Source organism: Vibrio sp. CJQ_6 (assembly GCF_043106745.1).
Taxonomy (GTDB): Bacteria; Pseudomonadota; Gammaproteobacteria; order Enterobacterales; family Vibrionaceae; genus Vibrio; species Vibrio furnissii.
The window spans coordinates 458,772-516,442 of sequence record NZ_JBICMV010000008.1; the positions used below are offsets into that span (position 1 = coordinate 458,772).

A 57,671-nucleotide genomic window follows, 5' to 3' on the forward strand; every position below is an offset into this window, starting at 1 on the left:
TCAACCGTTGGGTTTTGGTTACGGTTACACTCATAACGCACGCTCCAGATAAAATAATCAGGGTTGGAATGAAGCAGGGTGTTCATTCCGAATACCCCCAACATACGGCGTTTGAGCGACGGTACAAGGGCTTGAAACAAGTAAAAAATGAAATGCAACTCACGGTGCATGAGTTGCAATATACGGGCATGAATTACAGGGGGGTATGAATTACAGAGGGCATAAATTACAAGGGGTATCAGTTACAGGTGCATCAGTTCGCGAAATGCTTTGATGTTACTGCGACTGACGGGCACATCGCCTTCGACATCCGACATTTTCAGCAGGTAGGTGCTGTTCACCCATGGAATGATTTCCTGAATGTGGCGCGTGTTGACACAAAACGAGCGGTGGGAGCGGAAAAATTGCTGCGCTGGCAGTTTTTCAATCAGTTCGCTAATTGAACACGGCGCAACAAACTCACCATCGTGGGTGTACACCAACGTGATTTTCTCTTTGGCCTCGGCATAGGCAATGTCATCGATGGGCGTGACGCGAATGCGATTGTCGCGCACCAAGTTGATGGTCGCGGCGCTCGCTGCCATGCTCGGTTCAACCGGGTTGGCCGCGCTCGGCTGCGGAAGCGCGAACTGTTCCAATTTGGTCAGCAAGCGTTTCACGCGCTCCTCATTGAGCGGTTTGAGCAGGTAATCAAAGGCTTCCAAGTCAAACGCTTCGGCAGCATGCTCTTTATACGCGGTGGTGAACACGATTTGCGGCTTTTGCGAAAATTGATGAATGTTGCGCGCCAGCAGCATGCCGTCAATCGACGGAATATTGATGTCCAGAAAGATGATGTCGACCTTGTTGCTTTGCAGAAATTTGAACGCTTCGAGTCCATCATCAAATGAGTCGACGACTTGAATCTGGCTGTAAGTGCGAATCAGGTAGCTGAGTTCTTCACGTGCCAGATATTCATCTTCCACAATGATTGCTTTTAACATAGGGAAATAACCATCAATTGAGATCAAAAGAAATGTCTGTGCCGGGGGACAGACGTTGAATGGTGAGTCCTTTGCCGTAGAGCAGCGCAAGGCGTTGATGGACGTTCACCAACCCAATTCGGTGGCTGCCCATCGTGCCTTGATTCACTTTGTCGATCACCTGCTGGCTGATGCCTTCACCGCTATCCCGAACGGTCACTTTGACAACGTCGCCCGCTTGTTTCACGCGAATAATCACCTCTCCTGGGCCTTTGCCGGGCACGACGCCATGCTGAATGGCGTTCTCGACCAAGGGCTGGATCAACAGTGATGGCACTTTCTTGTGGATCGGATCGATATCAAACGTCACGGTGAGTTTGCTGCCAAAGCGGGCTTGTTCGATCGCCACGTAATCTCGCACCTGCTGAATCTCTTCTTGAATGTCGATCAGACCGTCGTTTTTCTCCAAATTAAAACGCAGGAAATCGGCGAGATTGGCGATCAATTGCCGCGCTTTATCGGGCTGAATGCGCACCAAGGTTGAGATGGCGTTGAGCGCGTTAAACAGAAAGTGCGGATTAATCTTGTTTTGCAGTGCAGAAAACTCAGCTTTACTCGCCATGGTTTTGAGCTGCTCAAGGCGTGAAATCTCGATTTGGGTGGAAATCAATTGCGATAAACCAATCGCCATCTCTTTGAGCGCGCCGCGAATGCGGTGCGGTTGGCAATAGAAAATCTTGAGCGTGCCAGTCACTTTGCCGTTTTCCCATAACGGAATGATCAGCAACGAGTGGAACTCATGCACGTTGAGGTCATTGCTGATGATCTGTTTGCCCAGCTTGACCGCTTGTTGCGTCATGTCGCTGATTTTGTGGTACGCATCGAGGTAGTTTTCCTGACCGACGCCGATGTAGGCCAACACATCTTGAGTGTCGGTAATCGCCACCGCATCTGCTTCGGTTTCGTCGCGAATAATGGCGCACACTTTTTGCAACGAATCGCGGTCGTTTTGTCTGAAATGGGGCAGGGTTTTGTTGGCGATGTTGAGCGCTTGCTTGGCTTGCAGCGCGGCGATCATGTCTTTTTCATCGTCGAGATCTTGCACCAAGGTGATGATTAAGCCGATGCACATCACGCCCAAGATCATCGGAATGCTGATCTGCTCTACGATGGAATGCGACAACGCCGTGTTGTCATTGAGCACAATGATGAGCGACATGGTGGTGACTTCACACAGCACGCCCGCGGCGATGCCCATCATGGCAAAGCGCTTTTTCGGACAGCGTAGGTGAATCCACGTCGCCAGAAGCCCCGCCAGTATACTGGTAATGAGACACGCCATGGAGGTGGGGCCGTCCATGTCAATCCAGTAGCGGTGAATGCCCGAGACCAACCCAGCCGGAATGCCCACCCACGGGCCAAACAAAATGCCGCCAGATAAAATGGCGATGATGCGCACGTTGACCAGTGAGCCATACACGTTGACGCCGGTGTAGGTACTAAAGACGGCAAAAAAGATAAACAGCAACGAAATCATCGCGGTCTCTTTGGGGCTGCGGTGACGTTTGATGACGATGCGCTGAAACAGGTGGGTGCGCGTCAAAATGAAGAGTGTCATCAGCATCAAAGCGGCGCGTTCAAACACGGCGAGTAGCATCATGACTTGTTCGGTGTACACGTCAAAAACTCCGAGGGTCGCTAAAAACCCCGTCATGTTACCCACAAAATGTGAGCTTCATCATGAGATGGGTCAAACCGCGCGGGCTTTATTGGTGAAACCGATGGAAGAGGTGGCATAGATGAACAGAAGTATCGATAAAATTTCTGCTAATTAGAAAAGGCAATAAAAAGGCCAATAAAAAAGCTTCGCCTGAGCGAAGCTTAGATGATGGACGCGTGTGCTGGGCGCTAGTTGCTGCGCGATTCTAATGCGTATTTGCCAGGCCCCAACAGCAGGATGGCAATGCCTGCAAACAGATATACCCCAATGCCTTCGGCGGCCCATGCGCCGACTTTGTTCACGGTAAATAGGTTGTCGGCATGCATCAGCCAAATCACCATCAAGCAGGTGCCAATCCAAATGATACTCGACACGCGGGTGAGCACGCCAAGAATGATCAGAATTGGCACGATGACCTCGCCCACATACACGCCATAGGCTACGAACGCAGGCAAACCATGGTTCACCAACAGCCCCTGAATAAACTCGATGCCACCGTACAGTTTATGAATACCGTGCAGTAAGAACATTACGCCGAAACTGACGCGTAGGATGAGTTTGCCTAGGTCGTCTTTGTCGAACAGTGAATCTAATCCATTCAATAGTGCTTTCATCATGAGTTTTCCGAGTGGTTTTTTATTAACTTAGCAGTAAACGACCAACGAGTTGCACCGACGCCTTTGGCGATGATGAACAATTATTTCGAATAAGTTTGTTGATGCGAATCAAATGAATTTTCGTGTGAGTATGGTTGCCCTTTCATTCGCTGTAAAAGCAGCGCCGTGTAAATATTGAAAATAATCTTAATAATTGATTTTAAATCAAAAATAATATCGATTTTATTGAGTGGTCGCGTGATTAACAGCGTGTTTATGTCTATGTATATGGACATCACCGCTATATCAATGCACAAATAAATCAATGCAGGAATAAATCAATACAGAAATAAACCGATCAAGAAAGATGTACTGAAAATAAAATCAAGCGGAGAGTTGATGGTCGGCAATGAAAAATAACGTTTAAGCGCATCAACATGGCTTAAACGTTATTTGATGTCAGGTCTGCTTATTTCGATGGGTCGTGCATGGCAGAATCTTTGGGTGGCGGCGTCCAGTGACGCTCGTTGTCAAAGCGGCGGTCGGTGCGATCAAATGCCATTTCTGCTTTTAAGCGCTCTTCCAGTTCAACAAACAGCTTGATGTAGTTGTTATCGAGCCGCTCCTTGCCAAAGGTCTCTGCATTCCACGCGGCATACAAACCATCTGAATGCGTGCTTTCCACTTTCTTGAATGTGTTTTTCTGATGTTCGACAAAGAATGGGTGAAAGCCGAGGGTTTTCATCGCCGCTGCGCCCACTTCGAGTGCGGAATGATAGGTTTCCGAAACCGCCATATCGACGCCTGCTTGGCGCAATCGGTAGCCGTGGCCTCGGTCAAACGCGCGCGCCAGCACTTTCACGTGCGGATAAGTTTGCTTAACGTATTTGACCAGCTCCACGCTGCTCTCTTGATTGTCGATCGCCACCACCAGTAGGCTGGCGTCTTCAATGCCTGCAGTGTGAAGCAAATCTGGGCGAGTGGCGTCACCAAAGTAGGCTTTGGTGTGAATGCGTCGTAAGTTGTCCACTTGAACCGCTTGGTGGTCAAGCACCACGGTTTTGACGCCGTTGGCGACCAACAAGCGGTTGACTATTTGGCCGAAACGACCGATCCCGGCGATGATCACGGTGCCTTGTTCATCGATGGTGTCGCTGTCGCGCTCATTGGTGACGTGTTCAAACCGCGGCAGAATCACTTTGTCGAACAGAATAAACAGCCCCGGCGTCAGGAACATCGACAACGCGACCACCAGAGACAGAATCTGCGCTAAATCGGCAGGTAACACGTGGCGTTGCTGGGTAAAGGTTAACAGCACAAAACCAAATTCACCCGCTTGCGCCAAGCTCAACGTGAACAGCCAGCGGTTGCTGCCTTGGATGCGAAAGATCATCGCCAGCAGATAGAGCACGACCGCCTTGAGCAGCATGACACCCAAGGTCGCGCCTAAAATAATAAAGAAGTGGCCAAACAGAATATCGAACTTAATGCCCGCGCCCACGGTGATGAAAAATAGCCCCAGCAGCAAGCCTTTCAACGGTTCGATGTTGGCTTCCAGCTCATGACGAAACTCACTGTTGGCCAGCACGACACCTGCGAGGAAGGTGCCCAGCGCGGGGGATAACCCGACCACATTCATCAATGTGGCGATGCCAACCACCAACATCAGTGCAGTGGCGGTAAAGATTTCGCGCACCCCGGCACTGGCCACAAAGCGAAACAGCGGGCGACTGAGATAGTGACCGCCCACCACCACGGTGGCAATTGCGGCAGTAATGATGATGCCGTAGGCCCAGCCCGGCAAATCGGCGATTAAGTTGAGTTCTTCCTGATGAGCGGCGGCGGCATTGGCGGCGGTTTGCGCTTGTTCAATCAACTCGGGCAACGCCAACAGCGGAATAAACGCCAGCATCGGAATGACGGCGATGTCTTGAAACAGCAACACAGAGAACGCGTTTTGTCCCCCTTCGGTGCGATTGAGGCGTTTCTCGTTAAAGGTTTGCAGCACAATCGCGGTGGAGGAGAGGCAGAAAATCAAACCGATGGTGAGCGCGACTGACCAAGTGATGTCGAACAGCAGACACATGCCCATGGTCGCCAGCGTGGTGACGCCAACTTGCAAGCCGCCCAAGCCCAGCAGGCGAGTGCGCATCGCCCACAGCATTTTCGGCTCTAGCTCCAAACCGACCAGAAACAGCATCATCACCACACCAAATTCCGCAAAATGCTGAATGGTGGATGTTTCATCGCCAACCAGTCCCACCACGGGGCCGATGACCACGCCGGCCATCAAATATCCCAGCACCGAGCCGAGGCCAAAACGTTTCGCAAGCGGGACGGCAATCACTGCCGCAACGAGGTAGATAAAAGCCTGAATAAAATAACTGGTCATGCAGAGTGTCTTAGCTCCATGGGTCGGAAGTACTGATTCAGTGTGGGCAGTTCGCTGGCGCGTTCTACATCAATGGTGTTGTCGTTCAATGCTTGCAGCACCTGCATGTAGCGTTTGATGTGCGCATCGAGACGTTCGTCGTCGCATGCGGATCGCGCATCAAACAGCACCAGTGGCGCGAGGTAATTCATGCCGGTCATTGCGGCCATCTGCTCAATTGGGCGCAGCAGTTCACGCACGCTATATCGATTATAGCCACTGGCTTGATAACTCTCCGATTTACCGCCAGCGGAGGTGATGCACAGCAGGGTTTTGCCGTGCAGCGCTTCGCCGTCCTGACCGTAGGCGAAACCGTATTCCAGCACCAGATCCTGCCACTCTTTGAGAATCGACGGGGTGGAGTACCAGTACATCGGAAATTGAAAAATGATCACATCGTGTTCCAGCAAACGTTGTTGCTCTTTGTCGACATCAATATTGAACGTCGGATATTCGCCATACAAATCGACGAGGGTGACGTTGCGGGCGTAACGGGCCGCTTTAAACAGGCGCGAATTCACCTCACTCTTGTGCTGACAAGGGTGCGCGTAGAGGATCAAAATACGTTGGCTGGTCATAGAATTTTAGATGTGATTGAGCGTGTTAAAATAGTTATCCAAATTGCTAATGCATTCAAATGAATATTTACGTTTTGGCGAGAATTGACAACTATTTGACAGCGGTTTCTTTCGCGAAAAATTCATATCAGTCCGGTCAATGTGAAGAAAATGAATAGATATAAAATAAGTTGTATAAATTCTTTCCTTTATGTAAGAAAAGCGAGACAATGATCACTCTTTGTCCTTTTCGTTGAACATTTCTGTTTGCATATGACTCAAACCGCTTCGGCACCGAATGATAATTCGCGCCACAATCAATATTTACGTGTTTTTGCACTGGGGTTCAGTGCGTTTATTTTTAACACCACAGAATTTGTGCCGGTTGGCTTGTTAACGGACATCGCGCAAGATTTCGATGTACCACTCGCCTCCGCGGGCTGGATGCTGACCATCTACGCGTGGATCGTGGCTTCGATGTCCTTGCCGATGATGATGCTGACCAGCAAAATGGAGCGCAAGACGCTGCTGCTGAGCGTGTTTACCTTGTTCATCATCAGCCACGGGTTCTCGGTGATTGCTTGGAACTTTGAAATGCTGGTGGCGAGTCGGATTGGCATCGCGTTTGCGCACGCCGTGTTCTGGTCGATTACCGCATCAATCGCGATTCGCGTGGCCCCGCCGGGCAAGAAAACATTAGCGCTGAGTGTGCTGGCAACCGGCACCTCGCTGGCGATGGTCTTGGGCGTGCCGCTGGGTCGAATTATCGGTCAATGGTTAGGCTGGCGCGTGACGTTTGGCGTCATCGGGGTTACCGCGCTGCTGATTATGTTTGCGCTGTTCCGTTTGTTGCCAACCTTGCCAAGTTTGTTCTCTGGTTCGATGAAAAAACTGCCAGAGCTGCTGCGCAAACCGACGCTGCTTGGCTTGTACCTGTTCATCTTCCTGCTATTTACTGCCCATTACACGGCCTACAGCTACATTGAACCATTTGTGAAAGTGGTGGGTCAGGTGAGCGAAAACTTCACGACCTTCTTGCTGTTGCTCTTTGGTGGCGCAGGGATTTTGGGCAGTGTGATTTTTGGTTACTGGGGCGAACGGGCCAACAGCAAACTCTTGGTGTGCAACACCGCGGTGGTCATGTTGTGTATGGTGGCGTTGCTGTTTTCGGCGACGAATCCGTGGGGCATCAGTACGCTACTGCTTCTGTGGGGCACCGCGTTGATGATCGTCAGTTTGGCGATGCAGGTAAAAGTGCTCAATATTGATGCCAATGCTGCAGACATGATCATGTCGATGTTCTCGGGGATCATCAACTTAGGTATCGGGGCTGGCGCCTTGATTGGTGCGAAAGTGATTCACTTTCGCTCGCTCGACGCCATTGGTTACGTCGGTTCCGGCTTTGCGCTGGTGGCGCTGGTGCTGATGTTGGTGCTGTTGAAAAAATTCCCGTCGATCCGCTAATCGTTCAAATCCGAAAAAGCAGCCCCCGTGGCTGCTTTTTTTATGCCTGCGTGTGATTGCAACAGGGTGAACGCCAAAACGCCATGCTGATTCCAAAATTGCCGCTTTGAACGCCTGTTAAACAATAATGAGAATGAATATCGTTTACATGAATGGGTTCGGTTGTTAGTATGCACACAGCTTAACGCACCGCCTTGTTGTGGCTGAAGTTTTGAGGCGTTCGAAGAATGCTTTAAGGCAACAAGGCGGGCGTGCTAACAACGTCAGCATCTAAAAAAAGAGATCTGTCCAATTTGAACGACCGCGAAGCGCGCGGCCGTTTTGAAGGGTCGAGGTCCACAAGCATTAAGGATTCGGATTAATGGCAATCCCAAGAATTGCAGGTTACACACTGCCTGCCAGCGAACACTACCCGCTCAATAAAACGCAGTGGCAGATTGATCCCGCCAAGGCGGTGTTGCTGGTTCACGATATGCAGGAATATTTCGTTAACTTCTTTGAGATCACTCAGTCGCCGATGAGCGACATCATCCACAACATTCAACGTTTGAAAGCGGCGGCCAAACAGGCGGGGATTCCCGTGGTGTATACCGCACAACCGGCCAATCAAGATCCGGCCGAGCGCGCGTTGCTGACCGATTTCTGGGGGCCGGGGCTGCAAGAAGAAACCGCGATTCTGGACACGTTAGCACCAGAGGACGGCGATGTGGAATACGTGAAGTGGCGCTACAGTGCATTTAAGAAAACCTCGCTGCTGGAAGATATGCAGGCGCAGGGCCGAGATCAACTGATCATCTGCGGCGTGTACGGCCACATAGGTATTTTGTCGACCGCACTCGAAGCGTTCATGCTGGATATCAAACCGTTTGTGATTGGCGATGCGATTGCCGATTTTAGCCAGCAAGATCATATTCATACTCTTAACTATCTGGCGGGTCGCGCCGCAAGTGTGCAGACAGTGCACGCGGTAGAACAAGCACTTGCTCGCAAGCCATCCCTGACGCTGGATCAAATGTGTGTCGATGTGGCTGAAGCGCTGTCGCTGGATCTCGATGAAGTTGATGTGAACGAGAACTTACTGTTTCTTGGTTTAGATTCAATTCGTGCCATGGTGCTGCTGGAGAAGTGGCGTCCGTACGGTGTGAATGTGACGTTCGCGCAACTGATTGAGAAAGTGACGTTGCACGAGTGGTGGGCGCTCATCGGCGAACCGACCACGCAAACGGCGGCGGAACCTGCGATGGCGTAATGTCATGGCGGCCAAAGGCTGATGGGCTTTGCGAGTGAACCACTGGCAAAGCCCTTTTTTATCGGCGAAATAGACAAGTGCGGTGCAGACGAAGCCAACGCAGCTGATATGGCGGTATAGAGAGAATGAAGAGGCATGAAAAAGCCCGGATTAACCGGGCTTTTTGCCTGCGTTGACTGCTTAGCTATACAGCGCGCGCAGTCCTTTTTTGTCGACTTTGCCGACGGAGGTTTTTGGCAACACATCGATGAATTGGATTTGATCCGGCAGTTTGAAATCCGCCAAGCCTAAATCACGCAGGAAGCGTTTCAGCGCCAGTCCTTTCACCTGATGCCCTTCGCGCTTGACGATTACCGCGCAGCTACGCTCGCCCAGGTAATCATCCGGCACTGCTACCAGCGCCGCATCATGCACTGCTTCGTGGCGCAGCAGATAGTTTTCAATCTCTTCTGCCGCGATTTTTTCACCGCCGCGGTTAATCTGATCCTTGTCGCGTCCGGTCACGATGATGTTGCCTGCTGCGGTGCGTTTGACCAGATCGCCAGTGCGATAAAAGCCGTCTGGGGTAAACGAACGTTCGTTGTGCGCTGGCGCGCGATAATAGCCGCGAATGGTGTACGGCCCTTGCGTGAGCAGAAATCCCTCTTCGCCGACGGCGACATCGTTCCCGTCCTCATCGACCACGCGCACTTGATCGTGCGGTGAAATCGGGCGGCCTTGGGTGCTAGCAATCACCTCATCGCTGTCGTCAAACCGAGTGTAGTTCACCAACCCTTCCGCCATGCCAAACACCTGTTGCAGGCGGCAGTGTAGTCGACTTGGCAGCTCACGCGCCGCCGTTTCGCTAAACTTAGCGCCGCCAACCAGCAGCAGTTCCAAGCTGGAAATGTCGTGCGTGGCCTTTTCGGCGTAATCCATCCACAGCAGTGCCAGTGGCGGCACTAGCGCAGACACCGTAACGCGGTGACCCTCAATCATCTCAAACGCATGTTGTGGCGTTGGATCTTGGGTGGGAATCACGCAGCCACCTGCCCAGAACACGCCCAACGCGCCCGGAGAGCTGAGTGGAAAGTTATGCGCGACTGGCAGCGCGCACAAAAAGCGCGTCATGTGGTCGAAATGACAAATCTCTACACTGCCGGTGACACTGTAGGCGTAATCATTGTGCGTGCGCGGAATCAGTTTCGGTGTGCCCGTGGTGCCGCCCGACAGCTGGAAAAACGCGACCTCACTGGCATCGGCATCTTGTTCTTGTAGCGCAGGTTGCAAGCAGTCATCAAGCGCCACGAACCGAGGGTCGTCCACGGTGACTTGGCCGCGAACAATCACATGCTCAATGGTCGGGCACTGCGCCACGATGTCGCTTGCCAATGCTTGATAATTGAAACTGCTCGCCTCGCCATCAATCAGATACGCTTTGGCATCGGCGTGCTGACAGAAGTAGCTGATTTCCATTTGGCGATGGGCGGGCAGTGCAAGCACCGGGCGCACGCCAATTTGTAGTAGGGCGAAGAAGCACTGATAAAACTCGGCAATGTTGGTCATTTGCAACACGACGTTGTCGCCGCGCTGCAAGCCGAGCTGACGAAATCCCGCCGCCAGTTGCGCCGCGCTGTCGACCAGTTCGCGATAGCTGATCGCGCGTTGGCCGCACACAATGGCCTCACGCTGCGAAAACTTGGCTTCGGTTTCCAGTAGGTAATCCAACAGCGTTTTATCTTGCCAGTATCCCAGCGCGCGGTAGTCGTCGGCCAGTTCCTGCGGCCAAGGGGTGTAATCTAATTCTCGTTGTGCGTTCATGGGGCGTCCTAGGCGGTGAGGAGTTCGTTCAGTTGAATGCCAGCGGCGGATAAAATGGTGCCCATCTTGGCGCCGGTTTCATCCAGTTCACTTTGCGGGACAGATTCGTGGACGATGCCCGCACCGGCGTATACCTTCATTTGGCGTTTTTGCACTTCGGCGCAGCGGATGGTGACCACCCATTCGCCGTTTCCACGCGAATCGCACCAGCCCACCATGCCGGTGAAATAGCCGCGATCAAACTGTTCAATGTTACGAATCGCTTCATAGGCATTGGCGCGCGGATAGCCGCATACCGCCGGCGTCGGGTGTAAATCGGCCGCAATCTTCAGCACATTGAGGTTGGCGTCGTTCGCTTGGCCCTCAAGCAGCGTCGACAGGTGCAGCATGGTTTGGGTTTCGATCACCGATGGAATCATCGGCGCATACAGGTTGTGGCAGTACTGGCTCAGCACGCGTTCCACTTCTTCCACCACCAAGCCGTGTTCGTGCAAATCTTTTTGTGTGTTGAGCAGCGACAGGCGCGAATCGTCGTTTTGTGCCTCACTGGCTGAGCGCGGGCGTGAGCCAGCCAACGGGTTCGACACCACGTAGCTGCCTTTTTTCGCCACCAGCAATTCAGGGCTTGCGCCCATCAGCTTCACGCCTGGCAAGGTGTCGGCGGCAAAGGTGTAGCCTTTGGCGTTGATCGCAAGCAAGTTACGCAGCAGTCCCGGCAGGTGAATGTCCGTGTCGGTTTCCACTTCCACCGCACGCGATAGCACCGCTTTGGCGAGGTCGGTGGTGGCGAACAGATTGAGCAAATCGCTCACGCCTTGGCGGTAATGCTGGCCGGTCGGGGAGGAGATCACCTTGGCCTGTGCCGCTTGGTTGGCCGCCGCGTTGGCGGAGCCGCGTGTGCTGCTGGAGACAAACAGCTGCTGCGGAATCACAAATCGGGTCGGGTTTTCTTCACGAAATGGCACGATGCCAAACAGCACCGGATTATCCGATTCGTGTTGTTTCGCGGCTTGCAGCATGGTTTGCGCCCGCTCTGCCAACTGAGCAAAGGGCATGGGCTGGTGGATTTCTTGCTCGATGCCGATACCCAGCATCGTATTGGTAGGAGAAGCGAAGAAAAACGGCGCACGGTCTAGCTGATCGCTCAGCAGTTCGCTCTCCATTTTTGTATAGCCAATCACTTCACGTTGCATTTTGAATCCCTCTTTTACTTTCTGACGTGACTATTTATGACTTTCTGATGTGACTCAGCGGTCGGCCGCGCGATGCACAGCGGCCCACCACCGAGGTCGAGATCATTTGCCATTTCATTGGGCAATCGATACATTTATACCACCTTTAATGATAACGTTTATCATTACTATTTGATAATAAATATCATTATTGATTCAAGATCACGATTTACGCTGTGAATAATTCACAGTTCAGTCAGTAATTGCTGGTTATATTCATACTAAATAAAGGGTTATAACGATGGATTTGTCATTAAATGAGCAAACGGTTTTGGTCACGGGCGCCGCGAGAGGGATTGGTTTCAGTGTTGTCGAACATTTGCTGGCGCAAAACGCGCGCGTGGTGGCCACCGATGTGCGCATCGAAACCCTGTTAAGTCACACCGAGGCGTTGCGTGCCCAGTATGGGGAGAAGTTGCAATGTGCCGAATTGGATGTCACCCAAACGGACAAAACAGCGGCCGTCATTGGGGCGCTGCAGCAGCAACACGGACCGATCGATCATTTGGTCAGTTGCGCGGGGATTTTGCATTTGGGCGCTCTCAACGACATGCCGTTTGCTCAGGTGCAGGAGACGTTTATGGTCAACACCTTTGGCATTCTGAGTGTGATGCAGGCGCTCAGCCCATCGATGAAAGCGGCCAAACGCGGCGCGATGGTGGTCATCGGCTCGAATGCGGCCAACACGCCGCGTCCGAATATGGGCGCGTATGGGGCGTCGAAATCGGCGTTGCACATGCTGGTGAAATGCATGGGGATTGAGCTGGCGCCATTTGGTGTGCGGTGCAACATTGTTAGCCCGGGCTCCACGCGCACTGAGATGCAAATGCAATTGTGGAATGAACATTATGGCGAAGCCAATGCCATCGCTGGAGATGCGGGCAGTTATCGCCTCGGGATCCCGCTGCAGAAAATCGCAGAGCCGGCAGACATTGCCAAAACCATTCTGTTTCTGCTCTCGGATGCGGCCAATCACATCACCATGCACGATTTGCGCGTTGATGGCGGCGCGACGCTCGACAACTGAGGCCTTTCACACCCATAAGAAAATCCCGTACAGATAAGAAAACCCCGCATTCGCGGGGTTTTTGGTGTGCGTGAAACTGCCCAATTAGGCAACGGTGGAATAGCGCTGCGAGAGCACGCCATTCATTGCTTCTGCCAGCGTATCCAACAGTTGTACCGTGTTGTCCCAACTCAGGCATTCGTCGGTAATCGATAGCCCCGGCACCAAGTCCTCGTTCGCCAGGCTCTGATTGCCTTGTTTGAGAAAACTTTCGCACATCACGCCAGCAATGCAGGTTTCGCCCGCCAGTAACTGCTGCGCGATATCTTGCGCGACGCCGAGTTGATTGTGCGCTTTTTTCAGGCTGTTGCCGTGGCTGCAATCAATGATCAAACGCGGATTGAGGCCGCTTTCTTCCAGTTGTTTCGACACCGACACCACATCATCGCTGTGATAGTTGGGCACTTTGCCGCCGCGCAAAATCACATGTCCGTGCGGGTTACCGTGTGTCATCACCAAGGCTGGCGCGCCTTGAGTGCCCGCGACGCTCATCACGTGCTCGGCCTGCGCGGCATGAATGGCATCAATCGCGATGGACACGTTGCCATCAGTGCCGTTTTTAAATCCGATCGGGCAGGGCAGTGCGGAGGCCATCTGGCGGTGAATTTGTGACTCGGTGGTTCGCGCGCCAATTGCGCCCCAGCAAATCAGATCGCTGATGTATGGATAAACGGTGGTGTCGAGAAATTCGGTCGCCGTCGCCAATCCTAAGTCGGTCACGTCGCGTAAAAACGTGCGGGCCACACTCAGACCTTTCGCCATGTTGTGCGCGCCATCGAGGTCGGGATCAACAATCAAGCCTTTCCAGCCAGTGCGCGTGCGCGGCTTTTCAAAATAGGTGCGCATCACAATCAGCAGTTGGTCGGCGTAATCGGCTTGCACTGCCGCGAGTTTGCGCGCGTATTCAAGCCCTTGCTGTGGATCGTGAATCGAGCATGGGCCGACAATCACCAGCAGGCGTGGGTCCTGGCCCTCCAGAATGGCGGCGATCGCTTGGCGGCTTTGGACAATCAGCGCTTGCTGAGTGGCGCTGGTGGGAATTGAGCCAAGCAGTGTTTCGACAAACGGCAGTTGGCCGACAGTGGTTGAGCGCATGACGTTGTTGAGCATATGCATTCGTCCCCCTCAAGACGGGCAGTAAATATGGGCGGAATGGTCGTTATTATATTGTGAAAATGATAATTATTATCAATTTTGAGTTTGGCGATTATCAACAACGCTTGGTTTTGTTGTCAAGCGGCGATTCACGCAGAAGTGTGATGTTGAGGCGAGAAAACAGGGGAAAGTGAATCAAGCGACTAAATTTTAACGCCATGATTTTAATGCTCTTTGTCGCTGTGGTGAGATGTCCGATGTGGTTAATGTAAATGATAATTATTGTCATTATGTGTGTTTAATTGTAACAATAATGGTGAATCACGACGAAACCCAAACACAACAAGAGGCGTGTTGAAAGCATCATGCACGAGATGACAACGTTACAGGCGGCCTATTGGGTCGGCAGGCAATCCACCACACCAAGGGCTGGCGATGCGGCCCATTTGTATGTCGAATTTGAGGGGCGGGGGATCGATGAAACGCGACTGGCTGCGGCGGTTCACACGCTCTTTGCTCGCCATGAAATGCTGCGCGTTACGGTCAGCGAGGACGGTCAATGGTCTGTCGGTGAACTCAATGAATTCCACGCATTGCAGGTACAGGATTGGCGCGCGCTCGACGCTGCCGATTGCGATGAAAAACTTCGCGTCATGCGTGAGCAGAAAACCCATCAAAAGCTGGCACTCAATCAAGGGCAAGGCGCAGAGTTTGTTTTGACTCGGTTATCTGACGATCGCTTTCGTTTGCATGTGGATGTCGACATGATCGCCGCCGATGCGCAAAGTTTTCGCCTGATGATAGACGCGCTGGTCGCGGCTTATCATGGTGAACTGAGTGATACTCGTAGCGCGCCATTTATTGCGTTTCAACGTCAAATGGCGACGGCTGCGCAGCAGGCCTTAGTGGCGCGCGATCGCCGTTACTGGCAGGCTCTGCAAAGTACAATTGCGCCCGCCCCCAAGTTACCCGAGCGTGAGCCCGTTCATTCAGATACGGCTGCGGTGCATACTGAGCGCTTGGCGTTTGAGCTGACGGTTCAGCAGCGCGCGCAACTCGAAGCGCTAGCCGCCCAACATCACCTCAGCCTGAGCGCTGTGTCGCTTGGTGCGTTCAATGTGCTGTTGGCGGATGCCCTTAAACAGCCAGCGTTTCGAATCAACGTGCCGCTGTTTTATCGCCCGCAAGGCTTTGACGATACGGTGGGGGATTTTGCTAATTTAACGCTATTTAGCGCCCATTGTGCACCGAACGTGCCACTTTTAACGCTGTTTGAGCAAACCCAACATCAGTTGATGACGTGCTTGGAGCATCGTCATTACAGCGGCGTCAATGTCATGCGCGATCTGTCGCGCCAGCAGGGCGCCCTGCAAACTTCGCCAGTGGTGTTCACCTCGGGCTGGGACATCGGCGGCGATCTCTATGCTCAGCGGGTGCACGACACGCTCGGCGACATGGTATGGGCCTGTTCTCAGGGCGCGCATGTGCTGCTGGACGCGCAGATTGTGCCTTACAAGCGCGGCGTTCTGATCAACTGGGATGTGCGCACGGACAGTGTGCCACGCGAATTCTATCAATCGCTGTTCACCCGTTATGTGGCGCTGTTGAGTGAGCTGGCTGAGCATCCTGAGCGTGTGTTGCAACCCGGCATCATTGAAGTGACAAGTATTGAGGGGACATGTATTGATGAGGGGACAAGTGTGAAGACGACAAGTGCCTCCAGCAGCGCGCAGCGCCCTCACCAAACCCCACTGAACGGATTGCAACAGGCGTATCTGGTTGGGCGCAGTGAACATTTACCCTTGGGTGGGGTGGCGATGCAGGATTTTCGTATCTATCGCGGGACCGTCGACGCTGATCAACTGCACGCGCGGTTGGTGGAATTGGTGGACACACTGCCCGTACTGCGCACTCACATCGACGACACCACGCTGACGCAATGGGTGAGCGATGAGCGAATCGTCAACTGGCAGCATTGCGACCTGCGTGATCGGAGTCGGCCGCAGGCATTAAGCGAAGCGGAGGCGCTGATCGAGCAGATCTCGCACAGTCGGCATGATTTAGCGCGTTCACCGTGGAAAGTCTGGTTAGTGTCGCTACCCGAAGCCAAGCCGGACGCGCTGGCCGCTGACGCTTTTCGCCATATTGTACTCACCAGTTTTGATGCGCTGATTTCCGATGGCCATTCCATCGCCTATCTATTGGCTCGCTTGCTGGAAAATCAACCCAAGCCCGTCGCCGCGCAGCCAGCATTGGGTGTCACGAGTGAGGTGGCAGCGAAGCTTCTTTCTCAACAAAGCACCACTCAGCAACACGCCACTCAACAAAATACCACTCAGCCACACATCACTCCGCAGCAAGAAGCCAACGCGCGCGAAATGGCGCAAGCTTACTGGCGCGAGAAGCTGGCCAGTGTGACCGAACCGATGGCACTGCCGTGGCAAGCGCCGCTTCATACCCTCTACCAACCGCGTTACGCGCGAGAAAGCGTCACGTTGAGCTGCGACGAAACGCGCGCGCTGCTGAAATTGGCGGCAAGTGAACGGCTGTTTCCAAATAGCGTGCTGACAACGCTGGTCATGCACACGCTGGCGAACTGGTGTTCGAACATGCCTTTGTGCATCGGTTTGCCCGTTGCGCCGCCCCCGCAGGCTGGAGAGCTGACCAATCGCTCCAGCTTTATTGCGCTGACCTACGCGCTGGATGAAGCGGACTTCGCTACGCAAGCGCGCTTCATCCAGCGCGATGTGGCCGAAGGTATGGCGCATCTGGCGTTTTCGGGCATTGAACTTAACCGTCAATTGATGAGCCAGTTACCGGCGCGCACCATGCCGCTGCCTGTGGTGATCACCAATGGATTGGGGTGGGAAACGCTGCGAGCCGACAATACGTTGCAGCAGCATGATGGGCTGACCCAAACGCCGCAGATTGCGCTCGATATTCGCCTCGCTTACGACGCAGATAAAAATCTGGTCATCAGCGCCGATTACGTCACACAAGCGTTAAGTCAGGCGCAGGTGGCTGCGTGGCTGAGCAGTTACAAGCGAGCGGCGAAGAGCATGATCGAACGCCAGAGTTTGCAATGGGTGAGCCGCGAAGCGCTGGATTTAAGCCACTATCATCGTAATTCGCACCGTAACTCGCACCGCAACGCCGTCGACCACCGCAACACCATTGACGCGGATGACGGGACGGCGCCGTTTCTGGCCACGCTGGCGGAGCGCCTGTGGGACACGCCGAGTCAGCGCACCGCGCTTTTCTGCGGTGAGCAGCGCTGGAGCTATCAGCAACTGGGAGAGCAAGTCGCGAACATGATGGCGCATCTGCAGGCGCGCGGCGTGAAAGCTGGCGACGTGGTGGCGATTTGCCTGCCTCGCAGCGTAGCACATGTCATCGCAACACTGAGCTGCGCGTTGTCGGGCGTCATTTGGGTGCCAATTGATGCCGCCAGCCCGCCAGAGCGTAAAGCGTATCTGCTATCGCACTGCCAACCGGCGCTGGTGATCGTGACCAGCGACGGTGTGGAAAATGCTGAACACCCGCATTGTGTCGCGATGCGTGAGTTGCTGCAGCCAGCGCTGAAAGCGGCGCACTTGCCAAGCCGAGAGGTGCTTCGCGCGCGCAGTCACAGTGAAGCGCCTGCCTATTACCTCTATACTTCTGGCACGACGGGTCAGCCCAAGTGTGTGGTGCTCAACAACCGCGCGACCGCCAACGTGCTGCATCACACGCTAGTGGCGTGGCAGGTGAATGAGCGTGACGTTATGCTTTCGGTGACGCCACTGCATCACGACATGTCGGTGTTTGATCTGCTCGGGTCGTTGTGCGCGGGCGCTGCCTTGGTCATTCCGGAACCTGAGGCCGAAAAAGATGCGCTGCACTGGAACAGCTTGGTCGAACGGCACGGCGTCACGCTGTGGTGTTCCGTGCCCGCCATTTTGGAGATGTTGCTGGCCTGCCAGTCGACCTCGCAGGGGCAATCGCTGCGCCTGATTGCGCAGGGCGGCGATTACATCAAACCGCAGACCATTCAGACGCTGCGCGAACGTCTGCCCGACGCGCGCTTGTTCTCGCTCGGCGGGCCGACGGAAACCACCATCTGGAGCATTTGGCATGAGCTTGAACCCGAGGATGGCGCGGTGATTCCTTACGGCGCGCCGCTGCCGGGCACGCAATATTACGTGGTGAATGAGCAGCATCAACACTGCCCGCAAGGTGTGGTGGGGCGCATCGTCACGGCGGGCGTGAACCTGTCGCTGGGGTATTTGGTGGATGGCGAAGTGGTTCAAACCGATTTCATGACCATCGAGACGCCACATGGTGAGCGTGTACGCGCGTTTAAAACTGGTGATCTGGGCTACTATCGCGACGATGGGCGCCTCATCTTCGCTGGGCGAATCAACGGTTACGTCAAAGTGCGCGGCGTACGCATTTCGCTGCCTGATGTGGAGAACGTGCTGATGAATGTCGCGAACGTGCAAGATTTAGCGGTGATTGATTTTAACGACCCAATCACCGGCGATGTTGGTTTGGCGCTGTTTTATGTCTCTGGCGACGGCGCTGTGAAAAATGCGGCGCAGTGGCGTGATATTGTGGGGCAGCGGCTGCCTGCATCGCACCTGCCGCAGCGTTTTGTGCCATTGGCGCATTTTCCGCTCACTGCCAATGGGAAGAAAGACAAACGCGCGCTCTTGGCCATGCTCACGGCAGCGAGTGAATCGCCGCGCACTGTGGCAGCTAGCGTAGCGGCGCCATTCGGGTCTTCCCGCGAGCCGCAAACCCCTTCGCTGACGCCAGAAAAAATGGCGCCTTGGCAATCCATCGTTGATGTCTATCAGCAGGTGTTGGGGGAGCGCGCCGCCTCACTGACGGAACATGCAGAGTTTATTCAGGCTGGTTTAATGCCATCCCACGTGAAAGCCGTGGCGGAGAAACTCAGTCAAACCTTTGGCAAATCGGTGCAGCCGCGCCAGCTCTTGGGTTGCAAGAACGCCGGCCAGGTGTCGAAACTGCTCGAACTGAGTTGACGTGCTGTCCGGTGAGTTAACACCATGACTTCACCCTGTCGAACTAACAAAGCCGCTCATTGAAGCGGCTTTTTTGACGATGTATTGGTAACCGTGTTCGCGACCCTGTTCACGTAGGTGCTTAAGGCTTAGGCGTGATCAATCGCGTCATACAACGCGGAAATCGGTTGGTCGAGGTAGCGCTCGTCTAATACCTGCTGCATGAAGGTCATCACGCGCTGCGCGTGCTGATCAAACTCATCATGCGGGTGCGCGGCAGAATCGGCATCCAAGCTCAGCACCAAGCCATCGGCATTGGTTTGACCACGGAAGGTGAGGTTAAACCCGTCGGCCGGTCCGCTGGTGATGACATGATGTTTGACCTGGCAGCCAGCAAATTGCGGCGGATCGAATGGCAGCACGTTGACGAAAGGCGAGAAGAAGTAACGGCTGTTTTCCGTCACGCCTTGATCGCGGGCGATCTGCTCCACGCGATAGCGGCCGCGCGCGTAGAGTTGGCGCAGCGTTTTGCCGGTCTGGGTCAGGTAATCACGCAGCGATGTGCTCTTCTCCACCTGCACATACAACGGCAGAATGTTGACCAGCAGGGCAGGCATGTAGGCGCCCACGCTGCCCCAACGGCTCATGAACGGAATCCACAATGGCATGGCGTTGCCTTGGCCCAAGTACGCGTCGGACAAATAGCGATGCATGTAGAGGCCTGACAACGTCACCAATAAATCTGGCCAACCCATGGTGACTTGGTGCGCCAACTGGCGAATATCGTGGCTCATTGCGGGTGTCAGTTCATGGGCAACGTGCAGCGTTTCATCGCCGTAATCATCCTCCTTGTTGAGGACGGTCAGTTGCGCTGGGTTCGACAGGTAATCGCGCCAGAACGCTTTGTCTTGCTGATAGCGCGCGCTGGCTTGATAGCTCTGCTCTTCATCCAAGAAACTGACGAACGCGTTAAACGGTTTGCCTGCATCTGTGCGCTCCAAGTAGTGCTGATACAGTGTGGCGCAGCGCTGCTCAAACAGCGTCATGCCAAAGCCATCCATCACAATGTGATGCGCGCGAATGTACCACAGGTAATGATTGTCGCTCAGTTTGATCAGCCATTGCGCTGACAGCGGATCGCGCAGCAGATTGAGGCGTGCATGGACATCGCCATCCATGAGTGCTTTGGCATCCGCCAGTGGCTGCGAACTGCCGCGCAGATCTTTGATCTCCACTTGCGGTATGCGCGCCGGATCGTGGGCTTGCAACGGCGTTTTGCCGTCGTCATCGAGTCGAAAACGCAGCGCCAGCACATCGGTTTCTTGCGCGGTTTGGGCAATGGCGCGGCACAGTGCCGCTTCATTCACCGTGCCTTTAAGTTCAATGTAGTGAGCGACGGTCGAGAGGGGCTCATCCGGGTGAAGGGAAAATTCTTCCCAGAAATCGAGTTGGGGCAGAGTAAGGGGCATCCAATGAAGAGCCGAACCAGTAACTGACATGAAAAAAGCCTTGAATTATTGTTGTGATAAGAAAAAGGCGCAAGCCGCGAAGCTTGTGCCTTTTCAAGAGGAGTTTGCGTGAGCGCCTGTTCCTTCAGGATTCTAGGGAGGCGAAAGAACAACCACTCACGCAAATTAGTTTAGCGTCAAATTTGATAATGGCAATTATTATCATTTGCATCAATGTCAAAATTTGACCCTATCAAAGTCCTAAGTGGTCGCGCAGTGTTCGCCCTTGGTAGTCGGAACGAAACAGTCCGGCTTGCGACAATCGTGGCATCAGTTGATCAAAGAACAGATCGACCGATTGCCATGAACCGCCGGGAACCGCAATAAAGCCATCCGCCGCGCCAGCGTTCACGCGTTCTACGATGGCGTTAAACGCATCATCAACCGTGCCAATCACAATCCAGTGGGCAGAACCAATCACTTCTGGGCGCTCGAGCAGCGTGGCCACGGTGGGCGATTCGCGCTCAATCAAACGGCGTAACAAGTTAGAATGAGTTTGGCTGCGCACTTGATATTCAGGGGAGGGCAGCATATCGGCCGTGATGCGCTGCTCAGGGGCGAACTGGCTGAGGTCAAGGCCGAGCGCTTCTTTGACGTAGGCAAACTTGCGTGTGTTATCGATATTGGCGTGCGTCTCGCGGTGCAGCGCCTGCGCTTCTTCCCGCGTGTCGGCCAGATAGAGTGACAACCCCGGCAGCACTTTCACCGCATTGGCTGGGCGACCGTGTGCCAACGCGCGGCGACGCAGATCGTTGCGCAGCTCAACGCCAGCATCGATATCGGGTGTGGCGGCAAAAATCGCATCGGCGATACTGGCGGCAAATTGGCGCCCGGATTCAGACGCACCCGCTTGAAACAGCGGTATGTCGCCGCCGGGACGCTTGGGCACGTTGAGCGGCCCTTGTACGTCGAAGTAGCCACCGTGATGGGCAATGGGTTGAATCTGGTCAATGTCCGCGTATTGACCACTCTGTTTATCGGCTTTAATCGCGCTGCTGGGGTAGCTGTTCCACAACTGAAGTACCACGTCGGTAAACTCGCGCGCTTTCTGGTAGCGTGCTTCGGAGGGCAACATGGTCTGCTGGCCAAAGTTCTGCTGGCCGTCAATTGCAGTGACGATGTTCCAACCGGCGCGTCCTTGGGTCACCCAGTTGAGCGATTGTAACTGACGCGCCACCACATACGGTGGATTGAAGGTGGTGGAGGCGGTTGAAACCAAACCGATGTGGGTGGTTTCACGTGCTAATGTGGCCAGCAGAACCATGGGGTCTAAGCTGCTAAAACCGGGTTCAGTGGCGACAGCGTGCGTCGCAAGAAACAGGGTGTCGGGGCGAAACAGGAAATCGAGCTTGGCGCGTTCGGCGCGTTGGGCCAGCTCGACGTATACATCGGTGTCATACATGCGCTCGACACCGCTGTCGTCGCGGCGCCAGCCGTTCTTGGTGAGCCAACTGATGGCCAAGGCCATGCCGATGCACAAAGGTTGGGGGGAACTCATCACGGGTCCTTCTAAATTGGGCTGTTGTTGCGAATGGATCGCGCTGGGGCCAGATTGCTCAATCCAGCACCACTCAGTGTGATGCCGCGGATCATGCGTGGCGTTTTTCACGCTCACTTCTTGAACTTATGGGGAACTTGTGTGTAGCATGAAGGCTCACTCATGTGTGTCGGAACCGAATTGCGCACGCGTATGTCGGTCTCGTGTGAAAGATTCCCTTAGTCAGAGCTATCACCTCGCTCTGTGAAAATTCCCATAAATTTCAGGTATAAACGTCTTTTTACGCGATATTGTAGTCTATTAATGTAATGAGAATCACAATGATAATAAATATCATTAGAAAATTATTTTTGTTCACGCTCCTCGTCAGTAGTGCCGTACAGGCACAAGGTTGGCCGCGCACGTTCCTCAATGCTGACGGTTCCACCACCACGTTGAACGCGCCCGCGAAACGTATTCTTTCTACCTCCGTGTCCATCACCGGCACGCTATTGGCGGTCGATGCGCCGGTGATTGCCAGTGCCACCACGACCAATGGCGACTACTTTGCGCAGTGGCGCGCGGTTGCTGAGCAGCGCGGGGTTGAGCGCCTTTGGCCTGCGGGGAGTGTGGATCTGGAAATGGCGTATGCGTTTGAACCGGATTTGATCATCGTGTCGCTGGGCGGCGCGGATTCTGCGCTTGGTCAGTTGAATGAGCTGCGCCAAATCGCCCCGACAGTGGTGCTTGATTATGGCGGCCAAAACTGGCAACAACTCGCAGAGAAAATTGGCGAAGTGGTGGGGATTGAGCAGCAAGTGGCAACCAAAATTGCTCAGTTTGATGATTATATCGCGCAAACTCGCGCCGCGCTGACGCTGCCGAAAGGGCAAGCGAACATCATCAGTTACAACGGCCCTGGGGTGACCAACCCCATCGCGACGCCACACGGTTCACACGGCATGCTGCTGAAATCACTTGGCTTTGATATCGAAGGCCCTAATCCCGCTTGGCAAACTGGTCCGAGCCGACTCAACGATTTTGTCCGCGCTCACTACGAACATCTGACTGAATTGACCGCGCCGACCACATTCTTGTTTAACGCCACTGATGCCAAAGTGCCGCAGTTTTTAAACGATCCGGTGCTCGCCAACTTGCCATCAGTAAAAACCGGTCAAGTGTATGGCTTGGGGGCGAATTCGTTTCGCATTGATTATTTCAGCGCACACGAAATTGTGGACGGCATTCGCGCGCGCTTTGGAGCGCCTGTAGCACCATGAACTCCTGTGCTGCTGAACGAATGAACCTTCGCCGACACGACCGAGCCAAAATCTGGGGCATTGTGGGGCTGCTGCTGGCGTTGCTTGGCTGCGCCTGCCTGAGCGTGTTTATCGGCACGCGCTTTGTGGCGCCAGCAGTGACTTGGCAAGCGCTCACCGCCTTTGACCCGACCCAGAGCGAGCATCTACTCGTGCACTATTTACGCGTGCCCCGCACGCTGCTGGCGGTGGTGGTGGGCGGCGCGCTGGGTGTGGCGGGGGCGATGATGCAGGCACTGACGCGAAACCCATTGGCGGACCCGGGCATTCTTGGGGTAAACGCGGGCGCGACGGTGGCGATCGTCAGTGCGATTGCGCTATTTGGCATCACCGATGTGTTTGGTTACATGTGGTTTGGTTTGATTGGGGCCACCATTGCTGGTGGCGCGGTGTATCTGCTGGCGGGGCTGCGCCGTGGCATCAATCCGGTGCGCGTGGTGCTCGCTGGTTCAGCGCTATCGGTGGTGCTACTCGCACTCACGCACATCATCACCGTCAACAGCGACCAAGAGGTGTTTAACCAGTTTCGTCATTGGGCGGTTGGGTCATTGCAAGGTCGTGGGTACGACGTGTTGTGGCCGGTCACTCTGTTGGTGGCGCTCGGATTGGCGCTGTCCATGGCGCTACGCCAAGCGCTGAATACGGTTTCATTGGGGCAAGATTTGGGGGAAGCGCTAGGCGCCAATCCGCAGCGAGTGTGGCTTCTGGCTTCCAGTGTGATTGTGGTGCTTTCAGGCGCGGCGACGTCAGCCGCTGGGCCGCTCAGTTTCGTGGGCTTAACGGCGCCGCATCTGGCACGTTTTTGGGTTGGTCCGGATCACCGTTGGTTGCTGCCATATTCAATGCTGATCGCAGCGTTACTCACCGTGGTGGCGGATATACTTGGCCGTGTGATCGGTCATCCGGATGAAATCAGTGTGGGCATTATGGTGGCGCTGATTGGTGGGCCATTCTTTGTGGTGTTGGTTCGAAAATGGAAGATCGCGCAGTTATGAATCGTTGTTCTCAACCGGTGTATCATGTCTGGCGTCGTGGCGGCTGGTCGGTGCGTTATTCGGCGGTGTCGATGGGATGGTTATTGCTGCTGACGGTGCTGGTGATAGGCCTTGCTGCCTACGCACTCACGATTGGTCGCTACACCATCTCGATGCCGGACTTATGGCAAGTCCTCAGCGGGCAGGGCAGTGCGGTGCAGGAGCGGATCGTTTGGAATATTCGTCTACCGCGCATTGTCACCGCGGTGTTTGTGGGGGCGGCGCTCGGCGTTTCAGGCGGCATTTTTCAATCGGTGTCGCGCAATGCGCTGGGGTCGCCAGATGTGATTGGTTTTACCACTGGCGCGGCGACTGGCGCGATTGCGCAGATTGTGCTGTTTGAACAAGGGCCGGTGCAGGTGGCACTGGCGGCGATCCTCGGTGGGATTGTCACCGCGGTGATGGTGTATTTGCTGTCGCGCAAAGCTGGCGTGGTCGGCGGTTATCGCTTGATCCTAACCGGGATCGGCATTGGCGCGGTGCTCAGTGCGCTCAATGGGTTGATGTTGGTTAAAGGCAACATCGACAACGCCGTGACCGCCAATCTCTGGTTAGCGGGATCGCTGCACGCGCGTACGTGGTCGCACGCCATTCCCGTCATGGTCGGCGTCATCGTGTTGGTGCCGTTGATCATGCTGCTGGCAAGGCAGCTTTCCCTAATGGAAATGGGCGACGATCTGGCGACGCAGTTGGGCATTCGTGTTGAGCGGGTGCGCTTGGTGATGTTGTTGGCGGCGGTGATTTTGGCGGCGATTGCGACGGGGTCGGCAGGGCCAATTGCATTTATCGCCTTGGCCGCGCCGCAGTTGATCAGCCGCTTGTTACGCACCTCGCAACTGCCGGTGTATGGCTCGGCGGTGATGGGCGCGCTGCTGATGGTGGTGGCGGATCTCATCACGCAACTGCAACCGCTCAATCTGACACTGCCGATTGGTCGCATGACCGGCATTGTCGGGGGGTTGTACCTGATCTGGCTGCTCACACGTTCGCCCAAATTGTAGCGGTCGCTCTGCGATCCGCATGGCTTCGAGGCGTGGCTATCGGGGGAGTGTGTTACGGCATAACAGTCTTAAGCTATTGATAATTGAGTTATTTAAAAGTTTCCATACTGATACATTGATGCGAGTAACAAAATAATGAAAATTATTATCAAATGTAAATGAGAATTCTTTACATTTGTATTTGTCGGTTCTACAGTAGGCCCCCTGTTTGATTTGGAATGTAGTCAAACAGACCAATCCACGTTGTGGGTTTGCAGGCGTTTTCTCCTCGCAGTGGGCTTAAATGGGATCTGTAACCGCGACGTGAGTGTGTGACGTTTATGCTGACGAAAGGAGAAAGAAATGACAGCATCACACCTTGTCCAACAAAACAAACCGACCACAATTCTCAATACAAAGGTTTGTATTTTGTCGGGCATGATCATGAGCCTTTGCCACGCCCCTTTGGCGTTGGCTGACAACACCGAATCGACTCAAACTTCTGCGGTATCGACCATCACCGTTTACGGCGAAAAAGTGGCCCGTTCGATGCAGGAAACCAGCGCCAGTGTCGAAGTGTATGATGACAGTAAAATCGACTCGATGCCGAACGCGACCGACGTGACCGACTTGCTGCAAAACACGCCAAACATTGTCGATGTCGGTGTCGGCAACGATGTGCCGGCGATTCGGGGTATTGACGGGTCAGGTGCGGCGCGCGGCGCAAACGCCTTCCTCAACGGCACGCGTCCACGTTTGAACGTGTCTCTTGATGGCCGCTCACTGACTTACAACGAACTGGCGTTTGGCCCGCAATCGCTGTGGGACTTGCAACAGGTTGAAGTGTATCGCGGCCCGCAAAGTTATATTCAGGGCCGAAACGCCATGGCGGGCGCTGTGGTGCTGCAATCGAAAGATCCAACCTACCAATGGGAAAGCTCCATTCGCGGTTCGTATGGCGAGCAGGGCTATTCACAAACGGCGGCTGTCGTGTCTGGCCCGATCATTGACAATGAACTCGCGTTCCGTTTGTCGATTGACCGCCAAACTCGTGAAAGCTTCGTGGACATGCCATCGTACGATCCGATTGGCGACCCGCGTGACGTCGAAACCATCACTGCACGCGGTAAGTTGCTGTACGAGCCTTCTGCGCTGCCCGGTCTCTCCACCAAGCTGACGATTAACCACTTCGACAGCAAAGCGCCGCAAAACGAAGCGTTGATCCCGTCGGCTGAACATCAAAGTGCGCGTTACGATGAACGTCGCCCGGTGTTTGAAACTAAAAATACCAGCGGTATTTGGGATTTGGAGTATCAAACGGCAGGCAATCTGCGCTTTGACAACCAAATTGCCTACACCGATTTCACCATCAATCGCCGCACAGCCACCACGTTGCCTTACGCCAATATTGACGGTGCGGAATTCCATGTTGAACCCGTGCTGCACTTTGCCACCAACGATGAACAGTGGCGCGGTTTAGCGGGCTTGCGTTACTACCACTCCTCGCAAGACGAGTATGTTTACCTGTTTGGCGGCAGCACGTTTGATGACAAAACCGAAACCGGTTCTGCGTTTGCTGAAGTCACTTACGCAGTTTTGCCTGCGGTTGATTTAACGCTGGCGGGTCGTTTGGAAAGCGAACATCGCACCCGTAAGGGCGGCAGTTCAACGGTGGAAGTCGACTTTGATGAAACCTACAACGTGTTCCTGCCAAAAGCGGATGTGGCGTGGAAACTGAATCGCGACCATACGGTTGGTGTGATGGTTGCCAAAGGTTACAACGCAGGCGGTGCGGGGATGACTTTTGATACCCCTTACACGGCGTACACTTATGACGAAGAGTATGTCTGGAGTTATGAGATGTACACGCGCCACCGTTTGGCGGATGGCAAAGTCGAGCTGACATCCAACTTCTTCTACAACGATTACGATGATCTGCAATTGCCGTTCTACATCAGTGCGCGTACCACCAAAATCATCAATGCTGAGAAAGCGCAAACATATGGTGCGGAATTCAGCACACGTTGGTTGCCTATCTCAGATCTAGAACTGTCGGCAGCGGTGGGCTTGTTGAAAACCAAGATCAACAAGTTCAGCGGCAGCGAATACGAAGGCAATGAACTGCCTCGTGCGCCGTCTTACAGCATGAACTTTGGTGCGGACTACACCTTCTTCAACGACTTCGTGTTCAGCACCACGGTCAATTACACCGACAATTACTACTCATACTACGACAATGATGAGATGGGTAAGATTGATGCAGATTGGATCACCAATGTTCAGTTGGCGTACAACTTCAGCATGGGCCGCGCAACATTGTTTGCGACCAACCTGTTTGATTCTACGCAACCGACCATGATCACCGACAACGACGTCTACACAGCGGTGACGCAACAGCCACGTTTGGTGGGTGTGTCTCTGCAACTGGACTTCTGATGTCCCCGGTGCCCGGTAACGGGCACCGCTATTTTCCCTTGAATAATCCTCGATGCCTTAGTTCACAAAGAATGGGTTTACAACGAATGGGTTCATGGCTGATTCGAGGCTTTTTGCTAACCCCCATGGAGTACCCAATGGTCGATGCCAAACAACTGGTGATCAACGAAGTGACTAACGCGCTCGCACTGCCTTCTCACGACTTCAATTTTGACACCAATCTGTACGAAATCGGTCTGCATTCGCTGTTGATTCTGCGCTTGAGCGAGCGCTTCAGCGCGGCATGTGGCCATTACATTGGCTACTTGCCACTGGCATCACAGCCGACCTTGAACGAGTGGATTTCATTGGTTCAATACGCGCAGAACATCTCATCTGATCCGCATGCGCCCGCTCAACCCACGCGCATCTCGCCACAAGGAATTCGTTCATGAATGAACACAACGCTTTTGCCACGCCGCCAGCAGAGGCTGGCACGTCTCATCCTGTCAGCGAATTTGAACAGCAAGTTTGGCTGCATCACGAACAGTGCGGCGACAGCACACATCAAGAACTGAGCGCATTTCGGCTCCGACTGAATGCCAATCACGGTGATGGCCATGATGGCGATGTGAATCTCGCCGCGCTCTTGGACGCGCTGCATGCGCTGTTGCAATCTATGCCGAACCTCGATGCACGCTATCAGCTCAATGATGAGTTTGAACTGGTCAAGTCACAGCATGCCTCGCTGCGTCAGCGGGTAAAGCTGGTGCAAGTGGCCTCACGAGCTGAAGCTCAACAAATGCTACTCCATTGGCAAAATGAACGCATGGATCTGGCATCCGAGCCGCCGATGCAATGTCGTCTATTGCTGGGCGATGAACTGATTTTAGCCGTGCGTCACCATCGCATTTTGGCGCGCAGCATCAATTGGCAAACGCTATTGAGCGCGCTGAGCCGTTTTTATCAGGGTGAACGTCATCAGGGCGAGCTTAACATCGACGAATGGGCGGCGTCTCTTCAAGCTGAGTTGCCGTTGGCGCATCCGCTCTATTCACGCGAACAGCCGTTGAACGCCGCCTATCACTGGCTGGCCGTGGGCGCGTGTTCGGCCCGCAGCCGCATCGAGTGGTTGGGAAGCGAGCGCGTCAATACCATCGAGCGCCGCGCTGAGAAAGTCCGCGTGTCGCTGCCGGTGCAGGCGTTGGCGCAACTGACGGCGCATCAGGGCGCGCAGGCAAGCTTGGATCACGGCGTGATGCTGTGCGCCGCTGTCACCGAGTTTGCCCGTTTTATCGCGCGCCTGAGTGGGCAAGCTCAGCAAACGGTGTTTGCGCCCCAGCAGGTGGTTCAGCGTCATCACGAACTCAACGGTAGCGCAGTGCAAAGCGGTTTATTGCGCTTGGCCATCAATGCGGATCATCCGCATCAGGCGGCCTTGTTGGATGAGGTAACCCAGCAATGGCGACGCGCAGATTCGCACGCGAGCAGCCTCACCAAACCCGATGATTTGGCGATTTTAGTGACCTGGAGCGTCGACCCAGCGGTGCATCTGCGCTTGCATCAGGTGCAGGCGGAGACTGTCCGTTTTGCGCCGCTGCACAGCGATTTTGACCTGATACTGGCGCTAGGGATTAGCTGCGACAACAAGTTGCTACTGGAATTGACCACCGGCGAGCGCGTGTCGCCATACATCGCCGGTTGGTTGTTGGAACAATTCACCGCCTCGCTCGGCGATGAGCGGATGATGACGTTCTCTGGGGCGCCGTCCATTGAAGCGCCCGTGATATCCGTGGCGGATGACGCCCATCCACCGCGCGGCGAACGTGAACGCATAGCGACGTTGATCGCCGACGCATTTGGCGCCGCACTCAACCACGCTGATTTTTCGATCCATGATGATTTCTTTGATTTTGGCGGCCACTCGCTGATCGCCACGCGTGTGATTGGTCAACTCAAAACTGAACATCAGGTTGAAGTGCACATCAACGATCTGTTCAGTCAACCGACGGCGTGGGGCTTGGCCGAACATGCGATTTCGCACAGCAACGAGCATCCGGTTACGGTGAAACAGGAAACGCAACCGATGCGCCATCGCGCGCCGCTCTCGTTTGCGCAGGCCTCGTTGTGGAAGGCTTACGCGGCCTTTGGTTACAACGAACTGTTTAACATTCCGTTTGCGCTGCGCTTTTTAGATCCGGTGGATGAAACGCTGTTTGGTTTGGCGTTTGAAGATGTGATGCGCCGCCATTCAGTGCTGCGAACACGCTTTGTCACCGAGGGCGACATCGTTGAGCAACACGTGGTGCCGGAAGCGGAACTCAGCCAGTATCGCTGGTTCTGGCGCTCGGAAGAGACCGGGCAGGTGGAGCGGCAAACCGCGCTGAATCAAGCAGCATCTCATGTTTTTGATCTGAGCCGTGAGCTGCCCGTTAGACTGCGTTTCGTGCGCGATGTAAGCTCGGGGCAGCAATATCTGTCATTCCTGTTCCATCACGTGGTGCTGGATGAGTGGTCGGTGAACGTGCTGATGGATGATTTGCGTGAAGCGTATCAAGCTCGCGCATCAGGCACCTCGCCACAGTGGCGCGCGCAGCCGTTGCCGTTTAGTGAATACGCCGCTCGCCAGCATGAGCAGGGCTTTGATGCGTCGCATTTAGCCTATTGGCTGAAGCAGTTTGAGGGCGTGCCGTTGGATGCGCCGCTGCTGCCCGCATTGCAAAATCAGCCGGATGCTGAACCGTCCGATGCTGGTGGCTGGGTCGAATTTAAACTCGAACCCGGTGTGGCTCAGGGGCTTAATCAGCTTGCTCGTCAGCAGGGCGCGTCACTGTTTAACGTGGTGTACGCCGCGATTTCGCTGGCGCTGAAACAACTGGGTGCGCCAAACAAACTGATTGTCGGCACGCCGGCCTCCGGGCGATTGGATGCGGCGTTTTTCGACACCGTGGGCTATTTCACCACGCTGGCGATGCATGTGGTGCATTTTGATCGCGCCGAATCGGTGGGCGAACTCATCGCGCAGGTGAAAAACACCATCAACGAATCGTTGGATTATTCGGATGTGCCGATTGATTGGGTTGAAGATGCGCTGCTTGGCGAGCGAACCGACAAACACCATCTGTTTGAGGTGATGATTCAACTGCACGCCAAAAACAAACTGCATGGTGAGTTGGTGAGCGCGCAGCAGGCGGTGCGTTTTGAGCAGGTCGACCCGGAAAAAAGTGAGTCGGCGCTTGGGCTGCAATTTGAAGTGATGGAAGAGCGCGTGGGCGGTGAAGACCGAGTGCGCGTATTGATGAGTTATCGCAGCGATCAATATGGCGACGCGCAGGTGAACACCCTGACCGAGGCCACGCAACGTATGTTGGCACGTTTTGCTGAGCCAAATGCCGAACACACCGCTTTGAGCGAACTCATCAAGGAACACAACTGAATGGAGTACAAAGAAACCGACATGAATAGCGACATTGAAGCGCGCCTGACGGGCCGCAACTTGCGTTTAGGTTATGAAGGGCACACTGTGTTTGATGGCATTGATGTGCGCATTCCCGATGGCAAATTTACCGTCATCGTCGGCCCCAATGGCTGCGGAAAATCGACCTTGCTGCGCACCTTATGCCGCTTGCTCAAACCCAAAGCCGGGCAGGTCTGCCTCGATGGGCACGACATTCATGAGCTGCCGACCAAAGCGCTGGCGCGTCAGTTAGGGCTGTTGCCGCAAAGCGCCACGGCGCCCGATGGTATTCGCGTGGTTGATTTGGTGGCGCGCGGGCGGTATCCGCATCAGGAACTGTTTCGCCAATGGAGCCTCGATGATGAACGCGCGGTGCGCGCGGCCATGCAGGTGACGGGCATTGATGCGCTGGCCGAACGCCAAGTGGATGAACTTTCGGGCGGTCAGCGTCAGCGTGTGTGGATTGCCATGGTGCTCGCGCAGCAAACACCGCTGCTGCTGCTCGATGAGCCAACGACCTATCTCGACATCGCCCATCAAATTGAGCTGTTGGAGCTGTTTCGCGATCTCAACCTTACCAGCGGTCACACGCTGATCGCGGTGCTACACGACCTCAATCAGGCGTGTCGTTATGCCGACCACATGATTGCGATGGCGCATGGCAAGATCATCGCAGAAGGCAATCCGAGCGAACTGATCAGCGCGGATTTGGTCCGTGAGGTGTTTGGTTTGGAAAGCGTGATCATTGAAGATCCGGTCAGCCACACGCCGTTGGTGATTCCACGGGGGGGCGCGCGTCGTGACTGAGTCTTTTCTCAGCGCGCCAATGCAACTGGCATTGGGCGGACACACCCTCCATGCACGTCAGTTTGAGGTGGCGCGTTATGTCGCGCCACCGTCGGCATCGCATGAGCGCATGCCGTATGGGTTAACGCTGCCGGCGGAATTACAGCGCGCGGTCGCCAAGCGTCAAGCGGAGTTTCTCGCAGGCCGGGTGGCTGCGTGTGATGCGCTGCAGGCGGCGGGCGTGACGCCGCAGATGCTGGCGGTGGGCGAGCATCGCGCGCCGCGTTGGCCGCAAGGCGTGGTGGGGTCAATTTCACACAATGAACACCTCGCGCTGGCGGTGGCACAGCGGATCGAGCGTGACGCAGACGCGCTGCTGCTTGGCGTGGATGTAGAAAGCCGGATTGACGAGCATTCACGGCTCGCCATTCAAACCACGATTGCGACGGCGCCGGAAGCAGCCATGCTTGCGGGGCTGTCGCTGCCTGCGGCGCAGCGTATTACCACGCTGTTTTCGGCCAAAGAGAGCTTGTTCAAAGCGCTGTATCCGCGGGTGGGGCAATACCTTGAGTTTCACGATTCGCGCTTGCTGGCATGGGATGAAGCGAATGGACGATTGATGCTGCAATTGGTGCAGCGCGCGGCAGAACTGGCGGGCAAGGCGTGGGTGTTTGAGGTGCATTATCGCTGGGATGAACAGTGCGTCATCACGCTGGCGCAATGCAACGCGTCCGCTTGACGGACACAAAAAAGCGAGCAGGGCGCTCGCTTCGATTCATTCTTAAATTCTTAACTCACTCACTTTACCGCGCGGGTGGATTCGCGTCTCACCAATTCGCCGCAGTAGGTTTGATGCTGCGGCGCTTTGCTGTGTTTGTTAGCAAGGGCAATCGTCAGCGCGACCGCATCTTGCGTTAAGGTGGTGATGGGTAACGACACGGTCGACAAGCTAGGAATGGCGTACGCCGACGCCGGTTCGTTATCAATCCCAATCACGGACACATCGTGTGGCACCGACAGGCCCGCATCGTGCAATGCGCGAATGGCGCCGATCGCCATGTCGTCATTACAGGCAAAAATAGCGCTAAACGTGTGGCCCTGTGCCAAGAGCTCTTGCGCCGCCTGATACCCACGCTCAAGTGTATTGTTGCCTTCGGCCACCCATTCAGGGCGTGATTCAAGGTGATGTTGCTTGAGCATGGCTTGATAAACATCAAAACGCAGTCGGCCCGTTTCGCTATGCAGTGGTGAGGTGATACATGCGATGCGCTGGTGGCCCAATTCGATTAAATGCTGCATGGCGATGGTCGCCAACTGGCCTTGATCGAAGCCAAAACTGGGCACGGCGTCGAGGGTGAGTTCACGGTTAATCACCACCAATGGCACCGCTATCGTCCGTTGTAGTTGATCGAGATCCGCTTGTGACAGATGACGGCTGTAGAGCATGATGGCATCGCAGCGTTGGTTGGTCAGCGTGATGACTGCATCGCGCTCGCCGTCTGCGGTATCTTTGCTGTTGACTACCAACAGTTTTTTGCCCGCTTGCTGCGCGCCTTGTTCAGCGTGATGCAGCACGCTGCCGAAATAGCTGCTTTGGAATTGCGGCAGGATGAGACCCAGGGCGTGGGAGGTATTGGTGGCCAGTGCTTGGGCCAGCGCATTGGGTTGATAGCCCAAATCGGCCATCGCGTTCATCACGGCTTGGCGGGTGGCCTCTTTGACCTGTCCGCTGCCATTGATCACACGTGACACTGTCGCTTTTGACACGCCTGCAGCTTTGCAGACATCGTTGATTGTGGCCATCGTTGCTCCTTCATCCCATCATCCGGCGCGAGCGAGTGCTCAGGCCGGATGGCGAGTGTAGCGAACTTCGTCAGCAGATTGAAACAGTTATCTGCTGGGCGGCTCGTTATAGGCTGTCACCATTGGTGGCGATGACGTTCTGATACCAGTAGAAACTTTTCTTCTTCGAACGGCTCATGTCGCCGCTGCCATCATCATGGCGGTTCACATAAATGAACCCGTAACGTTTCTTGTATTCACCGGTGGTGAACGAGACGCAGTCGATACAGCCCCAAGGGGTGTAGCCCATCACCTCGACCCCATCCTCGCAGATCGCTTGCTTCACCGCTTGAATGTGCGCGCCTAAGTAGTTGATGCGATAGTCATCGTTGATGGCGCCATCGGACTCCACCTGATCGACCGCGCCAAGGCCATTTTCGACGATGAAGATCGGTTTTTGGTAACGCTCGTATAGCTCGGACAACGCAAAGCGCAGGCCATCCGGGTCAATTTGCCAACCCCAGTCCGACGCCGGCAGGTACGGGTTCAAACGGCTGCCTTCAAACAGCGAGGTGGTTTCACCGTCTTCATCTTTTTGCGCGGACACGATGTTGGTCATGTAGTAACTGATGGCCAGATAATCGGCGCAGCCGTCCCGCAGTATCTGATCATCGCCGTCTTGCATCTCTACCTGAATGCCTTTGCGTTGCCATTCTTTCAGTAGGTAGCTAGGGTAGTAACCACGCACTTGCACATCGCTGAACAGGTATTTTTCGCGCATCAACGCTTGCGCCAGCAACAGGTCTTCCGGACGACAGGTCGCCGGGTAGAGCGGCATCATGTGGATCATGCTGCCAATCTTAAAGTTCGGGTTAATCTCATGGCCCAGTTTGACCACTTTGGCGCTGGCCAGAAATTGGTGATGCAGCACTTGGTACATCACTTGTTCTGGATGTTCGTGGTCGGCGTAGATCATGCCCGAGTTGCAGTAGCCCCAAATCGGCAGTTTCCAGTTTCGCTGGTTGTTGATCTCATTGAAGGTGATCCAGTACTTCACTTTGTGCTGGTAACGCTGCATCACGGTTTGGCTGAACTTGACGAAGAAATCCATCACCTGACGGTTTTGCCAACTGCCGTATTGCTTGACTAAATGGTTGGGCATTTCAAAGTGCGACAGGGTGATCACCGGCTCGATGCCGTATTTCAGCAGTTCATCGAACAGGTCATCGTAGAATTGCAGGCCCGCTTCATTCGGCGTGTCTTCATCGCCGTTCGGGAAGATGCGCGTCCAAGCAATCGAAGTTCGAAAGCACTTAAAGCCCATCTCGGCAAACAGCGCCACATCGCCTTTGTAGTGACCGTAGAAATCCACCGCTTCGTGGTTTGGATAAAATTGGTCCGCTTCCACGGTGTCGGTGATCACGCGTGGTACTTCGTGGGCGCCTTTGGTCAGCACGTCAACGATGCTGACGCCTTTTCCGCCTTTGTTCCAGCCGCCTTCGACCTGATGCGCCGCGACTGCGCCGCCCCACAGAAAATCGCTAGGAAAACCTTGTTGTGACATGTCGTTACCCCTTTGTGTTGCGCCGAAAGGTCAATGCGGGGCGGCAGATGAAAGTCTGTCGCTGGCATCATGCGTTCACCCTTCACGGTGCGTCAATCTGATTCAAAACTCATCAATTTAAACGCATTCTAGATCAGGAAATGTGAAAATGGAACCGGTTTCTGTAACCGGTTCCATTATTAGATGGAGACATAAAAAAACGCCGCGAACTCAAAGTCCGCGGCGTATGGGGTGACGTTGCTCACGCGTTGCGTGCTGGTGCGCGCTTAGGGCAAATCGAACACCAAGGCTTTCACTGGCAAGTCACTGTCGTTGCGCAGTTCAAGTTGACTCTCTTTGGCGATTTTCGCGCCATCGCCCGGATTCAGTGTCACGTCATTGATGGCCAGTGTGCTGTCGATTTGGTGCACGTAAACGCGGCGACCTTGCGGCACATCGTAAGTCAGTGCGCTATGAGGCGCCAAAATCAGTTGCAATAGGCGCGCATCTTGTTTGATGTGCAGCGTGCCATCTTCACCCGTTGGGGTGGCGATGGTGGTGAGGCCCGGCGCTTGACCAAAGTCTTTTTGCTGGTAACCCGGTTCGCCGCCAAAGCTGTTTGGCTGAATCCAGATTTGCAGAAAGCTCAGTGACTCGCTATCGGAGGCGTTGAACTCGCTGTGGTAAATGCCGCGACCGGCAGACATCAACTGGAACTCACCTGCAGGCAGGGTTTTGATGTTGCCCGCGCTGTCTTTGTGCGCAATGGTGCCGCTGAGCACATAGCTGATGATTTCCATGTCGCGGTGACCGTGGGTTTCAAAACCGGCGCTGGGGGTGACTTTATCGTCGTTGATCACGCGCAGTTCCGAAAATCCCATGTGTTTCGGGTCGTAGTAGCTACCAAATGAAAAGGTGTGTTTGCTATCCAACCAGCCAAAGTTTGCGCGGCCGCGTTGTTCTGCTTTTCTTACTTCGATCATGCTCTGCTCCTTCGACTTGGCGGACCAAATCGTATTTGGTGTTGGGTGAGGGAATGGTTCACTCCCTCAGGCTTGATACTCAGTCTAGTGCTTTCGAGCAGGCGTCAACAGCCGTACAACTTGTTGTGGTCGTTCAAGAATTTCGAACAAGCGAATCCGGGCGATTTTGTTCGATTAGCAAACGCAGCTCGCGAGCGGCTTGTTGTGGGTCAGGCGCATGGCTAATCGCCGATACCAGCGCGATACCGTGCACGCCTGTTTGGGCGACCGCCGCGATATTGCTGGTGTTTAAGCCACCAATCGCCACCATGGGTAAACGGCTGCGCGCCATCGCCCAGTTCAGGCCATCCAACCCCCAATGTTTGACGGTATTGGTTTTGGTCGGTGTGGCAAAAATCGCACTGAGGCCGAGATAATCGACCGGAAGCGACTGCGCTTGTTCAAATTGTTGCTCGTTCTCAACCGACAGCCCAATCAGTTTGTCCGGGCCAAGCAGTTGGCGCGCCAGCGTGGCGGGCATGTCGCTTTGCCCCAAGTGCACGCCATCGGCATCCACGGCCAAGGCCACGTCAACGCGATCATTGATGATCAAGGGCACACCGCTGCCACTTAGCACCGCTTTCACTGCCGCCGCACGTTCGATAAAAGTCCGTACGTCGCCCTGTTTTTCGCGTACTTGCACCAGTGAAACGCCGCCAGCGATGGCTTGTTTAACGACACGGCATAGGGTGTTGAGGTCTTGCTGATCATCAGTGACCAAGTAAAGGGTGTAGGGCGTCATGCGGTCGCCTCCGTGGTTTTGAGTTGGGCGCTACACGGATCGTTGTACGCATCGTTGCCGCTGGCAGAATTGGCCAGCGTGAGAACCGTTGAGGTGTGACATTGAAGGTTTGAATGAGGCATTTGGGCTCCTAGTCTTCGGCGATCAGGAACCGGTTTAGCGCCATAACACGAGGGAAGGATTCGAGTGCTGGGCGGCTAAAGCCATACGCTGGGTGAGGCGCTCACATCATTGGGGCGCATCACATCGCAAAGCGTACATAGTTCCCTACGTCAGTGCGAACTGAATCAGGTTCTACGGGTCTTGCATCGCTGCCGCAGGGCAGTGGGTGGCAATCTCAGCCCAAGTGGGCTCCCCGACTATCAGCGTCGATGATAGCAGATGTGTGGCGCGCGGAGCTAGGCTCGCGTGACGTTACCGCTGAACGTGCAGGAAGCTGAACGTGCAGGAGTCAGCGGCAACGGGCAGGTTAGAGGCGAATGATCTGATGACAGCTTTTACTCAGCGCCACTTTGTCGTGACTGATCAACACCAGCGCGCAGCCCATTTCCTGCGTCAGCGCCGTCATGAGCTGCAACGTGCTGGCGGCTGTCACGGGGTCGAGGCGCGAAGTGGGTTCATCGGCAATCAAGAGTTTGGGTTTCATCAGCAACGCGCGCAAAATTGCAAAGCGTTGCAGCTCGCCCCCAGACACTTGAGTCACTTTGCGCCCGAGTAGCTGCATCGACAACTTGAGCTTGGCCATCAGCGGCTCAATACGAGTTGGGTCGATGGTGTGACGCTGGCACAAATCGCTCAGCAGTGTGTGCAGCGTTGCACTTTTCGGCAGCGCACTTGGCGGATCTTGATACAGCTTGAGCACATCGCCTGTCGCAAACGGTGTGGTGTGCCGCAACGTGCCGCCAGTGGCGCGTTTGAGGCCGACCAGAATGTCCGCCAATGTGGATTTGCCACACCCGCTGTCTCCGCTGATGCCCAGAATTTCGCCCTGCGCGATGGAAAAATTAAGCTGTTCAAACAGCGTGCGATCGCCGTAATGCATACTCAGGTTTTCCACGTGCAGCACCGGCTGACCAACGGTCGGTAGCGATGCGCTTGGCCAGAAACGCGGGTCGGCGGCGATCAGCGCTTTGGCGTAGTCCGATTGCGGCGCGCTCAGCACTTGTTGCGCAGGCCCTCGCTCTTGCACCACGCCTTTTTTCATCACGATGATTTCACCACCCAATTGCTGCGCGACTTCAATGTCGTGCGTGATGGTCAGCACCGCGCCGCGCTGTTTATGGCTTAGCAACTGCGCGATGATTTGGTCGCGGCGGCTGACGTCTAAGCCTTTGGTTGGCTCATCGGCAATCAGCAGTTCGCCACCGGCTTGGGTCGCGCACAAATAGGCCACGCGCTGCGCCATTCCGCCGGATAATTGATGCGGGAATTTCGCCATGTCGTCACCCAGTTCAACGCCCTGAAATGCGGCTTGGGTATGGGTGTGCGCTTGCGCGGGATCGCCATTGACCACCTCGTGCACTTCGCGCACCTGTTCGCCCACCGCCATCAACGGGCTTAGCGCGTACCACGGCTCTTGTGGCAAAACGGCTAGCTTTTTCCCCCACAGCTGTTGGCGCGCGTCGTGGCTAAGATCGCGCTGCGCGTCGCCAAATAGCGTCACGTCGCCCTGCATGGTCAGCGTTTCCGGCAAGGTGCCGATAATGGCGTTGGCCATCAGGCTTTTGCCCGAACCGGTTTCGCCCAAAATCGTGACCGCTTCACCGCGACGAAGCTCAAATGACAGCGGTTCAACCAAGGTTTGCTCACCAGCTTGAATCGACAACTGTTCGACGTTCAATAACACACTCATGCCTGCTTTCCTCGCGCCAACAGGTGAAAACTCATCACTAACAAAAACACCACCACAATCGGTTGAACCAGCACCCACGGCGCCTGTTGGTAATAGCGGAACAGCTCGACCATCATCAAACCGAGTTCGGCCGCAGGCGGCTTAAGGCCAACGTACAAAAAGCCAATGGAGGCCAGTGCCAGAATCGCGTTGCCAGCGCCAAAGCAGCCGAGGGTAAACAGGTCGGTGCGCAGCTCCGGCCACAGGTGGCGTTTAAACTGATACCAAACGCCAAAACCGTACAAACGCGAGGCTTCGATTTCAGGCGAACGCAACAAGCTCAAGGTGCGGCTGCGCACGACGCGGAAATATTCCACCCATAACATCAACGAGATGGCGAGATAGAGGATCAAAAACGAGCCCGGCACCATGGCGCCAAACAGCAGCACCAGAATCAGCCCCGGCATGGCGAGCAACATATTGACCAACCACGAGAGCGATTTATCCCACCAGCCGCCTTTCCACGCGGCGGTCACGCCGGCCAGCAAACCCAAAGCGGCCGAGGTGACCACGCTTACCACCGCCATCAGCAGGGAGGTACTCACGGCGCTCGCTAAGCGGGCGTAGTTGCTGCGGCCATAATGATCGCGCCCCAGCGGCTCTTGCCATGAGGGCGAGGCAAAGGCTTGCGCCAAGGATTGCTGCGCGGGATCGCCGCGGTAAATCAGGGCTTCAAAGAGAGCAAAGACCACCAACGCGGCGAGAATGCTCACGCCGACCCATTGACTGCGCGAAAGCTGTTTCATGCCATCACCGCCTTGGTCGCCAAACGCTGACGTGGATCGAGCCAGTACTGCGCGACATCGACCAGCGTGTTGATGGCCACAAACAGCAGCCCCATCAACAGCGCCGCGCCTTGAATCATGGGAATGTCACGACGAAAAATCGCGTGTGACAACGCGTGGCCGATGCCCGGCCAAGAGAACAGCGATTCAATCATCACAATGCCTTCGACTAAACTGACGGCCTGAATGCCGACAAACGCCATCACTGGCAGCGCAATATTGAGCTGCGCGTGACGGGTAAACGCTTGCTGATGGTTCAGCCCTTTTAAGCGCGCGAATTGAAAATAAGGCGAGTTCAGGACCTGATGCGTCGCGTTGCGAATCATTCGACTCGACATCGCAGCCATGCTCAGCGCCAGCGCCATTGCAGGCAGCACCAGATATTCGACGCTGCCAAACCCAGCAACGGGGAACAGGTTGAAATGGAGCGCAAACACCAACACCAACAACAAACCAATCAGAAACACTGGCTGCGCCTTGATGATGATAGACCCAAACAGCGCCGCGTGATCGCTCCACTGATTGGCGCGGCGACCGCAATACAGCCCCACCGGAATGGCGATCAGCAGCGACAGCGCTGTTGCGGCCGCAGCCAGTAGCAAGGAATGCCCCAACTGGTGCGAGAGCGCAGCGATCACCGGCTCACCGCTGACCAACGAATTCCCGAGATTAAAATGCAGCAGATCCCATAACCAGTTGAAATAAAGCTCAAATCCAGAGCGATCCAGTCCCAATTCTGCCTGCACTGCTTGCGCGGCTTCGGCGTTCACGTAGTCATAACCGTAACGCCCGGCGGCGATGCGGTAGGCAATGTCGCCCGGAATCAGTCGCATCAACACGAAGGTCAACGTGCCGACCGACCACGCCACAAACAGCGCTTGGTACAAGCGAGATAGCAAAATTTTAGTCATGGAAACGCATCTCCGACACGCGGTAATTGATTTCAAACGGGTCGAATGAGAACCCGTCGAGGTGGCGATTGACCGCGACAATCTGGCGATAATAGGTCACCGGGATCAGCGGCATTTCGTCGGCCAGTACCGTGGCGGCTTGCTGTGCTAACTGGCGATACTGCGCCGGGTCGGCTTCGCCGGAGAGTTGTTCGAGCAACGCGCTAAAGGTGTTGGATGACCAGTGCATCGGCCCCCAGTCGGCGCCTTTCTCGGTTGCAAAATCGTTCATCAGGAGCGGCAGGGGATCGGCCAACGTGCCGAAGTTGCGGGCGATGAGCGCCATCTCCAAGCTGTTGTCGTGGTGCTTGGCTGGAATGGCACTGGAGTTATCAATCGAGATCTGCACATCGATGCCCAGTGCGCGCCATTGGGCTTGCAGCGCGGTGGCGATGAGCGGTAGCTCTGGGCGGTCTGCGTAAGTCACCAACTGCACGCGAAATACCTGGCCGTCGCGTTGCAACAGCCCTTGCGCATTGGCATGCCACCCTTGTGCGCTCAGCAACGCTTTGGCTTGTTGCAGCTTGTCTGCATGCTGATTGCCCATGAGTTGATCGTCCGCGCGCTGATTGTTGACGTGAGCGGTATCGGGTTGATGATCGTGCTGCGCGATGTGCCACGCACCCAGCGCGGGCGAAAACAGTTGGTATGCTTCAGAGCCTGGCAGGCGCAGCACCGATTGCGCGATGCCTTCGCGATCCAGAGCCAAACTCAGTGCTTGTCGCACGGTTTTGTCGTTTAGAAACGGGTGCGCGTTGTTGAGTTTAACCAACACCGTGCGCGGCATCGATTCCACATGCAGGTCGATATTTTTTGCCGCTTGCAGTGTGCTGATGCTGATGGGATCAAGGGTGTAGACCAAATCCGCTTGACCGCTTTGCGCCAACAAGGCGCGGCTTTCTGAGCGATGGCCGGCTAGGTATTCCACCGTCTCGATATGGGCAGGCGTGCCCCAATAGGCGTCAAAGCGTGTCACTTTGGCTTTGTGCGGCGCTTGCAAGCTCGCAATCTGATACGGGCCAGTGCCTTGCAATTGAATCACTTTGCCGCTGGCGTCCATGGAGCTTGGCGCGATAATCGCAGTGGAGTAGTGCGCCAGCACCGAGGGTAGCGCGCGGTATGGGCGATCCAGCGTGATAACCACGCGATCGTTCAGCGCGCTGATCGACTGAATCGGCACTTGGCGAATCACGCCCGGTTTGGCGAGCGCGAGATTGAGCGACTGCGCTGCCGCTTGCGCGCTCAGCAGTGTGCCATCGTGAAACTGCACGTTCGGACGAAGGGTGAATGTCCAGCTCAGGCCGTCATCACTTTGTTGCCAGCTTTGCGCCAACAGCGGGTAAGGTTCGGCGTCATCGTTGATGCCAACCAACGATTCCACCACTTGTAGACGGGAGAACACAAACCCGTCTTTCGACAGATCCTGACTGTTGAATTCAAACGGGCCAGAAATAGAGAGCGTGTCGTGCGTCGGGGCAGAAGGTTTCCAAAATAGAGTTGCGCCCACGCCCAACACCAGAGCGAGTATCAATAGCTTTTTCATAATTCCATGCTGAAATGTTATAACATAACAATATTGCAGCATGAGAATGGTTCTCATGTCTAGTGTAAATTGAATAATCGGAGAAAAAAACGGTCCGACCTGAGCGTGGCATCAGGTCGGTTTCAGATGAGACGATTAGGCGGCGTAGAGGACAAGAAAGGTATCAACTGCGCGTTGCGTGGCGGCTTTGAGTTCGCTGGCGCTGGGCGCATCGATGGCTCCCAATGCGAAAGGTTCGATGTGTTCCGCCGACAGTAAGGCTTTGAATTGCATGGCCGCAAACCACGTATCACACCGCTTCAATAAGCCTTTTTTGACCTGACTGTCGATATAGTCGCTCAAATGGGTCCAACCGAGTTTAGGGCCGTTTTCATAGAATTTACGTCCCACCGAAGAGCGGTCGGCTTCATGAATCGCCATGCGATAAATGGCCATGGCATCTGGGGTCATCACCGAGCTTAAAAAATTGTAACCAAATTCTAAAAGCGAGGTTTGCATGTCTCGTTTCGGGTCAAGGGCGAGGAAAGATTGCGCAATTTGCTCGGATGCGGACGATTTCATCACCGCAATAAAGATGGCTTCTTTTGAGCTGAAGTAGTTGTACAGCGTCGCTTTCGAACCGCCCAACTCTTTCGCAATATAGGACATGGACGTTTGCTCAAACCCTTGCTGTGTAAAGGAATTTTTCGCAATTTCCAAAATCGCCTGTCTTTTTTCTTCGCTTTTAACTCGCATGAAATCGTCTATTCCCAGGGAAAATTGTGGATAATTTTCTCTTGACGATCCCGTTCTGTCAAGAGTATAACCGTACGGTACGGTTTAGTTATAAGGTTTCAAAATGTGAAAAACAGTGCCAAACGCCAAGGGATGCTGCAGAAAACAGCGCCTTTTTTTTCAATGACTTTACTCAGCACGCTGATTTTAGCGGGCTGTTCAACGCCCAATCATAGCGATGAATTGGGCACGGTTGCGGATGCCCACGACCTGCAATCGCAACAAACTTTTGCCAATCATGCCGCGATGGACTGGCCATCGGATCATTGGTGGGAACGCTATCAGGATGCGCAGCTCAATCAGTTGATTGACGAAGCGTTCGAACAATCACCGACGCTGCAAATCGCCATGGCACGCCTGAAAAATGCGCAAGGTCTTGCGCAGCAAGCGGGTGCGGCGCGTTCTCTGAATGTCGGACTGTCTGCCTCGGCGACCGAGAGCAAAGTCAGCTACCAATATCAGGCCGCGATGCCACCGCACGGTTGGAATGACTACGGTTCGCTCACGCTTAACTTCCAGTATGACTTTGACTTTTGGGGCAAGAACCGAGCGGCAGTGGTTGCCGCATCGTCTGAACTGGCGGCCGCTGAAGCCGAAGGGGTATCAGCACGGCTGATGCTCGCTACGTCGATTGCCAATGCGTATGCCGAGTTGGCGCGTTTGTACGCCAACCAACACACGGTGGACGCGGCGCTGGGCGTGCGTAATAAAACCGTCGAACTGCTGCAAAAACGCTATGTCAACGGGCTGGAAACCTTAGGTTCGGTGAGTCAGGCCAGAGCGATCGCGGCCAGCGTTGAAGCGGAATTACTCGGCTTGAATGAGTCGATTCAATTGCAGAAAAACGCACTGGCGGCTTTAGCGGGGCAAGGGCCGGATCGCGCATTGACGATTCAGGAACCCCAAGTGGCACTGAATGCGCGTTACGGATTGCCCACCGATGCAGGCGTTGGTTTGCTTGGCCATCGCGCCGACATCACCGCTGCGCGCTGGCGCGCCGAAGCGGCAGCGCAGCGGGTGGGCATTGCGGAAGCGCAATTCTATCCCGACGTGACGTTGTCTGCGTTTATTGGCTATCAGGCGTTTGGCCTCGATAACCTGTTTAACAGTGGCAACGACGCAGGCGGTATTGGCCCGGCGATTTACTTGCCGCTGTTTACCGGCGGCCGATTGGACGGCCAATTGACGTCGGCGCAGGCGAGTTATCAGGAAGCGGTCGGTGGATACAACGCCACGCTCACCCAAGCGTTGCATGAAGTGGCCGATGTGGTCACCAGCACGCAGGCGCTGGACAAGCGCATCGCCAAAACAGAGGAAGCGGTCGAGCAGGCGCAGCGCGCGTTGCAGATTGCCAGCAACCGGTATCAGGGCGGCCTTGCCACCTATCTGGACGTGCTGGTGGCCGAAGAGTCGCTATTGAATAACCAACGAGCGCTGGTGAACTTGCAGTCACGCGCGTTCAGCTTAGACCTCGCCCTGATCCATGCTTTGGGCGGCGGTTTTCAATCAACACAGTCTTGATTCGGTTTAAAAGGTTTCTATCCCATGAGTTCATCAGACAACATCCCATCAGAACCAGCAGAATTTGATGCCGCGCGTGCCAAGCAATCGCGCAAAAAAGGGTTTTTCGCACTGGCGGCGGCCGTGATCCTCGCCGGTGGCAGTTACGGCGCCTACTGGCATTTCATCGGCTCACGCTATGTGTCGACCGACAACGCTTACGCAGCGGCTGAGATTGCCGAAGTGACCCCAGCGGTGGGCGGCATCATTGCCCGCGTGAGCGTGGTCGATACCCAATACGTCAACCAAGGCGACGTGCTGGTGCAAATCGACGATACCGATGCGCGGTTGGCGCTCAAGCAGGCAGCCGCAGATTTGGCGCTGGCCGAACGCCGCGTGCGCAGTTACCTCGCCAATGACGAAGGCTTAACCGCGATGGTCGAAGCGCAGGAAGCGAGCGAGCAACGCGCCGAAGCGCAACTGAAAGCCGCGCAGGCAGATTTTGCGCGCGCCAAAATTGACTTAACGCGCCGTGAAGATCTGGTGCGCAGCGGGTCGGTGTCCGGCGAAGAAGTGACCAACGCCAAAACCGGCTATCAACAAGCGCAAGCGAACTTAAATGCAGCCAAAGCGGCGATGGCACAAGCGCAAGCGACCAAGCTGTCGACCATTGGTTCACAAAAAGCCAACGCGGCGTTGACGGACAACACCACAGTGGAAAACAACCCGGAAGTGCTACTGGCGAAAGCGCGTTATGAGCAAGCCAAAGTGGATTTGGACCGCACCGTGATTCGCGCGCCCATCAGCGGCATCATTGCCAAACGTCAGGTGCAAGTGGGCCGCCGCGTGCAAGTGGGGATGCCGTTGATGACGGTGGTGCCTATCAACAGCATTTATGTGGATGCCAACTTCAAAGAGGTGGAACTGCGCAACGTGAAAGTGGGGCAGCCGGTGACACTCACCGCCGATATTTACGGTGACGATGTCACGTATCGCGGCGTGGTAGCCGGATTTTCGGGCGGCACGGGATCGGCGTTCTCAATGATTCCGGCGCAAAACGCCACGGGGAACTGGATCAAAGTGGTGCAGCGTCTGCCGGTGCGTATTGAACTCGATCCAACCGATTTGCAGTCGCATCCGCTGCAAGTGGGGCTGTCGATGGTCGTTACCGTCGATACCTCCGCTGATAGCAACGAGCAGGTGATTGCGCAGTTTCGCGCCGCGAAAGTGTCAGAACAAGGCTAAGGTGAAGCCATGAGTCATACCTCTGACAATGACATCAAACCTTTGTCAGGTGGGGCGCTGTTTCTCGGCGCCCTCTGTCTGGCGATGGCAAACTTCTTTGCCATTTTGGATACCACGATTGCCAACGTGTCGGTCTCGAATATCGCGGGTGGGCTGGGCACGTCTTTAAGTCAAGGGACGTATGTGATTACGTCTTACGCGGTGGCGGAAGCGATTTCGGTTCCCTTAACCGGATGGCTTGCGCGGCGTTTTGGATCGATTCGCGTTTTCGTTACGTGTTTCTTCTTTTTCGGATTTTTCTCGCTGCTGTGTGGCTTATCAACGAGCCTCAACATGTTGGTGATGTGTCGCGTATTCCTTGGCTTTGCAGGTGGCCCGCTGATGCCGCTGTCACAAACGCTGATGATTCGTATCTTCCCGAAAGACAAGAGTCACGCGGCGATCGGCATCTGGTCGATGACCACTTTGGTGGCGCCGATCATGGGGCCGATTTTAGGCGGTATCTTGTGTGACCAATACAGTTGGCCGTTTATTTTCTTTGTGAACATTCCATTTGCCATTTTTGCCTCATTCGTCGGTTGGAAGATCCTGAAAAAATACGAAACCAAGAATGAACGTTTGCCGATCGATAAAATCGGCCTGCTGTTGCTGATTGTCTGGGTAGCAGCTTTGCAACTGATGTTGGACGAAGGCAAAGACCATGACTGGTTTGAATCGTCACGCATTGTGACATTGGCGGTGATTGCCGCGATAGGCTTTGTCGCCTTCCTGATTTGGGAGCTGACCGAGCGCAATCCGGTGGTGGAATTAAGAGTGTTTCGCCATCGCGGCTATGCGATGAGCATGGTCACGTTATCGCTCGCCTTTGGCGCCTTTTTCGCCACGACGGTGTTAACCCCACTCTGGTTGCAAAACTTCATGGGCTACACCGCAACCATTTCGGGGTACGCGACGGCGACCATGGGCATCCTAGCGGTGTTTCTTGCGCCGATTATCGCCAACTTGTCGTCGAAATATGACCCGCGGCCGTTTGTGTTTGTCGGCGTGATGTGGCTTGGGTTCTGGACCTTTATGCGCAGTTTCAACACCGTCGACATGACCTTTGAACAGGTGAGTTGGCCGATGTTCGTGCAGGGGATTGGGATGCCGCTGTTCTTCGTGCCGCTAACGGCGATTGCGCTCGGCAGTGTCAAGCCCCATGAGATGGAATCGGCAGCGGGGTTGATGAACTTCATCCGCACCTTGTCCGGCGCGTTTGCCACCTCGATGATCAACACTTCGTGGGAGCACGAGTCGCGCTACGTGCATGCTGAATTGGCGGGCTTGACCGACAAAGCGGGCGTGGCGACGCAAGCGATGCAAAATGCGGGCATGAGCGCGGATCAAACCCGCTCGGCGCTGGACGGCATGCTGCAAGGACAAAGTGTGATGGTCGCAACCAACCAACTGTTCTTGGTGATCGCGGTGATTTTTGCCGTGGCCGCGTGCATGATCTGGATGGCGCCGAAACCGAAACACGCGGTGGACCCGTCCGCGGCGCACTAAATAACTTTAACTAAATAACAGGCACTCAATAAACCGCACGAAACGAATTAATCCACGGGGCTGTTTGTCAGGAATTGGACTCTCGCTGACTTTCAGCCCCCTTTTTCGTCTTGCGTTTGCTGGCTCACTCACGGTTGTTGAGTTTTTAATTGATAACACTTCTCATTAACTCATCATCTGTGCGACACTAAGCCCTCTATTTTCGAGGTGTTTTGCTGTCATGACTCGTCCTTCTTCATCGTTTAATCGCATTTGCAAACTGCTGGACTACATCCATGCGCATCTGGATCAGCCGTTGTCGCTGGATGATTTGGCGCAGCAAAGCTGTTGGTCGCGCTGGCAATTACAGCGGGTATTTCAGAGTGAGACCGGCTTGACGGTCGCCAACTACGTGCGTGAGCTTAAACTGAGCGAAGCCGCCGAAGCCCTGATTCATGGTTCGGCGCGGGTGATTGATATTGCGCTCGCCAACGGTTTCAGTTCTGAAATCAGTTTTAGCCGCGCGTTTCGGCAACATTTTGGCCTCAGCCCGCGTGATTATCGCAAGCTTGGTCGCCACACAGGGCTGCGCAAACCGCTACAACTGGCGCAGCGCACGCCGCCGGTGAGCCAAACGCCGCAACTGATGCAAGTGCGGGTGGAATCGGCGGAATCGGAAACCTTTTACGGCCTTGCGACGCCGATTCGCGGCTTGCTCGCGGCAGCGCCTGATTTTGCTGAGCAGGTGCCCAGTGTGTGGGCGCAGTTTTCGCCGCTGATGGCGCATCAAACCCCGCAGCCACTGACCGGCGTGATTGACGTGACGGCCGCCGCTGACAATGACCATACGTTGATCTATTGGGCGACCAGCACGCTCCCCGTGTCGGGCGCAGAACGCGTGACGGTGCCTGCGCAAACTTACGCGGTGGTGAAACATCGTGGCCCGATTGCCTTGCTGCCACAAACGTTGGCTTGGTTTATTTTCGATTGGTTGCCGCAATCGATCTATCGCGGCGTGGATGGGTTTGAATTGGAACGTTATCCCGCCGGGTATGACGGCACGGCTGTGCATGCCGAGATGGATTATTGGTTGCCGATTGAGATCGCCTGAGCGGCGCAACATGCTCCAAATTGTTAACTTTTCACGCCGCGCTTTGCTTAGAATACAAATGATATTTATTCTCACAATAAGAAAAGCAGGGTAGTTAACCATCATGGATTTGAATCCGCATACCACATTGTCGCCGGTCGCGTTGGCGATCTTGGCACTTTTGATGCCCACCACCAGTGTTGCCGCCGATGAGTCCACAAGCGCAGACACAGAAACCGTGACCATTTTGGGTCAAACCTATCGCAACACCGCGACGAAAACGGCGCTGGCGCCGGAAGAGACGCCGCAAGGCATCACCGTGATTGACGGCGAACTGCTTGAGCAGCGCGGCGTGACATCGGTTGGTCAAGCGCTACGCTACGCACCCGGCGTGGTGACAGAAACCAAAGGCGGTTCCGTCACCATGTACGACAACTTCTACATTCGCGGGTTTCAGGTTGACCAAAGCTATTACGATGGCTTGGTGCTGCAATACCTCAAAGGCTGGAACTTGCAGCCACAGATTGATCCGATTGCGATGCAGCAACTGGAGGTCTTCAAAGGCCCAACATCGGTGTTGTATGGCGCGATGCCTCCGGGCGGCATGGTGAACGTGATAGCCAAAGCGCCGCAACAGCAGCGCAGCACCGAAGTGTCGGCTTCCACGGGTTCGCGCAATTTGCAGCAAGTGACGCTCGATACCACCGGGCCGCTCAGTGATGCGCTCTCTTACCGTTTGATTGCCAAAGCGCGCAAACAGGACGGCCAGGTTGATGGTACGGAGGAAGAGCGCTATTTGATTGCGCCGTCACTCGACTGGCAAGTCACCGACAAAACGCTGATCAATCTTAACCTCTATTATCAGAACGATCCGGCGATGGGCATGAACTCGGCTTTGCCTGCCTCAGGCACCGTGACCTCTAACGCCAACGGGTCAACGTCCTCCTCGACTTACGCGGGTGACACCAACTGGAGCAAATTCGAGCGTGAAATCCTAATGCTGGGTTATAAAGTGCAGCATCAGTTCACCGACAACTGGGCGTTCTTACAGAACCTGCGTTACACCGACGCATCATTGACCCAGAAAAACCTCTATCACAGCAGTGGTGGTTTTGATGAAACCACGGGCGTGCTGACGCGCAACATTTACAGCACCGATGAAAATTACAACGGTTTGGTGGTGGATAACCAACTGTCCGGTGTGATCAATTGGGGCAGCGTGGAACACAACCTGCTGTTTGGCGTGGATTACCAACGCCTGAAAGGGGACTCTTTGTACCAAACCTACACCACCACCGACAGCGATTTTGGCAGCTTTAACCTGTTCAACCCCAACAACAATTTGCTCGATAGCAGCACGGTGTCGGCGCAGTATGCGTACGACTACGATATCGAAATCAAACAGCTCGGCGGTTATGTTCAGGATCAACTGCGCTGGAACCGTTGGGTGTTGATTGCAGGCGGCCGCTTTGATCACTACACCAGCAACAGCGAGGTGTCGGGTTACGCCACCAAAGCGGATGACACCGAGTTCTCGTATCGCGTCGGCGCGCTGTATCAGTTTGATTCTGGGATTGCGCCGTTTGCCAGCTACGCCACCAGTTTTTCACCGGTGGCGGGCACCGACAGTCAGTTTGGTCAACCGTTCAAGCCGGAAACCGGCGAGCAAGTGGAAGTGGGCGTGAAGTATCAGTCGGCGGACATGAGCAAGCAGGCCAGCGTGTCGCTGTATCACATTGTGAAAAACAATGTGGTGGTGACCGACCCAAGTTCGGCCAACTATCAGGATGATATTCAGGTGGGCGAAGTGCGTTCGCAAGGCGTAGAAGTCGAGGGTCGCTGGTGGCTGACGCCAAACTGGGACATCGCGGCAAGCTACACTTACGCGGATGTTGAAGTGACCAAAGACAGTGCCAATGGTTTGCAAGGCACCACGCCGATTTATGTGCCCAAGCACAGCGCCACACTGTGGAGCACGTACCAAGTGGATGACGGGGTGTTACGCGGTGGTCGCGTCAGCGGCGGCGCGCGTTATGTGGGCGAAATGTATATGGATGCGACCAATACGCAAGGCAAAGTGCCGGATTACACCGTGGTTGACTTGTCGCTTGGATATGATTTGGGTCAGATCAGCGACCGCCTGCAAGGCGCGCGTGCGGATGTGATCGCCAACAACCTGTTCGACCAAACGTACTACACCTGTTACAACAACATGAACTGCTGGTACGGTGCTGAGCGCACCATCGAATTGAAACTCGGCTATCAGTTCTGATTGACGCAGACGTCAAGCGCCCGGTTTCGACCGGGCGTTTTGCATTCGGTTAACCCACCCTTAACCCGCTTGACGTTACGCTTGAACACCTCGAAAAAAGTCGACGGTTTTGATCTGTGTTTTTGTTTGGCATCATCCAATGACGCTATGATAGACAACAGAATGCAAGCACGACATACCGCGCGCAGCGACGTTCGTCACGTCGACCATTTGCGCAGCCCCCGTATGCATTGCAGCACGGCTCCGCGACCACAGGTGGTGAAAAGGAATGTTAAAGGCGTTATTGGTGGAAGATGATCTCGATCTGGCCACCGCTTTGGTTGACTACATGTCGTTGGAAGCGATCGACTGCGATTTTGCGGCCGACGGACAAGTGGGCTACAACCTGATCATGGCAAATCGCTACGACGTGATTGTGCTCGACCTCAACTTGCCCAAAATTGAAGGGCTGGTGGTGTGCGAGCGCATTCGTGAACGTGGGATTGAAACGCCGGTACTGATGCTCACGGCGCGCGATACGCTGGACGATAAACTACAAGGCTTTAGCCACGGCGCGGATGATTACTTGGTGAAGCCGTTTGCAATGGAAGAGCTGATGGCGCGAGTTCAGGTGCTGGCGAAACGTCGCAGCGGCCAAGTGTCGAAATTGCGCGTGGCGGATTTGGTGCTGGATATGGCGCAGCGCAAAGTCACGCGCGCCGGGCTGGAGATCAAGCTGTCACCGATTGCGATAAAAATTCTCGAACTGCTGATGCGTGAATACCCGTCGGGTGTTTCACGGGAGAAAATTGTCCTCAATGTGTGGGGCGACGATCAACCCGACAGCAACAGCTTGAAAGTGCACATGTTCAACTTACGCAAACAAATCGACAAAGCGGGGCTAGAACCTTTGATTCATACGTTACCGGGTTACGGATTTGCGATACAACGGCAGGGCAACGATGAAACTGCGTCGTAGCCTCAAAATCTTTTTTGCCTTTTCGGTGATGGCGATGGGCACCATCACGGTGCTGAGTTATTCCACCTTGGCCGCCAATTACTTTGAGCAAGGGCTCGATGGCGGCATGCGTATGACCATGCTGGAAATTGGCCATCGCGCGGAGCTGTTGGAAGGCAAACCGGAACGCATGCTCGGGTTTCAAGTGGCGCGTCGCTGGCAAGATGTGCAGCCGGAAATTCGCGCTGAGTTTGCCAAGCCCACCGAACACCTTGAACTGCTCAAACACATCGATCGTTCGAGTTGGTTCTCGACCCCCAAACGAGCGCTATTTCTGATGCGCTACGATCAAGACCGTGCCGAAACGCTCTACATTTCGCGTGTGGTGGATGACTTCAATCACCCTAAGTTTGAACGGGACATGCCTGCGGGCAAATGGCCACATGTCATCAAACTGTTGAGCTACGGTGCGCTGGGCATTGTCATTTTCGCGCTGTGCATGATGTTCTTGATGCAAATGGTCGCAAGGCCCATTGAACGGTTGTGGCAATGGGCGAAACACCTCACGCCGAATCAGTTAAATGAACCGCTGCCAGATTTTCAGTACAACGAACTGAACCGCTTGGCCGACGTGGTGCGCAGCAGCTTGTCAACGGTTGAAGATTCGCTGCGTCGCGAGCAAAAGTTCTTGGCGCATGCCAGCCATGAACTGCGCACACCCATCGCGGTAGTGCGCAGCAACGCCGAGTTACTGGCCAAGCTGCTGGATAAACCGGACAGTCTGGAAAAGCAGAAGCAGGTGGTGGAGCGGATTGTGCGCGCAGGTGTCACCATGACCGATCTAACTGAAACGCTGCTGTGGCTCAATCGTGGCAAAGAGAGCGAGCCGCCGCTGAGTGAAGTCAATTTGCAGGCCCTGATCGAGCAAATTTGTCAGGAGCTGCACTATTTGGTGCGCGACAAAGAGGTGACGGTAGACGTGCAGCTTTCTGCGGGACAATTTTTGCTGCCAAAAACGCTGTGTCATATCGTGTTGAGTAACCTCATTCGCAATGCGTACCAGCACACGCTGCTGGGCAAAGTGGTTATCACACAGCGCGGGTCTCAAGTCACCATTGCCAATCATGATCACAGTGGCGCCAACGCACACGATACACTCGGTTTTGGCTTAGGGCTGGAGCTGACCAATCGTATTATTCGTCACTACGCATGGCCGTATCACACCATCGAACACGATCATGGCCGTGATGTGACCATCAACTTTCGTTGGCAATAACGTAAAAATGCCCACTCCGTGGAGTGGGCAAATGCGTGAATGCAAGGGGGATGCATTACGCCGTGGCGCGAACGCCTTGTTTTGCTTTTTCACGCATGGCCAGCATCAGGGTCAGGCCAAACGCAACTGCAAACGAAATCACCATGCCCACCACGTAGTAACCGATTTTCTCTGGGTTGATGGAGATGATGCCCGGTAGACCCGCCGCGCCCAGCGCATGAGCTTTGACGTTAAACAGCGTAATGAACGCGCTCGCAATCGCAGAGCCGGTAATGGCGGCAATGAATGGGTAACGCAGTTTCAGGTTGACACCAAACATCGCCGGCTCTGTGATCCCCAGCAGCGCGGTGATGCCCGATGGCACAGCGATGCCTTTAAGCTTGATGTCTTTGGTGGTAAAACCGACCGCCAGCGCCGCAGCACCTTGCGCCACGTTCGACATAGCCGCAATCGGGAAAATGAACGTCCCGCCTGTGGTGACAATGTCGGCCAGCAATTGCGTTTCAATGGCGATAAAACTGTGGTGCATGCCGGTAATCACGAAGGGCGCGTAGATAAACCCAAACAGTGCGCCGCCGATAAAGCCTGCCGAATCGTACAGCCAGTTCAGGCCATCACCCAGCATAAAGCCAACATCACGCGTGATGGGGCCGACTAAGGTGAACGTGAGGAAACCGGTGATGAAAATCGCCAGCATCGGGGTGAGCAGGTTGTCGAGTACTGAGGGAATGACTTTGCGCAGCCCAAGCTCCACTTTGGCCAGAATAAACGCGGAAACCAACACCGGCAGCACCGAGCCTTGATAGCCCACTTTCTGAATTTCCAGCCCGAGAATGTTCCACGTCGGCACCGTGCCAGCCACGGTCGCGCTCCCAAAGCCCCAACCGTTTAGCAGATCCGGGTGCACCATCAGCATCCCCAGCGCTGCGCCAAGGAATGGGTTTCCGCCGAATTTGCGTGACGCAGAGAATGCCAGCAGAACCGGTAAGTAAACAAATGGGGCGTTGGCAAAGGTGTTGATCATGCTGGCTAAATCCGCCAGACCCGGATTGGCATCAATCAGCGATTGACCATCGATGAACAAGCCTTTCGCTGTCAAAACGTTGAACAACCCCATGAGCAGGCCGCCCGCGACGATGGCGGGAATGATGGGCACGAAAATATCCGATAAACCTTTGACTGCGCGCTGCACGATATTTTGCTTCTGTGCGCCCGCACTGGCGACGTCGTTGGTCGACATGTCGGCCATGCCGGTCAGTTTCGCCATTTCGGCATACACTTGGTTCACGATGCCTGAGCCAAAAATGATCTGGTATTGGCCCGCGACCTTGAACTGGCCTTTGACGCCGTCTAGCGTTTCAATCGCGCTTTCATCAATTTGCGCTTCATCTTTCACGGCCAAACGTAGTCGTGTTGCGCAGTGTGCCAGCGCTTGGATGTTGGCTTTGCCACCCAAGTGCTCGAGAAGTTGTTTTGCTATGACTGGATAGTCCATAACTCACCCCGGTTCTTGTAACTTGTCAGTAGACCCATTCCGCTGAAAGTGGCGTGGTGTTGGCCGCTTCATGGCGTTTGGGTTCAGCGATGTACTGCTTTATGATTGTATTTTTGGGAACGTTTGCAAAATCGATTCTTGTCAATTAATGCGATTCGGTCAAAACAACATGGTGAATTCTGTGAGAGTGATCGCCAAAAGCAGGATCGAGAAACGACAAAACAAGGGTAAAATCACGCTTATGCCGAGGTTGAATCGCAGAGATTCTGCAATCAATCCCAATATGAAGGTGAATAGGATGCTTTATGGCAAGTTTGCATGACGTCGCTAGGCTGGCTGGCGTGTCAAAGTCGACCGTCTCTCGGGTGATTAATGATGAGTATGGCGTCAAAGAGTCGACAAAAATCAAAGTCTTAAAAGCTGTTTCTGAGTGTGGTTACGTCGTGAACCAAGTGGCGAAAGACCTTAAATCACAGAAAACCAATTTGATTGGCGTGATTGTGCCACGGGTGTCGTCCCACGCGACAGCGCAGGGTGTGGATGGCCTGACGTCGATTTTCGAACAAGCCGGAAAGCACGTGCTGCTTGCCAATACTCATCAAGTTCACGCCAAAGAATTGGAATACATTCAAATCTTTAACCAAAAGCGGGTGGAAGGGATTGTCTTTTACGCCACGCATCTGGACGCGCCGCTCGTCAAAGCGATTCAACAATCGGCGGTCCCGGTGGTGCTGGTGGGGCAAGATGGCTCGCTACACAACATTCCGAGTGTGGTGCACGATGATACGCGCGTCGGTTTTGAAGCGGGCAATCGCTTGGTGCAAGCGGGCTGCAAGCAGATCGGGTTTATCGGGGTGCAAAGTGATGACATTGCGGTGGATGTGCTGCGTTCACAAGGGTTGGCGCAGGCGTTGGCGTTTCACAATCAACCGCTGCTGTTTCATGTGCGCGGCGATTTTTCGATTGAATCGGGCTACCGTTTGGCGAAAGAACAGCTCAACGCGTACCCGCACATGGACGGCTTGTTCTGCGCAACCGACCGTTTAGCCGTTGGGGCGATCAAAGCGCTGCAAGAATCGGGAGTGCAGGTGGGCAAGCAGGTGAAATTGTTGGGCGTGGGCAATGATGAACTGGCCTATGTCAGCACGCCATCGCTGTCGACCTTTAACTATGCTTTTGATAAAGCGGGAGAAAATGCCGCGAAAATGTTGCTCGAACGCATCGCCGGACGCGGTCAGGAAATGAGTAAAGTGGTGCTCACGTTCCAGAATGTCGCCCGCGAAACCTGCTAAATCTTCCCTTTATCTCTCGCTCGATGGTGGCCGGGTTTCTGTGCCCGGCTTCACACTCAACCGGATTGCCCCTCACTTTATTGCGGAAAAACTTGCGGAATCGATGTTTGTTTTATATTTTTGAGAACGTTCCCGAAAATAATTTTAGGTAAGTTCATGTCACTACAGCGACTGATTGATCTCGCGGGCGGGGTCGATAACATTCAACGAATTTTGGCCCCGGTAGGGCGGGTGACGGTAGCGGTGCGTGATGCTGAGCGTGTGCAGCCCCTGCCGCTCGATGTGAGCGGCGAATCGGTGCTGGGCGAATGGCAACTGAGCATGGCGCGCGATTTGGCAATCACGGATGCCGACCTTGCCGCGCTTGGTCGCACGATTGCCAGCGCGCAGCGTCAAGCTGCTGCGGCGTATTTGCAGCCCACCGCGTGTCCATATCGTCCGCAATGGCACATCTCTCCACCGCAAGGGTTGCTGAATGATCCGAACGGCTTTATCTATCACAACGGTGCGTACCATCTCTTCTATCAGTGGTATCCATTTGCCTGTGAGCACAAAGACAAATACTGGGTGCACCTAAAAAGCCAAGACTTGGTCAATTGGACGTGGCAATCCATCGCGCTCACGCCTTCGGATTGGTTCGACAGTCACGGGGTCTTTTCCGGTCACGCCGTCAGTGACGGTGACGATTTGTGGTTGTTCTACACAGGCAACACGCGTCTTGGCCACGACCGCCAGCGCCAAACGATGCAATGTGCGGCGCGGCTTAATGAGCACAATCAGTTTGAAAAACTAGGCCCGCTGATCCGCACGTTACCGCCGGGCGTGACTGAGCACATTCGTGACCCCAAAGTGGTGCACCGCCAAGGGCGCTGGCATATGTTGCTTGGCGCGCAGACGCAGGATCTGCAAGGTCGTCTGGCCGTTTACCATGCGACGGATTTGCAGCACTGGCAGTTTGACAAGCTCTACGGTGAAGAGTTGGCGCCTTACGGTTACATGTGGGAGTGCCCAGATTGGTTTGAGATGGCGGGCAAGCAATTTGTGGTCTTTGGCCCGCAGGGGATTCGTTCGCAGAATCCACATCACACCATCGTGCATCAAAATCGCATTTTCCATGTGGATCAAGATGAGCAGGGCGGATTTCACTTTCTGGAAGGATGGCAGCTGGACGCGGGGTTTGATTTCTATGCGCCGCAGTCGATGCAAACCGCTGATGGTCGCCGCGTGATGTGCGGCTGGATGGGGTTGCCGGATGAGCTTGAACACCCCAGTTGCGATAATGGCTGGATTCATCAGTTTACGGCGCTGCGTGAACTGCGTTGGCACAATGGCAAAATCATCCAGCAGCCGAGCGCAGAGCTGGCGCAATTGCGTGGCGAAGCGTGCGCAATCACGCTCAATGAGCAGCCGCAAGATCTGGGCACAAAGAGCTTCGATCTGGAAGTGACGTTGCCGTGGGACAGCGAACTGCACTTGCTGCACGATGATGCGCACGCGGTGGTGCTGACACTCGACTGCGCGCAAGGCGTGCTGCGGTTTGACCGCACCCACACCCAAATTCGCCAAGGCGATACCATTCGCGAGTTGCCTCTCACATCCAGCGAGGTGAAACTGCGCATTCTGGCAGATAACTCGTCGTTGGAAATCTTCATCAATGATGGTGAGCAGGTGATGACTGGGCGCGTGTTTACGCCGCCCAATGCGACCCATATTTCCCTCAAGCATGCGACTGCTGACGCAACATTTGCCCCGCTCAATGCCATGCAATGGTCATTTGCCCCGCGTTAAACAGGGTGTTGGTGATCATCGCTTGTTCAAAAGCCACCCTTAGGGTGGCTTTTGTCGTTGCAGGCT

43 protein-coding genes and 1 riboswitch (1 of these 44 only partly in view) are annotated in these 57,671 nt (G+C 54.8%); of the genes, 21 read left to right on the forward strand and 22 right to left on the reverse strand.

Annotated features, from left to right (window positions below; genetic code table 11):
- The 6 genes from ACF8PK_RS04365 to ACF8PK_RS04390 all read right to left on the reverse strand — a co-directional run.
- Positions 1-34, reverse strand: the 5' end (the start) of a protein-coding gene (locus ACF8PK_RS04365; protein ID WP_004725170.1) for an OFA family MFS transporter. It extends 1,193 nt beyond the left edge of the window; 34 of the gene's 1,227 nt are visible here — the first part of the coding sequence; the start codon lies at positions 32-34; its stop codon lies beyond the left edge, outside the window.
- A gap of 208 nt (positions 35-242) precedes the next feature.
- Positions 243-983: a LytTR family DNA-binding domain-containing protein gene (locus ACF8PK_RS04370; protein ID WP_275722466.1), complete on the reverse strand. Its 741-nt coding sequence runs from the start codon at positions 981-983 to the stop codon at positions 243-245.
- Positions 984-996: 13 nt separating this feature from the next.
- The gene (locus tag ACF8PK_RS04375; RefSeq protein WP_206980635.1) at positions 997-2,622 is read right to left on the reverse strand and encodes a LytS/YhcK type 5TM receptor domain-containing protein; all 1,626 of its coding nucleotides are present in this window, start codon (positions 2,620-2,622) and stop codon (positions 997-999) included.
- A 248-nt stretch (positions 2,623-2,870) separates the two neighbouring features.
- Positions 2,871-3,299, reverse strand: a complete 429-nt coding sequence (locus ACF8PK_RS04380; RefSeq protein ID WP_392440232.1) for a DoxX family protein — start codon at positions 3,297-3,299, stop codon at positions 2,871-2,873.
- A 448-nt stretch (positions 3,300-3,747) separates the two neighbouring features.
- Entirely contained in the window at positions 3,748-5,670 is a 1,923-nt protein-coding gene (locus ACF8PK_RS04385) for a monovalent cation:proton antiporter-2 (CPA2) family protein (RefSeq protein WP_004725174.1), read from the reverse strand.
- Positions 5,667-6,287 carry an NAD(P)H-dependent oxidoreductase gene (locus ACF8PK_RS04390; RefSeq protein WP_392440234.1) on the reverse strand — a complete coding sequence of 207 codons (621 nt, stop codon included), beginning with the start codon at positions 6,285-6,287 and terminating at the stop codon, positions 5,667-5,669. Before ACF8PK_RS04390 ends, ACF8PK_RS04385 begins: the two co-directional genes overlap by 4 nt.
- A gap of 252 nt (positions 6,288-6,539) precedes the next feature.
- Here ACF8PK_RS04390 and ACF8PK_RS04395 point away from each other — a divergent pair, with 252 nt between their 5' ends.
- Together ACF8PK_RS04395 and ACF8PK_RS04400 are read left to right on the forward strand one after the other, a co-directional pair.
- On the forward strand, positions 6,540-7,730 hold the full coding sequence (locus ACF8PK_RS04395; protein WP_286210927.1) for a sugar transporter: 1,191 nt from the start codon (positions 6,540-6,542) through the stop codon (positions 7,728-7,730).
- A gap of 361 nt (positions 7,731-8,091) precedes the next feature.
- Positions 8,092-8,979, forward strand: coding sequence for an isochorismatase family protein (locus tag ACF8PK_RS04400; protein ID WP_392440236.1), 888 nt, complete (start codon positions 8,092-8,094; stop codon positions 8,977-8,979).
- A gap of 180 nt (positions 8,980-9,159) precedes the next feature.
- Here the strand turns inward: ACF8PK_RS04400 and ACF8PK_RS04405 are convergent, their stop codons facing one another.
- Both ACF8PK_RS04405 and ACF8PK_RS04410 read right to left on the reverse strand, forming a co-directional pair.
- The gene (locus ACF8PK_RS04405; RefSeq protein WP_392440238.1) at positions 9,160-10,779 is read right to left on the reverse strand and encodes a (2,3-dihydroxybenzoyl)adenylate synthase; all 1,620 of its coding nucleotides are present in this window, start codon (positions 10,777-10,779) and stop codon (positions 9,160-9,162) included.
- An 8-nt stretch (positions 10,780-10,787) separates the two neighbouring features.
- Positions 10,788-11,972 carry an isochorismate synthase MenF gene (locus ACF8PK_RS04410; RefSeq protein WP_392440240.1) on the reverse strand — a complete coding sequence of 395 codons (1,185 nt, stop codon included), beginning with the start codon at positions 11,970-11,972 and terminating at the stop codon, positions 10,788-10,790.
- Positions 11,973-12,252: 280 nt separating this feature from the next.
- Here ACF8PK_RS04410 and ACF8PK_RS04415 point away from each other — a divergent pair, with 280 nt between their 5' ends.
- Positions 12,253-13,038, forward strand: a complete 786-nt coding sequence (locus ACF8PK_RS04415; protein ID WP_014204792.1) for a 2,3-dihydro-2,3-dihydroxybenzoate dehydrogenase — start codon at positions 12,253-12,255, stop codon at positions 13,036-13,038.
- An 84-nt stretch (positions 13,039-13,122) separates the two neighbouring features.
- On the opposite strand, the gene ACF8PK_RS04420 is transcribed toward ACF8PK_RS04415, so the two are convergent.
- A complete protein-coding gene (locus ACF8PK_RS04420; protein ID WP_392440242.1) occupies positions 13,123-14,193 on the reverse strand; it encodes a 3-deoxy-7-phosphoheptulonate synthase in 1,071 nt (356 codons plus the stop codon).
- A gap of 344 nt (positions 14,194-14,537) precedes the next feature.
- Between ACF8PK_RS04420 and ACF8PK_RS04425 the strand changes: the two genes are divergently transcribed.
- Positions 14,538-19,199 carry an amino acid adenylation domain-containing protein gene (locus ACF8PK_RS04425; RefSeq protein ID WP_392440244.1) on the forward strand — a complete coding sequence of 1,554 codons (4,662 nt, stop codon included), beginning with the start codon at positions 14,538-14,540 and terminating at the stop codon, positions 19,197-19,199.
- A gap of 128 nt (positions 19,200-19,327) precedes the next feature.
- On the opposite strand, the gene ACF8PK_RS04430 is transcribed toward ACF8PK_RS04425, so the two are convergent.
- Together ACF8PK_RS04430 and ACF8PK_RS04435 are read right to left on the reverse strand one after the other, a co-directional pair.
- Positions 19,328-20,677: a condensation domain-containing protein gene (locus ACF8PK_RS04430; RefSeq protein ID WP_392440246.1), complete on the reverse strand. Its 1,350-nt coding sequence runs from the start codon at positions 20,675-20,677 to the stop codon at positions 19,328-19,330.
- A gap of 202 nt (positions 20,678-20,879) precedes the next feature.
- Positions 20,880-22,184, reverse strand: a complete 1,305-nt coding sequence (locus ACF8PK_RS04435) for an NtaA/DmoA family FMN-dependent monooxygenase (protein WP_392440248.1) — start codon at positions 22,182-22,184, stop codon at positions 20,880-20,882.
- 320 nt (positions 22,185-22,504) lie between these two features.
- Between ACF8PK_RS04435 and fepB the strand changes: the two genes are divergently transcribed.
- The 8 genes from fepB to ACF8PK_RS04475 all read left to right on the forward strand — a co-directional run bounded on the left by fepB (position 22,505) and on the right by ACF8PK_RS04475 (position 32,893).
- The gene (fepB, locus tag ACF8PK_RS04440; protein ID WP_055466112.1) at positions 22,505-23,443 is read left to right on the forward strand and encodes a Fe2+-enterobactin ABC transporter substrate-binding protein; all 939 of its coding nucleotides are present in this window, start codon (positions 22,505-22,507) and stop codon (positions 23,441-23,443) included.
- Positions 23,440-24,477, forward strand: a complete 1,038-nt coding sequence (locus ACF8PK_RS04445) for a FecCD family ABC transporter permease (RefSeq protein ID WP_392440250.1) — start codon at positions 23,440-23,442, stop codon at positions 24,475-24,477. Before fepB ends, ACF8PK_RS04445 begins: the two co-directional genes overlap by 4 nt.
- Entirely contained in the window at positions 24,474-25,517 is a 1,044-nt protein-coding gene (locus ACF8PK_RS04450) for a FecCD family ABC transporter permease (RefSeq protein ID WP_392440252.1), read from the forward strand. Before ACF8PK_RS04445 ends, ACF8PK_RS04450 begins: the two co-directional genes overlap by 4 nt.
- Before the next feature lie 342 nt (positions 25,518-25,859).
- Positions 25,860-27,932 (forward strand): TonB-dependent receptor, encoded by a 2,073-nt coding sequence (locus ACF8PK_RS04455; protein WP_392440254.1) that lies wholly within the window; start codon positions 25,860-25,862, stop codon positions 27,930-27,932.
- Between the two features lie 86 nt (positions 27,933-28,018).
- On the forward strand, positions 28,019-28,366 hold the full coding sequence (locus ACF8PK_RS04460; protein ID WP_392440256.1) for a phosphopantetheine-binding protein: 348 nt from the start codon (positions 28,019-28,021) through the stop codon (positions 28,364-28,366).
- On the forward strand, positions 28,363-31,347 hold the full coding sequence (locus ACF8PK_RS04465) for a condensation domain-containing protein (RefSeq protein WP_392440258.1): 2,985 nt from the start codon (positions 28,363-28,365) through the stop codon (positions 31,345-31,347). The genes ACF8PK_RS04460 and ACF8PK_RS04465 overlap by 4 nt, the downstream gene beginning before the upstream one ends.
- Entirely contained in the window at positions 31,348-32,175 is an 828-nt protein-coding gene (locus tag ACF8PK_RS04470) for an ABC transporter ATP-binding protein (RefSeq protein WP_392440260.1), read from the forward strand.
- Positions 32,168-32,893: a 4'-phosphopantetheinyl transferase gene (locus ACF8PK_RS04475; protein WP_392440262.1), complete on the forward strand. Its 726-nt coding sequence runs from the start codon at positions 32,168-32,170 to the stop codon at positions 32,891-32,893. The genes ACF8PK_RS04470 and ACF8PK_RS04475 overlap by 8 nt, the downstream gene beginning before the upstream one ends.
- Before the next feature lie 59 nt (positions 32,894-32,952).
- Here ACF8PK_RS04475 and ACF8PK_RS04480 read toward each other — a convergent pair whose 3' ends face one another.
- The 10 genes from ACF8PK_RS04480 to ACF8PK_RS04525 form a co-directional block, all read right to left on the reverse strand.
- A complete protein-coding gene (locus tag ACF8PK_RS04480; protein WP_238821063.1) occupies positions 32,953-33,957 on the reverse strand; it encodes a LacI family DNA-binding transcriptional regulator in 1,005 nt (334 codons plus the stop codon).
- 106 nt (positions 33,958-34,063) lie between these two features.
- Positions 34,064-35,500 (reverse strand): 6-phospho-beta-glucosidase, encoded by a 1,437-nt coding sequence (locus ACF8PK_RS04485; RefSeq protein WP_143678821.1) that lies wholly within the window; start codon positions 35,498-35,500, stop codon positions 34,064-34,066.
- Positions 35,501-35,766: 266 nt separating this feature from the next.
- Complete coding sequence (locus ACF8PK_RS04490; RefSeq protein ID WP_055466119.1) at positions 35,767-36,462, reverse strand: pirin family protein; 696 nt, start codon at positions 36,460-36,462, stop codon at positions 35,767-35,769.
- A gap of 133 nt (positions 36,463-36,595) precedes the next feature.
- Positions 36,596-37,243 (reverse strand): thiamine phosphate synthase, encoded by a 648-nt coding sequence (thiE, locus tag ACF8PK_RS04495; RefSeq protein WP_004725198.1) that lies wholly within the window; start codon positions 37,241-37,243, stop codon positions 36,596-36,598.
- Complete coding sequence (locus ACF8PK_RS04500; protein ID WP_260677869.1) at positions 37,240-37,365, reverse strand: hypothetical protein; 126 nt, start codon at positions 37,363-37,365, stop codon at positions 37,240-37,242. The genes thiE and ACF8PK_RS04500 overlap by 4 nt, the downstream gene beginning before the upstream one ends.
- Before the next feature lie 125 nt (positions 37,366-37,490).
- Positions 37,491-37,611, reverse strand: a riboswitch (TPP riboswitch).
- Positions 37,612-37,712: 101 nt separating this feature from the next.
- Positions 37,713-39,095: an ABC transporter ATP-binding protein gene (locus tag ACF8PK_RS04505; RefSeq protein WP_392440265.1), complete on the reverse strand. Its 1,383-nt coding sequence runs from the start codon at positions 39,093-39,095 to the stop codon at positions 37,713-37,715.
- On the reverse strand, positions 39,092-39,880 hold the full coding sequence (locus ACF8PK_RS04510; RefSeq protein WP_158165415.1) for an ABC transporter permease: 789 nt from the start codon (positions 39,878-39,880) through the stop codon (positions 39,092-39,094). Before ACF8PK_RS04510 ends, ACF8PK_RS04505 begins: the two co-directional genes overlap by 4 nt.
- Positions 39,877-40,830, reverse strand: coding sequence for an ABC transporter permease (locus ACF8PK_RS04515; RefSeq protein WP_004725202.1), 954 nt, complete (start codon positions 40,828-40,830; stop codon positions 39,877-39,879). The genes ACF8PK_RS04510 and ACF8PK_RS04515 overlap by 4 nt, the downstream gene beginning before the upstream one ends.
- Positions 40,823-42,412: an ABC transporter substrate-binding protein gene (locus tag ACF8PK_RS04520; RefSeq protein ID WP_392440268.1), complete on the reverse strand. Its 1,590-nt coding sequence runs from the start codon at positions 42,410-42,412 to the stop codon at positions 40,823-40,825. The genes ACF8PK_RS04515 and ACF8PK_RS04520 overlap by 8 nt, the downstream gene beginning before the upstream one ends.
- Before the next feature lie 135 nt (positions 42,413-42,547).
- Positions 42,548-43,147, reverse strand: a complete 600-nt coding sequence (locus tag ACF8PK_RS04525) for a TetR/AcrR family transcriptional regulator (RefSeq protein ID WP_004725204.1) — start codon at positions 43,145-43,147, stop codon at positions 42,548-42,550.
- A gap of 105 nt (positions 43,148-43,252) precedes the next feature.
- Between ACF8PK_RS04525 and ACF8PK_RS04530 the strand changes: the two genes are divergently transcribed.
- The 7 genes from ACF8PK_RS04530 to ACF8PK_RS04560 all read left to right on the forward strand — a co-directional run bounded on the left by ACF8PK_RS04530 (position 43,253) and on the right by ACF8PK_RS04560 (position 53,030).
- Positions 43,253-44,707 (forward strand): AdeC/AdeK/OprM family multidrug efflux complex outer membrane factor, encoded by a 1,455-nt coding sequence (locus ACF8PK_RS04530; protein WP_392440270.1) that lies wholly within the window; start codon positions 43,253-43,255, stop codon positions 44,705-44,707.
- Between the two features lie 24 nt (positions 44,708-44,731).
- Positions 44,732-45,931, forward strand: coding sequence for an HlyD family secretion protein (locus ACF8PK_RS04535; protein WP_172561492.1), 1,200 nt, complete (start codon positions 44,732-44,734; stop codon positions 45,929-45,931).
- Positions 45,932-45,940: 9 nt separating this feature from the next.
- Positions 45,941-47,476: a DHA2 family efflux MFS transporter permease subunit gene (locus ACF8PK_RS04540; RefSeq protein WP_172561491.1), complete on the forward strand. Its 1,536-nt coding sequence runs from the start codon at positions 45,941-45,943 to the stop codon at positions 47,474-47,476.
- Between the two features lie 220 nt (positions 47,477-47,696).
- On the forward strand, positions 47,697-48,566 hold the full coding sequence (locus ACF8PK_RS04545; protein WP_392440272.1) for a helix-turn-helix domain-containing protein: 870 nt from the start codon (positions 47,697-47,699) through the stop codon (positions 48,564-48,566).
- Between the two features lie 109 nt (positions 48,567-48,675).
- Positions 48,676-50,817 carry a TonB-dependent siderophore receptor gene (locus tag ACF8PK_RS04550; protein WP_392440608.1) on the forward strand — a complete coding sequence of 714 codons (2,142 nt, stop codon included), beginning with the start codon at positions 48,676-48,678 and terminating at the stop codon, positions 50,815-50,817.
- Between the two features lie 268 nt (positions 50,818-51,085).
- Positions 51,086-51,775, forward strand: coding sequence for a response regulator transcription factor (locus ACF8PK_RS04555; RefSeq protein ID WP_158107506.1), 690 nt, complete (start codon positions 51,086-51,088; stop codon positions 51,773-51,775).
- Positions 51,759-53,030, forward strand: coding sequence for a histidine kinase dimerization/phospho-acceptor domain-containing protein (locus ACF8PK_RS04560; protein WP_392440274.1), 1,272 nt, complete (start codon positions 51,759-51,761; stop codon positions 53,028-53,030). The genes ACF8PK_RS04555 and ACF8PK_RS04560 overlap by 17 nt, the downstream gene beginning before the upstream one ends.
- Positions 53,031-53,085: 55 nt before the next feature.
- Here the strand turns inward: ACF8PK_RS04560 and ACF8PK_RS04565 are convergent, their stop codons facing one another.
- Positions 53,086-54,525 carry a sucrose-specific PTS transporter subunit IIBC gene (locus ACF8PK_RS04565; protein WP_004725212.1) on the reverse strand — a complete coding sequence of 480 codons (1,440 nt, stop codon included), beginning with the start codon at positions 54,523-54,525 and terminating at the stop codon, positions 53,086-53,088.
- 305 nt (positions 54,526-54,830) lie between these two features.
- Here ACF8PK_RS04565 and ACF8PK_RS04570 point away from each other — a divergent pair, with 305 nt between their 5' ends.
- Both ACF8PK_RS04570 and ACF8PK_RS04575 read left to right on the forward strand, forming a co-directional pair.
- Positions 54,831-55,817: a LacI family DNA-binding transcriptional regulator gene (locus ACF8PK_RS04570; RefSeq protein ID WP_041942521.1), complete on the forward strand. Its 987-nt coding sequence runs from the start codon at positions 54,831-54,833 to the stop codon at positions 55,815-55,817.
- 156 nt (positions 55,818-55,973) lie between these two features.
- Entirely contained in the window at positions 55,974-57,605 is a 1,632-nt protein-coding gene (locus tag ACF8PK_RS04575; RefSeq protein ID WP_392440277.1) for a glycoside hydrolase family 32 protein, read from the forward strand.
- Positions 57,606-57,671 lie beyond the last annotated feature (66 nt).

Coding starts and splice junctions, on each gene's coding strand:
- ACF8PK_RS04375 (WP_206980635.1), bottom strand. CDS start 2,622: ATGATGCTACTCGCCGTGTTTGAACGCGCCGCTTTGATGCTGATGACA.
- thiE (WP_004725198.1), bottom strand. CDS start 37,243: ATGACGCCCTACACCCTTTACTTGGTCACTGATGATCAGCAAGACCTC.
- ACF8PK_RS04415 (WP_014204792.1), top strand. CDS start 12,253: ATGGATTTGTCATTAAATGAGCAAACGGTTTTGGTCACGGGCGCCGCG.
- ACF8PK_RS04435 (WP_392440248.1), bottom strand. CDS start 22,184: ATGAGTTCCCCCCAACCTTTGTGCATCGGCATGGCCTTGGCCATCAGT.
- ACF8PK_RS04410 (WP_392440240.1), bottom strand. CDS start 11,972: ATGCAACGTGAAGTGATTGGCTATACAAAAATGGAGAGCGAACTGCTG.
- ACF8PK_RS04445 (WP_392440250.1), top strand. CDS start 23,440: ATGAACTCCTGTGCTGCTGAACGAATGAACCTTCGCCGACACGACCGA.
- ACF8PK_RS04450 (WP_392440252.1), top strand. CDS start 24,474: ATGAATCGTTGTTCTCAACCGGTGTATCATGTCTGGCGTCGTGGCGGC.
- ACF8PK_RS04455 (WP_392440254.1), top strand. CDS start 25,860: ATGACAGCATCACACCTTGTCCAACAAAACAAACCGACCACAATTCTC.
- ACF8PK_RS04520 (WP_392440268.1), bottom strand. CDS start 42,412: ATGAAAAAGCTATTGATACTCGCTCTGGTGTTGGGCGTGGGCGCAACT.
- ACF8PK_RS04490 (WP_055466119.1), bottom strand. CDS start 36,462: ATGATCGAAGTAAGAAAAGCAGAACAACGCGGCCGCGCAAACTTTGGC.
- ACF8PK_RS04400 (WP_392440236.1), top strand. CDS start 8,092: ATGGCAATCCCAAGAATTGCAGGTTACACACTGCCTGCCAGCGAACAC.
- ACF8PK_RS04505 (WP_392440265.1), bottom strand. CDS start 39,095: ATGAGTGTGTTATTGAACGTCGAACAGTTGTCGATTCAAGCTGGTGAG.
- fepB (WP_055466112.1), top strand. CDS start 22,505: ATGATAATAAATATCATTAGAAAATTATTTTTGTTCACGCTCCTCGTC.
- ACF8PK_RS04575 (WP_392440277.1), top strand. CDS start 55,974: ATGTCACTACAGCGACTGATTGATCTCGCGGGCGGGGTCGATAACATT.
- ACF8PK_RS04545 (WP_392440272.1), top strand. CDS start 47,697: ATGACTCGTCCTTCTTCATCGTTTAATCGCATTTGCAAACTGCTGGAC.
- ACF8PK_RS04380 (WP_392440232.1), bottom strand. CDS start 3,299: ATGATGAAAGCACTATTGAATGGATTAGATTCACTGTTCGACAAAGAC.
- ACF8PK_RS04370 (WP_275722466.1), bottom strand. CDS start 983: ATGTTAAAAGCAATCATTGTGGAAGATGAATATCTGGCACGTGAAGAA.
- ACF8PK_RS04560 (WP_392440274.1), top strand. CDS start 51,759: ATGAAACTGCGTCGTAGCCTCAAAATCTTTTTTGCCTTTTCGGTGATG.
- ACF8PK_RS04390 (WP_392440234.1), bottom strand. CDS start 6,287: ATGACCAGCCAACGTATTTTGATCCTCTACGCGCACCCTTGTCAGCAC.
- ACF8PK_RS04555 (WP_158107506.1), top strand. CDS start 51,086: ATGTTAAAGGCGTTATTGGTGGAAGATGATCTCGATCTGGCCACCGCT.
- ACF8PK_RS04430 (WP_392440246.1), bottom strand. CDS start 20,677: ATGTCAGTTACTGGTTCGGCTCTTCATTGGATGCCCCTTACTCTGCCC.
- ACF8PK_RS04565 (WP_004725212.1), bottom strand. CDS start 54,525: ATGGACTATCCAGTCATAGCAAAACAACTTCTCGAGCACTTGGGTGGC.
- ACF8PK_RS04525 (WP_004725204.1), bottom strand. CDS start 43,147: ATGCGAGTTAAAAGCGAAGAAAAAAGACAGGCGATTTTGGAAATTGCG.
- ACF8PK_RS04500 (WP_260677869.1), bottom strand. CDS start 37,365: ATGCCTCATTCAAACCTTCAATGTCACACCTCAACGGTTCTCACGCTG.
- ACF8PK_RS04480 (WP_238821063.1), bottom strand. CDS start 33,957: ATGGCCACAATCAACGATGTCTGCAAAGCTGCAGGCGTGTCAAAAGCG.
- ACF8PK_RS04420 (WP_392440242.1), bottom strand. CDS start 14,193: ATGCATATGCTCAACAACGTCATGCGCTCAACCACTGTCGGCCAACTG.
- ACF8PK_RS04540 (WP_172561491.1), top strand. CDS start 45,941: ATGAGTCATACCTCTGACAATGACATCAAACCTTTGTCAGGTGGGGCG.
- ACF8PK_RS04385 (WP_004725174.1), bottom strand. CDS start 5,670: ATGACCAGTTATTTTATTCAGGCTTTTATCTACCTCGTTGCGGCAGTG.
- ACF8PK_RS04425 (WP_392440244.1), top strand. CDS start 14,538: ATGCACGAGATGACAACGTTACAGGCGGCCTATTGGGTCGGCAGGCAA.
- ACF8PK_RS04460 (WP_392440256.1), top strand. CDS start 28,019: ATGGGTTCATGGCTGATTCGAGGCTTTTTGCTAACCCCCATGGAGTAC.
- ACF8PK_RS04485 (WP_143678821.1), bottom strand. CDS start 35,500: ATGTCACAACAAGGTTTTCCTAGCGATTTTCTGTGGGGCGGCGCAGTC.
- ACF8PK_RS04405 (WP_392440238.1), bottom strand. CDS start 10,779: ATGAACGCACAACGAGAATTAGATTACACCCCTTGGCCGCAGGAACTG.
- ACF8PK_RS04465 (WP_392440258.1), top strand. CDS start 28,363: ATGAATGAACACAACGCTTTTGCCACGCCGCCAGCAGAGGCTGGCACG.
- ACF8PK_RS04570 (WP_041942521.1), top strand. CDS start 54,831: ATGGCAAGTTTGCATGACGTCGCTAGGCTGGCTGGCGTGTCAAAGTCG.
- ACF8PK_RS04515 (WP_004725202.1), bottom strand. CDS start 40,830: ATGACTAAAATTTTGCTATCTCGCTTGTACCAAGCGCTGTTTGTGGCG.
- ACF8PK_RS04395 (WP_286210927.1), top strand. CDS start 6,540: ATGACTCAAACCGCTTCGGCACCGAATGATAATTCGCGCCACAATCAA.
- ACF8PK_RS04510 (WP_158165415.1), bottom strand. CDS start 39,880: ATGAAACAGCTTTCGCGCAGTCAATGGGTCGGCGTGAGCATTCTCGCC.
- ACF8PK_RS04535 (WP_172561492.1), top strand. CDS start 44,732: ATGAGTTCATCAGACAACATCCCATCAGAACCAGCAGAATTTGATGCC.
- ACF8PK_RS04470 (WP_392440260.1), top strand. CDS start 31,348: ATGGAGTACAAAGAAACCGACATGAATAGCGACATTGAAGCGCGCCTG.